The following is a 57,671-nucleotide window of genomic DNA, read 5'->3' as shown; positions in this document are numbered from 1 at the left end:
TGCTCAATGTCTATTCCCTTTATCGCTCAAGCATTGGGCTTTCTAAGCTTCGCGCTCGGCATCCTTTGTTTTTACCAAAAAGACGACAAGCGCCTTAAGCTGATGATGGTCATCATGAGCCTCAACAATGTTGTGCACTTTGCGCTGCTGGGCGCCCCCACGGCGAGCTGTGGTGCGTTTTTGTCTATGGTGAGGGCTTGGCTGGCGATGCACACATCGTCTGGCTGGGTGGCTGTGGGGTTTATTGTGGTTACGCTGGTGGCGGGGGTGCTGTTAAGCGACTCTTTCGGCGACCTATTTCCCATTATCGGAACCTGTATAGGTACTTACGCGCTATTTTGCCTGAAGGGTATAGCGCTACGGGTAGCGTTTTTATGTGGGGCGCTCTGTTGGTTGGCGAACAATATTCTGGTGGGGTCTATTGGTGGAATAATGCTAGAGGTGACTTTGCTGGGGGTTAACCTGAATACTATCCGGCGTTTGTGGTTGTGCCGGTCAGCGACGGATACCGTTGATTCCTCTGCATCGGCATAATGAATCAATTATTAGGGGTGCCCTATCGGTAAATCGGTAAATCATAAAAATAGAAGCCATAAAAAAACCCCGTTAACGCAGGTTAGCGGGGTTTTGTTTTAGTGCGGGAAGTAAAGGTTACTTCTTCGCTTCCTGCCTAGCTTTTTCGGCTGCGATAACTTCTTCGGCAACATTGTTAGGGCAAGGCATGTAGTGCGAGAACTCCATGGAGAACTGACCGCGGCCAGATGTCATGGTACGCAGCTGGCCAATGTAGCCAAACATCTCGGCCAGAGGTACGTCTGATTTAACGCGAACGCCAGTACTGCTTGGCTCCTGGTCTTTAATCATGCCGCGTCGACGGTTCAGGTCACCAATAACATCACCTACGTGATCTTCTGGTGTAAACACATCTACTTTCATGATGGGTTCAAGTAGCTGTGCACCGGCCTTAGGGATAGACTGGCGGAAAGCGCCTTTTGCGGCGATCTCAAAAGCGATTGCCGAGGAGTCTACGGCGTGGAAGCCACCGTCGTAGAGCTCGATTTCTACGTCCAGTACCGGGAAGCCCGCTAGCGTACCGGTATCCATCATGCTCTTGAAGCCTTTCTCAATTGCAGGGAAGAATTCCTTGGGTACGTTTCCGCCTACAACAGAGGAGGTAAACTGGAAGCCGGAACCGGGTTCGCCAGGCTTGATACGGTAATCGATTTTACCGTACTGACCAGAACCACCAGACTGCTTCTTATGGGTGTAGGAGTCGTCGATTGCCTGGGTAATAGTTTCGCGATAAGCAACCTGAGGCTTACCAACCTCCAGCTCAACCCCGTGGGTGCGCTTGAGGATGTCTACTTTAACGTCTAGGTGCAGTTCGCCCATTCCTTTGAGGATGGTCTCGCCAGAGTCTTCGTCGGTCTCTACGCGGAAAGAGGGGTCTTCTGCGACCATCTTACCGATAGCAACACCCATTTTCTCGTTGCCGCCTTTGTCTTTAGGCTTAACAGCAATAGAAATAACAGGCTCTGGGAAAACCATAGGTTCGAGCGTACAGGGGTGCTTAGGGTCACACAGCGTGTGGCCAGTTTGAACATTTTTCATGCCCACAATGGCAATAATGTCGCCAGCCTGAGCGCGGTCGATTTCAGAGCGGTCGTCCGCGTGCATTTCCACCATGCGGCCGATGCGTTCAGTTTTGCCGGTAAAGGTGTTGAGTATGGTTGTGCCCTTTGTCAGTACACCGGAGTATATGCGCACAAAAGTCAGGGCGCCAAAGCGGTCATCCATGATTTTAAATGCAAGTGCGCGCAGAGGCTCTTCGGTAGAAACAATGGCCTTCTCGCCGGTGTCGTTACCTTCTTCGTCGGTCAGAGGTTGCGGTACAACGTCGGTTGGGCATGGCAGGTAGTCAACAACAGCGTCAAGAATCAGCTGAATACCTTTGTTTTTGAATGCCGAGCCACAGTATGTGGGGAAGAAGTCTAGGGCAATGGTGCCCTTACGGATGCAGCGCTTGATGTCTTCAATGGAGGGTTGCTCTCCTTCCATATAGGCCATCATCACGTCATCGTCTTGCTCTACGGCCGTTTCAATCAGGGCTTCGTAATACTCGTCTACCTTGTCAACCATGTCGGCTGGTACGTCAGTAATTTCGTAGTTTTCTGGCAGACCGGTTTCATCCCAGATGTAGGCTTTTTTAGTGAGTATGTCTACAACACCGCAAAATTCGTCTTCAATGCCAATAGGCAGGGTCATAATCAGTGGCCGTGCACCCAGCACTTTCTTTACCTGGTCGGTAACACGGTAAAAGTCAGCGCCCATGCGGTCTAGCTTGTTGACGAAAATAATACGAGCAACTTCAGATTCGTTCGCGTAGCGCCAGTTGGTTTCAGACTGGGGCTCAACACCACCAGAACCACAGAAAACACCCACGCCACCGTCAAGTACTTTTAGCGAGCGGTAAACTTCTACTGTGAAGTCGACGTGCCCTGGGGTATCGATAATATTTAGTCGGTAGTCCTTCCAGAAACAGGTAGTGGCTGCAGACTGGATGGTGATGCCGCGCTCTTGTTCCTGCTCCATGAAGTCAGTAGTGGCTGCGCCATCATGTACTTCGCCGGTACGGTGGATTTTACCGGTAAGCTTCAGAATACGCTCCGTTGAGGTGGTTTTACCGGCATCAACGTGGGCGAAGATACCGATGTTTCGATATTTAGATATGTCGCTCATAACTCTACTCTGTAGTCTAGGGCTAAAAATTTGCGCAAAGATACACGATTTCGAACAAGAATTTTACTAGAAAATGGATTGATTTGTGTCTTAGTGCTGCTTTGTTACCTTCCTGTGGCCATACTGGCGCTGAAAAGGTCCCGTAATAGGGGCTGGCGTAAATGTGGGATTGTAGGTTTTGGTGGTGCGGCGGGGGTGTTTATGTGGTCGGCTGAAGCCGCAGACGTGACCGTCGTCACAAAAGTGTCAAAGTAATTTACACGTGTGCGTGTTTTAAATCACAAAAATCACCTTAAGCTCTTGATTTGATATGAATATTTTTTTCTTGGCCCGCTATTTGCTTTTCGACCTCCAGAATGTAGTCGTTAGGTATTGGAGGAGTTCAGGAGTGATTTATCGTCAGGGAGAGCTGGAGACGGTTCGGTATCGAACAGAGCGTTGTTTTCGTATCGGTGAAGATTGGTATATTGCGACTCGCGAAGAGGGAGACATTGGTCCATTTAAGTCTCGCATAGAAGCAGAGCGCTCGGTTCCACGTTATATCAAGGTTATGAGAAGGGATCGTGAATACGGTAGTTTTGCGCGCAAGCTTGCTATCGAAGGTATATGGGCTTCCACGCACTATACATAGTTTATAAATAGTCGTGTATTAAGCCGCTGGTGCAGCGTTATGGTGTTATGTCATAGCGCTTTTTGCACGCCTACCCATCGTAGGTGCCGTCGGGTTCTGTTGCTGTTTTGAACGGCGCTAGCTGAATAGCCCGAAGCCGGTCGCCAATGTATATGGCGATGCCGGGATAGCGTACATCACCCACTGAAGAAAATTCGAAGCTGTAGCGTCGCTCTATGGCGAACAGTGAGTGCGCTGAGCGTCGAATGGCCATACCGCGTAAAACCACACTCTGGTCTAAAAGGGTTACACCCGATTTTTCCGTATGGGATTTTGCCGCAACAACAGCGCGCTGGCCAATGCCCATGTGCCGCCAGAAGGCGGCGATCGTGAGTGCGAATAGCAGTACTAGAAAAAGGTCAGATAAAGTCATGGGCCGTATTCTATACGCAGGCAGCAAAAACAGGCAGCTATTTGCTTGGGAGGTTGTTTAAAGCCAACCTTTTTGGCGTGCAATTCGGGCTGCATCAATTCGGTTGCCTGCGTTCAGTTTGGCAATAGCTTCAGAAAGATAGTTGCGTACAGTCCCCTCAGACAAAAATAGACTGGTGGCAATATCGGCTGTGGATTTCCCCTCGCCCGCCAACCTAAGGGCTTTACGTTCCTTGTCTGTGAGGGGGTCGAGCTCATTCAGCGCGGCAATGGCGAGCTCCGGGTCGATAACTTTGCGGCCGGTCATTACTTTGCGCAGTGCTTGCGCTAGCTCTTCAGAGGGGGCATCTTTTAGTAGAAAGCCCTCTACGCCCGCCGCAAGGGCGCGCTTAATGTAGCCCGCGCGGCCAAATGTAGTCACGATCACGATTTTTATGTGGGGGTAAAGTTCCCGGCATTTTTCCGCCAACTCAATGCCGGTGAGCTCTGGCATTTCTATATCCGTGAGTAACAGGTCGATATTCGATTCCTTTAGCCGCTTCAGGGCTTGCATACCGTCTTCGGCTTGTGCGACCACTTCAATATCGTTTTCGAGCTGCAGTAGGGCGCATAACGCGCCGCGCACTAAGCCCTGATCCTCGGCCAGTAAAATTTTAATCATGGTCTTGGGCGGGTATCCCTATCGTCAGGCGAAAGCCATTGTCAGTGTTAATGTTAAGTGTACCGTCGAAAGCTTGTAGACGCTCGCGCATACCCGAAAGACCATTGCCGAACACATAGCGCGTTTGGCTACCGTTATCACTCACCAGAATATTAATGGTATTGGATGTGGCCGACAATTGTAGGGTTGCCATGTCGCCGTTACTGTGACGAATGATGTTTGTTACCGCTTCGGTAATCATTAAAATAATGGCCGCTTCCCGTCGTGCGTTGGGTGTAGGTAGGTGGTTGTCGAGTTTGGTTTTAAAGCCAGCCGACCTCAGGCGTGATTCTAAAGTGGAAAGCTGTTCTTTTAGCCCCTTGTTTTTATAACCGCTAATGGCAGAACGCACGTCACTTAGTGTCTCGCTGGCTAGCTTTGCAACCTCATCAATTTCCGTTAGCGCTTTCTGCGTTTCGCCTTTATCTCCAAGTTTTTTTGCCAGTTGCGCTTTTAGCGCAATGCTTGTAAGCGTGTGGCCGAGGGTGTCGTGAAGGTCTCGTGCGATGCGTTCACGCTCTGCAACCTTCACCAGCTGTTTATTCTCGTCGGCGCTTTGGCGTTCGCGTATTGCGTGTTTTTCGGTTGTTTGAATAAATAGCCCCAAAAAGGCCATTGCGATTGTGGGTACTAGTCCGGGGAAAAGATAGTACGCGTACCAGAGGTCGAAAAGTGTTGCGGCTACAAGCAGGTTGAGGCAGATAATCGTGGTTGCTGCTAGGGTTTGTCGCTTGCTCAAGTAAAAGCCGGCAAAGAAAGCGGTATAGCCAAAAAATACGCTGGAGGAAGGGTTTTGGCTGGAGCCAAGTGTTCCCAATATAGTCATGGCTATAAGGTAGCCTATCACCTTATGGCGCGGGCAGTGGGTAAGCTGAAGATAGAGGCCTACAAAAATGCCATATAGCAGGATGGAGTTCACTACAAACTGAAAGGTCAGTTGTGTATAGAAAAAAGAGAAAAAATAAAATGCGCTGAACATTAAAGAAATCCAGCTCCAGGGTTTGTCCATTCTGGGGCTGGAAGATGCGCTGTTCGAGTCGGTTATATCCATAGAGTTAATTTACATTTGCCTCGGCGAAGGTGCCGAGGCGTTGTGGTGAGGTTGGGTTACTTGGTGTTCGCGTGGTGACTTTCGAGTAGATAGTGCGCCCATCCATTGTTGGGGTTTATTTCTATAGCATTTTCCCAGTACTGGAGTGCCATGGTTTTATCGCCCATCTCTAAGTAGGTTAATCCCAGCCAAGTACTGGCTTCGCTGTGCCCCCAGTGCTTACCGGAGTTTATATCACTTGGAAAGTATTCTAGCGCGAGTGTAAAGGCGGTTTTGGCTTTTTCTTTACTGCCGCCAAACATTGCTGGTGTGTTGTAGCTCAAAATACCTTGAAACATCTGTACGCGAGGGTTGTGTTTATCCAGCGTTATAGCCCGTGCGATTGTTGTGTGGGCTAGCGGACCATAGCTTGTTGCGGCAGAGGGGTTTAGGCCAGTGCTGTAGCCATAAATGTTGGCGAGTAGGGCCAGGCTTTCGGCATCTTTGGGGTTGAGTTGGATGTGAATTTCCATTTCCTCAATGAGTTTTGCCAACATGGTTCTGGCTTGTTCTACTTTTTGCTCCAGGCTGAATTTTAACCCTAGGCGATAGCTAGCGAGGAAGTGATCGTAGTTTTGCGTGGATTTTTCGAGCTGAACAAGCTCGTCAACTTGGTTGCCGTAAAACGCCCGCTCAACGGCATCAATATCGCTCTGTGCAGCCCATGTATTTACGCTGCTAAAAAGTGTGGCGGTAAGTGCAAAAGTAATTGTTTTTAATGCTTTCATAGTTGCTTCTCCTACGGGGCAGTTCCATCGCCGGAGTGGTGTGGTTGCTGCTGGTGATGCCAGTGTCGCTAAATAGGCCGATGTTAGTAATGGATGAATGTCATCCGTTGGGGTGACAAATGTCATGAGTTGAAGATAGATTGCTGGGGCAGGGGGGAATCCCTGGTCATTACGCTCCACAAAACTTCGGCGGAGCTGAATGAGTGGCGGAGCATGGCTATGCTGGATATTTTTTTGCAGAGCAGAATAAACGGCCTATTACCTTGTGTGGCGCTTATCCGCTACAAGCATGAATTACCTTTTCACGTTGGAATTGATTGAGGTGGTTTTAACGCGTTGGTTGAAAAACTCATCACGACAACATCAAAATTCAATTACACGTTTTGCCTGTAATGACGAATGATTAGCCCAATAAAGTTTCACCCTTAAGTAAAGGCGGTCTGTCAGTGTCGCGGTTTGCCTTTCTTGGTTGTTGAATGCCCTGCGAGAATAAATAAGGCTATGCCGCCAAGTACGGCGGTGGAAGCTAAAATGAGTTGCGTGGAAAGAGTTTCGTTAAGTAATGCTATTCCGCTAATGGCCGCCAGCACAGGCACGCTAAGCTGAAGGGTGGCTGCGTATGTTGAGCGCAACATGGGCAGGGCTGTGTACCACAGGGCGTAGCCAATACCGGAGGCGATTGCGAGGCCAATGCCGCGCGCATCCAAAGACGTCTGTTGTATAAATAACAGGCTCAGTAACAGCGCGAAAGGGAGTGAGCGAACGAAATTACCCGCCGTAGTTTCTAACGGTTTTTGGTTTGAACGCCCTAATAGCGAGTATGCGCCCCAGGCCACACCTGCGATGAGCATAAGTACCGAGCCTATGATGGGTGGAGAGTGAACGCCTGGCGCCAGCAACCATAGCAAGCCGGCAAAAGCGAATAGAAACCCCAGGGTCTGTTTCCAGTTAAGTCTTTCCCCCTTGGCGAAACCGAATCCAATCATCGTAACCTGTACGGCGCCGAATAATAATAACGCGCCAGTCCCGGTGGGTAAGGCCATGTATGCATAAGAAAAACCTGCGGCGTATAAAAACAGTGATAACCCTCCTGCCCAGCTACCTTCAGTGGGGTATGTTCGATTTCGCTGCCAGCTGAGCACAGCCAGCATAATGGCCCCGGATACTAAGCGTATGGTGGTGAAGCTGGATGCATCGATAGTTGTTTCGCTCAGCGCGGCTCTGCACAGCAGCGAGTTTGCAGAAAACGCAAACATGGCAAGAAGGGTAATTGAGATTATTTTAGTGTTGGGCATAAATAGGTGGGCGCCGGTAATGAACGCCGGCTGTTTTTTTGCGGGCGCCGGTATTCCTCATGGTCTTTTTCTTAGTCTATCGAATTCGCCAATGCGCGTGTTAGAAAAAAGGACGTTGATGTGAATAGGGAATGTTGAGCGCCACTCTGTGGGCTGCGGAATGGATAAACCCCGGTGATGTGATAGTTATAGCGCAAGGGGGCAAGTTATCGTCGAACCGTTACACCAAAAGCGCGTGGCGGTTCTTGGTGAAATGGAGCTTGATGCGGAACCCACGGTGAGAAAATCACTGGGTGTGGCTGGCCACTACAATCGGCCGGATACCTTCATATTTCAGACGAATCTAAAGCCTCAGCCACCCGTTAGTTTTGTGGCTGATTAAATTACCTGCAAATTAACAACAATGTTGGTGAGGTAAGGGCGACTTTAAAGAATATTCAGCTGGGCCATTTGCAGAATGGCAGAGCCAACAATGACCGGAATCAGCAGTAATATCATCAGTTCGAGTTTGAATGGGGAGGTATTTTCGGGGGTATAGGGGGTGTTGGGTTTTTCGGTGTTCATGCTCTTCCTTGAATTTTTTGTGAATTGCGTCATGCAATTTGATAGGCGCATCATATAGGCCTTGGCGGGAAAATGCACTGAGTTTATTGCGCCAATTCTGTGTGGAGGGGTGGGTGTGTGCGTTTGAAACGGCGACTCGCCGGTCGGCGAGCCGCTCTTGATTGGTTGATGTAGTTTTAGTTGATGTAGTAGGAGTAAGTGCCTACGGAAACATCAATGCAGGTATTGCTAGAGGTGCTTTTATAGGCATAAATTCGACTGCCATTCTTCACGCTGTTTTTTAGGGCAGCAAAATCTGCGTAGTTCGTGTCGTTGGTTAGAACATAGCAAGAGAAGTAATCGCCGGCGGAGTCGCGACCAAAGAAGTAGACCGTACCGCCAGCATAGCCATTGGCGCCTATGTAGGGTGAGCCAGCAATAGTGCTATTGAAGCGCACATCCAGCGTGCCTTGCATATACTGACGCGCGCCTGATGTCCATACATCGACCGTACCGTTGTATGAAAGGCCCTTGGCAAACAATGCCGTGGGTAAAAGTGCGATTGAAATCAGGGCTATTTTTTGGATTAAGGCTTTGTTAAACAGAGTTTTCATGTGTTGATCCTTTCGGCTGATAAAAGTGGTGTACAAACAGGGGTTAAAATTGAGGGAATGCGTCAAGTTCCAGCTGTTGTTCATTGACGGCAGTTAAAAAATTGTCCATTAACTCGAAACGTTGCGCTGAATTGAGTACGGCCATCTCGGTGATAAGTTGGCGGTTATCGTCGCGGGACCAGTACCCTGTCAGCAGGGCTGTTTCAATAATGTCTTGTGAGCTTTGGTAGGCTAGGGCTTCTTCATTGACCTCCTGTTCTGTTTTCCCCTTTACCTGTTTATCGTTGGTGTTGGCGACCGCCATGTGGGTGGGTTGCGTGTTAGAGGGGAGCGCACGAGCCTCCTGTCGAATAGTGTTTTGAATAAGGTTGTGAAGGGTGTCGGTATCGGCGCTCGACAAGCCTCTTGTAGTATTGGTGCTTGTGGTGTTTGGGTTGGAGGCAGCACTAATGGCTGGGTGCTGTGTCTCGTTGGCTGGCTGAAGTACTAAACCGGCGACAAGCGCGAACTGCACAATGGCTAGGCCATCACGGGCTAGCTGATGTTTGTATGTTGTCATTTATTTCTCCCCTAAGGCCGTTCGAAGCCCTGTGTTAATGCGATGGAGAGGAGTTTAAGGAAGGCGTTGTGAGAGGTCGTGAAAACCTATGAAAGTTTGTGAAACGCTATTAAATCAATAGGTTAGCGGAGAGTTGTGAGGGCTTTATCGAAACTGGCTGAGTAAATCCATGGTGCAGCTTCTATGGCCTTGGTAATGAATAGCGTCGGCCAGCGCGTGAGCCTGGGAGGTGGCCTGTTCAGACTCCAGCTGCTGGCCGAGTGCTTTAAGGCTATCGATTTCACAATAAATCGCCTGGGTGCCAAGGCGGTAGTATTGCTGGTGCAAGGCGGTTTGCTTTAGCTCGTTAAATATACGCTTGGCCTGATCTGGTTGTTGGTTGCCCAGCAGTATAATCCCCTTGTCCAGTTGGGTGTTCAGCGCTTCTAGAGCAAAATCGTTAAGTGGCGTTCTGGCGAGTAACTGTTCAAGCATTTGCAGGCTGGTGGCCGAGTTACCTTTCAGCCATTGCTCGCGGTAGCCAGCGGTATCCAGTTGTCGCTGCTGAACCGGTGAGCCGAATGATGGCGGAGTAAGTAAGATGTCGGTTTTGCTTGGGCGGCTTTTTAGTTGTATTGCCGTCAGAAGCGCGTGCGCCGAAATAAATTCCGGGTGTTTTCCTGTAAGAGTTTTGAGTAATAGTCGTGCTCGGGCCTGGTCGTTATCGGCTACAGCGCCCAGTGCTTCTCCGTAAAGTAGGGTGGCATCGCTGTTGGGATGGAAGCGCTGTTGAAGGTTTTTTGGTTTCAGTTGTAAGTGCTGGCGTAGGTCGCGGTGTAATTTTCCTAGTGCAGTCATTGGGTGAGTATCTGTAAATTGGCTAGACCTGTAGCGGCTTTCAGAGCTCAGGTGAATGTATTCAAACCGATAGGGTGGGGCTTGATTCGTTGTACCTACAAACACCACATCGGTACAGCTGAGCGGACGACAATATTGTGTGAACATAGTGAGGTTGGGTGCCATAGCTTTACGCGGCCTCCATATATCCAGTGCTGCCGCTAAGTCTACAATTCTTAGGCTTTGTGCATGGCGTAAGCTGTCTGCAATAAGTGCTGCATAAGCGAGGGCTGATTCATCCCGAGCCTGCGCGTGGTAGAGCGGTACCACCGCAATTACTGGCTTTATACGGCTAGGCGCGAAGGGTAAATCACGCAGTGTGCCGGGTGATTCTGTTTTGGGTGAAGAGCCAGCAATAATCAATACACTCAGCCCAGCCAATATAAGGCAGCTAATAGCGGCGATAGCGAGGGTAATGGGCTGCCTGTGGCGGGCAGTGGTTGGCTTTGGTGTATTCACCTGAGGTGTGGCGGCTATTTCTGGATGCTGAGTTTCAGGTGCTGGATCGCCAAGCTCTTGAATCGGGAATGTATAGCGATAGCCCCGCCCGTGTAAGGTTTTAATGTGGTGATCGGGGCCTATTGTTTTGCGTAAGTCTGATATGAATCGGGTAAGAGACCATTCGGTAACCACCTGGTTGGGCCAGAGCGTTTGAATAAAGGCTTCTTTGGGTACTGCATCGGGGTAGTGGGCAACCAGAAGTGTTAGCGCGTTAATTGTTTTTTCGTCACACGATATTAACTGGTTACTGCTGACCTCATGCAGGGTCATTTCGTGAGAATTGAGGATCAGCTTATCGAGTTTGTATCGCATGGTGGTTATTCTTACGAGTGCGTACTTTTAGGTGTGGTGGTTATTGTTGTGTGTTCAATTATTCTCAAGTCGTTCTTCGTATGTGTATTGTGTCCTCAAGCGATATCCTTTATATGAAAGTGTTAGTTAATGGTGCTTTTGGTTGGGGGTCGATTCTAGAACGGCTTGCCATATGTGCAGTGGAATCGTAACACCTTCAATATCGTTCTTTGCTCGGGTACGGTTAAGTGATTGTCCCGGCCAATGAATTTCGTCTGTTTCCAGCTGGAAGATTAAATTGGCAATACGGGAAAAATATTGGTCGCCCCATAGGTGTTCAATATTAATTGCGATGAAAACCTGAGAGATATTCTGCTCGCCCTCATGTCGCGAAACTTCTTCCACCGACTGCCCTCCCGTGAGGACGGCGGCGAGAAGGTCTAGCATGATCGAAAGCCCCGAGCCTTTCCACCAGCCAATAGCCGAAGCCGAAAGCTGTTCGAATATTTTTGCGGCGTTATTGGTGGGGTTGCCGTCGTCACTATAGCCTCCAGCCACGGGAAGCGGCTTATTGTCTTCGGCGTATTGTTGGATCTTGCCGTAGGAAAATTGCGACATGGCGGTATCAAAAATAATGGGCTTATCGCCGTTGGGAATACCGATAACAATTGGGTTGTTACCCAGTGTCGGTTTTCCAATAGTCGGCGATTGCGAATGAGCGAGCATGTTGGGAATTGTGTTTGTCCAGCAGATAAGTACGCAATTAGCCCTTGCCGCTAGTTTTGCGTAGTACCCAGGGCGCAACCAGTGGTTGGTGTTTTTTAAGCCTACAAGTGCTATGCCCGAGTGTTTTGCTTTATTGATAGCGTGGTCGACAGAAAACATTGCATTGAGTGGGCCGGGTGCTTGCTGGCCGTCTATTACCATCCAAGCATCGGCGTCGGACAATATTCTAGCCTTGCTGCGGGGGTTGATCCACCCACGACTAATTTCGTCCATAAACCGCGGGAACCGCTTAAGTCCGTGGGTTACTAGGCCATCGAATTCAGCTTCGGTAAAAATTGTTGCGAGCGCTTTGGCCTCTGCTTGTTCGAAATGCTCGCTGAGTAACCCGTTGAGTGCCTCAAAGAGTTCATCGTACTGAAAAATAACCGTATCAGTCATTGTCTTGTGAGTGCTGCTCTTCGTTATTGGTTGGAGGTTCTCCGGGTACCCAACCACAGTTCAAACAAGGTTTTCCTGCGCTGAATGCGTTGTAAAGGAACTTGGGCTGAATTTTTTTGCCATCTTTGAAAATGGTCAGGTTCCAGCCGCAGGTAGGGCATTTTACGAAGTGGTAAAGGCATACCTGGTGTACAACACTGAGGGTGAAGCTCACGCCCAATACACCAAGCACACAGGTTTTCCATGGCAGTGTTTGGGTAAACACCATAAACATGCCGAACAGTATGCCTAGGGGCAGGGTGTATATTGCTGCTCGGTCGAGCAAGAAGATCCAATTTTTACCTAGAGCGTCGAGGGTTTTCATAATTATTGGGGTGGAAGTTGAAAGAGGCCTAGGAGTTTAACACACGGAGCCGTGTATGCTCCTAGGCCGGTTGTAGAAACGTCGGATGCCTATCGTTTACCAGCTGATACCAATGCTTAGCGTTTTAGAAGGCTCACTTCTTCAATCCATACTTCGTGCCAGCCTTTTCCTCCGCCGGCATAATTCTCTTCGTTGATTACAAATTGTAGGCCTTGAATTAGGTTCATGATTTTGTGCTTATCCCACACATCTTGTAACCTAGATTCAGCGTTGGCAGGTAAAAACTTAGGGTAGGCGTTGGACAAAATGGTGGTACTGGCTTGTAATTCGTGAGGCGGAATCATGACATATTGCTACTCCGGTTTAACGTCGATTTTTTTGCTGTACGCAAAGCCATCTTTGTCTAGAAGGCCTACACGAATAAATTCAGATGTCTGTTGTGAACGAACTTTAATAAACAGTGTGTTGTAGCCACTCAGTTTGCGGTTTTTCAAGCTGTTATCGGCAGCAATACTGGTTTTTACGATGTGCTAGGCTTTTTGTATACCGTTTATCCCCAGTCGCAGTGCCGTGTTTCTACCGCTCTGGCCGGCCACATAGCTGTATTCTGCATGGGCATCTTTAGGGTAGATGAGGTTGGCGTTGTCTCTGGCGGGATCTAGCAATGAAATGGGCGCGCCCCAAGTTTGTAAATTCATATAAAAATAACCAGCGTCGACAAAATCCCATTCCATAGGGCTGCCTTGGACGCCGCCTGGGTAGGCGGTTTTATTTCCCTGTGACGTTACCACAATGGCATATTCCAACGGCCCGGATTTTTTTCCACCAGTCTTCCTGTGGCAGCGAGCATGTATACAGATTACTGCCGGTATGTTGCATTTCCAGTGCGTGGAACTCGCGCCAGCCTTTGTAGCGAATGACTAACTCCACCATTTTCAATGGTGTTCGCGGCGCTTACCTGCGCTTTAAAACTGAAGTTGTCTTTTAGGCTGGCGGCGCACTGTCGTTGGTGCCATACCATGGGATTGGCTTGATTAAACTGTGCAACTGTTTTGGGTAGTAGGTAATCGGTATTTAAATGAGTATATTTTTTTACACTGGCTTTTTTCTTTTTGCTGAGTAAGTATTTGCCTGGCACAAAGGAGAATTTTCCGGCCTTGGCTTTTCCGCTCAAATCGTTGTTGGGGTTAATGGCGTTGGCGAAGTAGTTTTTGCCCAGATCAGGGAGAGAGATTTGCACATTTTGTGAGTTAAAAAACAGCCGGCCAACTTCTCTGCGTAGGGAGGGATTTTGGTGTGGGTCCTGCACTTTGATCCAGCCGGGGTATATTTCTAATTGCCAAACGCCGGGTTCTAACTGGTCTAAAAAGTAGGCGCCGGTACCGGAGTAATTGACAATGCGCGAGGTGCCAACACCCGCTACGTGCTTAAGAGACTTGGTGCTTTTGGGTTTTTCTTCGGTGCTACTGCTATAGAAAAGCTTTTCTTTGCTGTTGTAGAGCGCCAAGTTTTTGTGAAAGTCTAACTGCGTATTACCAAAGCTGTTGATGTTTGGGTAGGAGGCTAGGGGTTCTCGCGCTTTTTGGGTGTAAAACACTTCGCTGGCAACTAAAAAACCAATAGCTTTTTTGGGTGTATACAGCCGATTTAAGAAGTGGGTGTTGTATTCGGAATTGGCATAGGCGAGGTGGCCGGGGTCGTAAGCAAAGAGGGTCGCCCACTGAAAACCGGCTTCACGAAAACTACGTGCCATGGCCGGGTAGAGGCTGGCGTTATCTAAATCAGCGGCATCGAATTCATACACCATTTTAGCTTTGCTACTGCAGCCTGGAAGATCGTCAAAAGGTGTTGGGTATTGGGCCACGTTAAGTAAGCCGTTAAGTAAGCCGTTAAGTAAGCCGTTAAGTAAGCCGTTAAGTAAGCTCGTTGAGTTGGCCACCAGACCACTGGGGTACCATTGGTAGGCAACGCCACGGATACGGGTTCCGCAGAGCGCTTCAGAAAAAGGCTTATCTAGTCTGCCAGCAGGCGATCGACATCCATGCGCAGAGCGGGGTTTGCCTCTATGGTGGTGCGCAAATCGCCATCGAAAGAGCCCAGTGCACTACCCAGATACATGTCGTTAGGCTCCTGGTTTGAGTCCAGTAGGTAAACCGTTTGGTTGCCTACGGCCATTTCTTTCTCACGCTGGGAGCCGCGTACGCCAAATTCCAGACTGCTGACAAAGCCCTCTTCAAAATCGTAGCTGAAGTCGAGCGCGAGGGCGCCCACTTGGTCTGCGACATTCTGGGCGCCGCCGCTATCGGCGTTGATGATTTCTTGGCTGTCGGGCAGTAGATTGCTTGCGGTGTCGGTTAGGGAGGTGCCGAATGCAAAGGCGGGAATAGCTGAGGTACCGTCGAAGTGTGCGGTTGGGCTATTTTGAATCGTTTCTATCGACAAGAAATGGCTCAAGCGCTCGGCACGGGAGTAGGAAGCGTCGGCGCTGATTTACCAAGCGTCACCATTGTTCCATACCACATTTAGGCCGGTAGCCAGTAGATCGTCTTCTTCGCGGTACTGTTCGTTAACATTATTTAGGTCAAAGCCGCCGGTCATACGCGCGGCTGCCACGCTGCCAGCGGTGTGGGTATTGGTGCCGGAATCAAAACTACCGCCAACAACATCAACATCGGCGTAGAGGGTACCGGCTGCCGCGAGGTTACCGGTGCGAAAACCACTTTGGTCTTCAGAGACTTCAAACTGGGAGTAAAACACGTCGTAGTTAATGTCGAAATTATCGCTGGGCCGAAACTGCAGCGCGCCGACGATGCCTTGTCTTGATTCGCTGCCTGTACGCACTGAATGCTCGTAGCCATAGGGCAGGGTGGCATCGGTGTATTCTACTCCATCGGCAACAAAGCTGACCTCGGTGGGGTCTGGGTTGAACACAGCGGCGCGTAAGGTGCCCACCGGTCGTGGGGAATTTGCAACGCCGATAGCTACACCTAAGCGGTCGTCCAGAAACTGGTTGATATAAGAAATACTTTCACGGTCGCCATAGGCGTCGCCATCCTCCAGGGCGGCTGCCACTTCCTGGTACTCAAAACTGGCGTTGAGGTTGATTTTCCGTTCATTGATTTCCAGAGGTCGCACAGTATTCAGGTTAACGGTGCCAGCAATACCGCCAGCGGTTTGTGTGGCAATGGGGCTCTTATAAACTGAGGCGCCGTATATCAGCTCGGTGGGAAACTGATCGAATCGAGGGCTTCGGCTGGCATTGTGGGTAGCCAGCTCGCGCTTGTTCATCAGCGAACCCGTAAGCTCGGTACCCAACCCGCGAACAGAAACGCCTGCGCCATTTCCGCGGTCTCGGCCAGAAGTGAGGCCGGGTAATCGCGCCAGACTTTCGGTGATGGTCAACTCTGGAAGCTTGCCGATATCTTCCGCAGCAATCACTTCCACCAAACTATTCGAATCGCGCTTTGAATCGACCCACGGATACCGGTGACCACCACTTCCTCAAGGGTAGCGGAGTCGGGGTTAACTGCTTCACTCACGTCCTGCGCCAGCGCGCAGGGCGTAAAGCCTGCAAGTAGCAGCATTACTGCCTGCTTTGAACGGGTTTTTAACATTGAGTTTTCCTCATATGCCGTTGGGCTGCATCCGCAGTCGTTATAAATTATTGGTGGTTAGAAATGTCGTGTGGTTACTCGAATCACGGTGATGAAAAAATGTACGCAGGCTTAAGGGTAAACGTTTTCCTGGCGGGTGACAGCCAAATTTGGCGCCTAATGAATTCGTCCCTCCGATAACCATAGGCACTCTATGCAGGCTGGCCAGTTTATTGCGTTGATGGGTGAGACCATCGGCTTTGGTGGGCTTACTAACATTTTTGTGGGGCAGTCTTGTATGGCGATTTTTGTGATAATCCGCTATATCTATATAAGGCTGTATTAAGTTGTTATAAGTACCGTAGTCGCTATTTTAATAATGTAAATTCGCGAGCTTTCCTTCAGTGTGTCGCACCAGTTAGGGGGCTAAGATGGCAAGGCCCCACCCTTAGGAATAAATAGTCCATGTTTAAGCTTTGGCTTGCGCCACCCTTGCTAGCTGTGTTGACGCTTGTGCCTTTGGCCTACGCAGAGCAAACGGATATTTTTACCCTCAGCTTAGAAGACCTCCTGCAAATCCAGGTGAAAAGCACCTCATTTTTTGCAGAAACCCTATCGACTACAAGTTATAGCGTAACCCCGGTAAAACGTCGTGACTGGCAGAAGCTGGGAGTCCGTAATTTGGGGGAGTTGCTCAACCATATGCCGTCCACGGTTGCGCCGCTTGGTTTTGGCCAGTCGCGAGGCTTGGCAATACGTGGTTATCTCAACTCTAATTCGCCCAAGGGCACAGCGCTGCGGTTTGATGGCGTACCCATGAATCGGATACGCGAAGGTGGGGGCATGATGGCGCTGGATGGTTTCGACCTTTCTCTACTCAATTCCACAGAGCTTATCCGCGGGCCAGGCTCCTCATTACACGGTAACGATGCTTTTCACGGAGTGCTCAGCCTCGAAAGCCTTGGGTATGATACCGATCATGCACATGTCGCTATGGCGTTGGGCGCTTACGATTATGGTGCGGCATCGGCTAGTGGGCATACCGCCGTTGGCGATCATGAATTTACCGGCGGGTTTGCTTATCGCTCCATTGGCGATATGGGGCAACCTTATTCTTACCCCGCCGCCGGCAGCGATGAAATTCTGACGGCAACCCGTCAAAATGCGCGAGAAAATACAGGTGGTTTATTAAAGTATCGTTATGGCCAAGACAAAAAGTTTACAGTGGAATCAACGGTATACCTTCAGGATTTTGATGCTCATGAACTGCCCGGTATAGGTGGTAGGCCGACTATTGGCGATCAGCGAGATAAAAACAGCAGTGATTATAGCGATCAAACGTACCTGCTGCGATCGGCGGCAAGCTACCGAGTGAGCGCGAATAACTCTATAGATTTTATGGCGTTTGGTTGGGGCTACCAAGACAGTTTTTACGCCGATTTTACCGAGCTAAATAATGGCGTAGAGTCCTTTTCTAACCGTGAAGAGAGCCACTATGGTGTGCAGGTTCACCAGCAACTTAGTCTCGATGGGGGCAGTTTTGATGGCGTTAACCATTTCGCATACGGGTATGAATATTTGTCTATTAATCTGGATACATACTCCAATAAAATGATAGCCCCTGATGGCAGTGTTGTGCTCGATGAACCTTCTCTACCGGAATCCGGTTATAACCGTGATCTACACAGTTTGGTGGTCGACGGCCGCTATGAGTTAAATCGTAGTGGCTTGCAGGTGGCTTACGGTTTAAGAATGGACGCCTATAACGATTTTGATGGCGAGTTAAGTCCTCGCCTTGGGTTCAGTCAGCCGTTAAGCGATTCGCAGCATGTGCACATCACCTACAGTCAAGCGTTTCGCGCGCCGGCCTTGTTTGAGCTTTACGGCACCCAGAGAATAGAGCCCAACTTCGAGCTGCAACCGGAAACATTGCAGAGCCTAGATTTAAAATACAGCCTTGAGCGAGGGAGTAGCCTGCATCAAATTACGTTGTTTAATAACAAATGGAACCAGGGTATTCAAACAATCTTGTATGCTCAGCCCACGGAATCTGTGTTGGGTCAGTTTCAAAATACCGGTAAAAACGAAGCTTATGGTGCGGAGTACGAGTTGAAAATGCGTTGGCAGGCGTGGGAGGTTGACTGGAATACATCTTATATTCGCAGTAAAAATGTTGAGTCAGAAGAGGTTTTCAGTGCGTTTCCCCATTGGATTTCAGATTTAAATCTGGGTTACCGCTTTAACAATAGTTGGTTGGCTTATTGTAATAACCGCTACATGCTACGTGACTCTGTGTCTGCTGATTTGCCTAAAAGTGAAGGTGGGGTGGATTATTTGCGCACCGATGTAGTGGTTTCCTGGGTTAATTCAAATGGCCTAGAGACATGGTTAACGATAAGGAATCTATTTGATCGTGAAAACAGTATGCCGACCGACCAGGCGCACAGAGATGGGCTGATCGACGAAGGTCGTAACCTCTCAACGACTATTCGCTATAGTTTTTAACTGTCCTTTTTGGGTTACCCCGCGCTGTTTAATTCTTCATTTACCCATTGATAAAAATCCAGCTCATTGTCCATGAGTTCAAACTCATCGTTCTCGAGTAGCCATTCCATATCGGCTAGAGCCGCGTCAGTTGTATTGGGCGTTTGGATGCTGGGGTTTATTAAAAATACAAAAGCCGCAATGAGTGAAGCCGCAACGGCGGCACTTAACCAATAGACGTTTTTTCGTGCGGGCTTTTGCGGTATAGCCGCGAGCGCGCGCTGGCGAATGTCAGCCATGGTTTCTAGCGTGTCGGCATCGGTTTCCAGTGAATGATTTATGGCATTCACTATTTGTTGTTGGGTTTTAGCCTCTTGCCCTTGTGGCTGTTTATCACGGTTCATTTTAAGTCCTCCAACAATACCTGTAATTTTGACAGGGCTCTTGAGTAATGGGTTTTAACGCTGCCAGTACTGCAGGCCATGGCAAAAGCGGTTTCATCTGTGCTAGCCCCCCACCAGGCTCGCAGTAAAAAGGCCTGCTGTTGTCGCTGTGGAAGCTGTTGTAGTGCGCGTTCAATTTCCTTTAGTTTCTGATCGCCGACGGCAATATTTTCCGGTGTGCGTGTGTTTGATATAGGCTCATGGTTTTGCTCCTCGGTGACGGGTGGCTCTTCCTCGCCGAAATGAAAACTCAGCCAGTTGCGCACTTTTTTTCGCCTGTGCCAGTCGCGCAGCGTGTTTTGCAAAATACGTTGAAAAAGCTGCGGCCAATTTTCAGTCTGATCCGCATATTTTGCCGCTAGCTTAATCATCGAATCTTGCAGTATATCCAGTGCATCGTCGCGGCTTGATGTGGATATTTCAGCCTGCCGCATAGCTTTTACCTGCACTTGAATAAAAAAATCATTCAGTTTTAGCCGAGTTTTGTCGCAGGTTGTGGACATGCTACCAGTTTAGCCCTAGGCCAATTTCTGCGTATAACGAAGCATCTTCGTCTGAATTACTTAGTAGAAAACCCAGGTCCACAGTGTTGTTAATAGGGCGCTCAATGGCGCCGTAGAGGCTGCTCACTTGCTCCTTAAAATAGAGGCTATCGTACCAAGACAAGCCGGCGGATAATCGATAGTTGCCAGCGAAAAAACTAAAACGCGTACTGGCCTCTTGGTCGGCAACATGGCTCACTTGGTGATAGTATTGTTGGTCGGTATAACCGAGTGCGCGGGAGTACTGTCTGAGTTGTTGGCGTTGCTCGGGCTGATCTAGGAATTGTTCTAACTGCTCTCGATTTTCAACGCCCACGTCATTCAGTGCCGCAATGATGTCGTCTTGGTTCGGTTGGTTAGGTCTGTCGTGTTGATAATTGCGGTAGCTGAATTGCCACGCCCATTGTTGAGCATAATAAATGACGCTAGTGCCAATACCGGTGCGTGTACTGGACAACCGTTCACGTTCACTCGGTGGGTTAATAAATTCACTTCCTAATAGTAGTGTGGGAACAGTTTCTATCTCGCCTCGAATAACGCTTAGCTCTATCGTCCAGTTTTGCAAATTGGTGCCAGCCAGTAGTAGCCAGTCTTGCAGCCGGTAACTGTCTTCGCGCTCTCCCGTTTCTAAGCCTACGCCTAACGTGAATTTGGCAAATGGATTACTCTGAATATAAAAACTACTGGCAAATTCGTCTTCTTCTCCGCCCGATACGCGTGTGTAGCGACCCGAGAATTCACTGTTTAGCAGAAAGGGTGTATTTAGTGCAATGCTAGAGAGGCTTGCGCCGTCTTCGAATTGGCCGTAGCGCATATCGAGGCGGTAATTCTGGGTGTCTTCTAGAAACCAATCGCTTTCGTCGGCCTGAATTAACGGTGCAATAAAGAGCGTCGCAAGCCAGAAAAGCCCGACAAGCGCTTTGGTCGGGTTGAAAGTTGGTAAAGCTTTATACCGTAAAGAAGGTAACAAGAGGAGAGCAATCACCGTCGATTACTCTCCTTTTTCTGTCTTGATCTATCAACCGATTTTCGCCGTTGATCGGGCGACATTTTTTTCCAGCGTTCTTTGAGTTTTTGTTTTTTGTGTTCAGGCAGTGCTTGAAATTTGCGAAATTGTGAACGAATACGGGCTCTGTCTTTTTCAGGTAAACTCCTGAATTCCTGAAGCCTTTGACGCACCGCGCGCTTCTGATTGCCGTCGAGTGTACGCCATTTTTTCAACCGTTCCGCCGCGTGTTGTTTTTGCTTTGGCGACATGGTGTTCCAGCGCTCTGCAGCTAACAATAGTCGTGTTTGTTGCGTTTGTTCTAGCGTGTGCCAGTTGTCTTTAAAGGGGGTAAGAATGGCCTGTTGGTTGGTGCTGAGTTCCTGCCAATCTGTGTTTGCAGTGCAGTTGAGTGCCAACAATGTTAATAACAAGCCAAGGGTTAGTTGTGCTAGATACCTATTCATTGCTATCACCTCGTTCGCTCTTGCTTTCTTCAGCTGTCGTTTTACTTTGAGTATTGTCTGGTTTTTTAGTGTTAACTTGCTTGGCCACGTCTTTTTCTCCGCGTGTAACTAACAAAGAAAAAGTTTCGTCATCCACATTATCGAATTCGGCTAAAAAGAGTAAAAGCTCACGGCTAGGCAAAAGTTCCGGTGTATGCTCTTCTGCCCAAGCGTAGGCCGTTAATTGACTCGTTAGTAGCAGTGTTCCGAAAAACGGAAGCGGTTTGGCCCGCTTCCGTAGGCGTGGATGACTCAAAGAGGTGTCTCCTCAAACGTATAACGGTACCGTTTAATCTTCCGCGCTGGCTAAGCGAATACGCAGGCGCGCGCTTTCGAAATCATTGTTTTCGGCGTTGTACTGACCGTGTGCGTCAAAGCGTACCACAATCATTCCATTAGCGAGGTAGTCGTCTAGGGCAGTAGCAAATTCGCTGTAGTCAAGATAGACCTCAATTTGATCATCGATAGTGATACTGTAAATACCTTCATCTTCGGCAGGTACAACCAAGGGCATAGTGTCTAGGTTGTGCATATCCAGCGGCATGCCACCGCGGCCAACGTGGTGGTGGCGGCCAGTATCGGCAAGGCTGAGTTGTAAACCCGCTTCGGTGTTTTGTTGTACCGCTGTTGTGGAACCCTTGCGACCGTAATCAATAGAGAGCCCGGCTTTCATATATCTAGCGCCCACCAGCGTGTGAGCAATAAAGTCTGCAGGAGCGGCACCGAAATCGTTAACGTAACCACGAATACGCACAGGGTCGTTTACCGCAAGATGCTCGGTGTTTAATTCGGCCGTGTCAATTTCGTACTCAGCTGCGTTGGTATCCTGTTCGGCGCTTTGACCTGTACCAGTGAAGTCAAAAACGTCTGGGCGACGGCCGTCAATCAGCGCAACGTCAATGGCAAGGCCTTCTTCGGTGGAGATTACACTACCAGACACACTGACTTTACGCAGGCGTACTAGCCCAGCGCTGGCGTCCATCTCGGTGTCACTGATGACATCACCGGTGGCGTGAATGGCAGAGCCTATGGAAATTGTGGCGCTATCGGCTTCTTCACCGTATTTGTGTACGCTGGTGGTATCGGCAATGGTGAGGGTGAGGGTGTCGTTAAAGCGGGCGTGACCAGAAGACAGCTCAACAAGAGCGCCTTTCACGGTTAGGGTGTTTTCGCTTCGCGCTACAACGGTACCGCGAAGTACATCAATATTGTTCCAGGCTACACTGCTGCCCGCCAAAACCTCTGTTGCCGTAAATGTGTGTTCTTCTTTGCTCCAGATTCCACTCACGACTACGGAGGCTTCGGCATCTAGTTCTGCCAGAGCGGCAAGTCCCTGATCGTTGGCCGTTACTTCGCCATCAATTTCATAGTTGGTGGTATCGTCTACGTAAACGTCCGTGCTGCCAAAGCGGCCATGACGCTTACGGAAGGGGCGAAGGTCTAAAGTGAAGCTTTGTGTTTCACTGTCAACTTCCTGCAAAAGCCCACGTAGGCGGAAAGGCTTAGGGTCTTTGTGTTGAGTATCGGCCATTAATACTGGGCTTACGGTGACCACGGCGCCGGTTTCAGTGAGTTCAATAGAGTTCGATGCGTCTAGGTCAAAATCGAGCGTTACATGCGCTATTTTGCGCGGGTTAACCACAAAGTGTTCATTACCATTGAAATTCAACTGTACGGTAAGCTCGCTTACCGCCGTACCATCTTCATCCACTACACTGGCGACAACCGGGTTTCCGCTTTCATCTTGAACGGTAATGACTGAATTGCCGAAATCCAGGCTGATGCTGGCGGAGTCGTATACACCGCGGGGAGCGGAAGTTACGCTTAACAGCTCGCTGGTGTCTACATATTGGGCAAAATCGACACTAGTGGTTTCAGGCAGTAGATCTACCTGGGTGCCATCGCTGTGCATGAGAGTGATAGCTGTTACGTCCACCTGATAGGTAAGGAAATCACCCTCGGCGTCGGTAAGGCTGACCAGCACTTGGCCCTGGTCTTCCCCGAGGTTAGCGGCGCTAATGGCATCGGTGGTGGAAGAGGAGCCGCCACAGCCGGTTAGAAAGGTTGAGAAAGCCAGTAATAAGGCAGTGAACAGACCAATCAATGGTCTTCCAAAAGTGAATTTAAACATAGTAAGGCTCCATAAAGCTGGATATTAATGATGGCAGCCGTACCTCGGCTCCCCAATTGCTATACATCTGCTTCATTAACGCAGTGGGAAAGCATTTGGTTGACAGGGAAATGAATCTTTTTAAGATTAAATACGTTAACCCCAGCAAACGGGGACGGTTGGGCGCACGAGGTCCGTCTACTTGTGTTACCAGCGGCTCACTGAAAAGGCTCTATTATTGGCCTCCACGATATCTGCAGGGATCATAATATGTACAAGGAAGCAAAATTTTGGGACAAAATAGCTAAGAAATATGCGCGCCAACCCATTGGCGATGACGAGGCCTATCAGAAAAAGCTGGAAAAGACCCGCGAGTACCTTACGTCTGAAACGGAGGTCTTTGAGTTGGGTTGTGGTACCGGCTCCACGGCTTTGCTCCATGCGCCTTACGTTAAACATATTCATGCCACTGATATTTCATCGGCGATGATAGCCATTGCCCAGGGTAAGGCTAAAGATCAGGGGGTAGGGAATGTTACTTTTGAAACGGTGGTACTGGACGATGTACAGGTGGCCGATGGCTCAAAAGATGTAGTGTTAGGCCATAGTATTTTTCATTTGTTAAAAAACAGAGAAGAAGCGCTTGCGCATATTTACCGCATGCTAAAGCCTGGTGGCGTATTAATTTCCAGTACTCCCTGTGTAGGTGAAACCATGGGCTATTTAAAATTCATTTCACCTCTTGCTCGATGGTTGGGATTTTTTCCTTTTCTTCGGTTTTTTAATATTGAAGACCTTAAAAAGAATATCGCCAATACCGGTTTTAATGTGGAGTATGAATGGCGAGTGGGTAAAACGATGGTGTTGTTTGTTGTGGCAAGAAAGCCGGGATAATAGCAGCGTATGAAAACGGCACCAAAGTGGCTCGCAGAAGCGAGGTATTGTCGTGCATTATTTCCTTCCTGCTTACTTAGTTTGTCCAAATTGTTTGCATAGTTGGTCGGTATCATAGGGCTTTTTGGCTAGGATAAAACAATGGCTTATTGGAATAAAAGTTGTAGCAATACAATAATTTTATTGATATTTGTATTGCTACAAGCCTGTGACAGTGTTGAGTTAGACCCTATACCCGAAGACGGTGTGATTCTTGCGTTTGGTGATAGCTTAACGGTGGGAGTGGGTACGGAAAAAGCGAAAAGCTACCCGGCGGTTCTATCCGTATTAAGTGGTAGGGAGGTAATGAATGCCGGTGTATCGGGTGAGGTTACCGCTAATGGCGTAAAACGGTTGGAGGCTATCCTTGAGAACTCACGTGTGGATTTGCTCATATTGTTGGAAGGTGGTAACGATATACTGGGCAACAAAAACCCTGCTCAAATCAAGAGAAATATGGCACAAATGGTAGCCCAGGCTCAGCGCTACAATATTGATGTGGTGCTGGTGGGCGTACCCGAGAAGAAGCTTTTTTCCAGCGTTGCACCTCTCTATAAAGAGTTGGCAGAGGAATATAATTTAGTGTTCGAAGCTGAGCTGATTGGGGATTTGTTACGACAACCGAAATATAAATCCGATTCCATTCACTTTAATGAAGAAGGTTACCGCGTAATGGCGGAAACGCTGCACCAACTGCTAGTCGATAGTGGAGCTTTGTGAGCACGACGGTACATGGGGGCAAGTAAAACTCCTATGGTTTTTCAACGTGGCCCCATTGAATCGGACTCACCGCTATATTGCGTAGGCCTGAAGGCTACTAACAATATAGCGCATTCTCACAAGCTCTCAACCAACAGGTATCGTGGGGAGTGGCAGTATATTAGATAAAGCCGAAGGCGCTGTTACCCTTCTGGCCTGCCGCCCAGATGATAGGTGCAAGCGCACCGAAGGGCGAAAGGCTTTTTTGGGCACGATTACCACGTACAGCAGTGGAGTGGGCCACTATGACGAAGCGAGTGTGTTGATGTTGTGATTATTGACGGGGTGGGCGCGACGCCGAAAATGAGCGGATGCCATACTATTGAGCACTTTTGATTGAGCGATAGGCAGGTGTGCGGTTTTATCCAAGATATAGAAAATGTTTTTTGCTCGGTTAGGGATTTTGTTTCCAGTAGCCACTGCCTTGCGGGTAATATGGCCTATCTCAAATGTGTTCATGCAGCGGGTTGATGTTCTAGATCGTTACCGCAGATGAATTTTTCGCACGATGCCCCTAAAAGAGTATTGCCTCTGCTGGGTTTGCATTGAATTATGCATGACGAAAATAGAGCCGTGCGGGCTCTTTTCTTACTGTTTTAAAATCGGAGTCTCATGAAAAGTCATTTTTTTGCTTACGTCAGTAGAATTCGTTGGATACTTCGTTGGGGATTAAAGCGTAGCGCAATTCCTGAAAATGTTATGGAGCACAGCTGGGAAGTTGCAACCATTGCTCATGCGTTAGCGGTATTGGGAAATCGTCGTTTTGGTCAGCATTATGATGTGTACAGGGTCGCTACCGCAGCGCTCTACCATGATGTATCGGAAGTAATTACCGGTGATATGCCAACACCCATAAAATACCATTCGCCCGGAATGCAAAAGGCCTTCAAGGAAGTTGAAGTTCAGGCCGAAAAGGAGTTAATAAGTTTACTGCCCGAAGATCTGCGCGACGATTATCGTTCTCTGGTTGTTTCAGCAGACGTACCCGAAGACATTAAAAAGCTAATTAAAGGCGCCGATACCATTTCCGCGTTTTTAAAATGCCAGGAAGAGCTAAAAGCGGGTAATAACGAGTTTTCCAAGGCGATTGAAGATATAGCTGCACGTATTGCCGGCTTCAACATGCCAGAGGTTGACGCATTTTTGGAAATATTTGCACCCAGCTACAAGCTGACACTCGATGAATTACTTAACGGGAATGACAAAGTTCGAAAACTACGGAATCTCTGAGTTAACCCCTAAGTTAACCCCTAAGGCTTTTTGAGGCAAGCTAGGGTGCATTCTACGGTTATCAAAATGCTCTCTCTGTAGGTGTTGGCCTACGGTTTTCAGCTGCCCAATGGCCCGCTTCGCAGCTCGGATTTTACTCGTAGGTTTCCTTGGGTGAAAGACGCACTGTTAAAACTTTTAAGTGCAATGTAGCGTCGATATTCGACAAGGTAGAAAATAGTTCATGGCAGATGAAGAAAAACCGCGAGCGTTACACACTCTGTTACCTATAGTGGGCTTTGTCCGGCCTTATACCGGTAGAGTAGCCATTGCTATTACCGCACTTTTTTTCGTGGCAGCTATTAGCCTTTCCATTGGTCAGGCGGTAAAGCGGGTTATCGATGATGGGTTCGTCGCACAGTCGGAATCGCAACTGGCTACTGCGCTAGGCGTAATGACGGCGCTTATTTTGCTGATGGCGGTGGGCACGTTTTTTCGCTTCTATCTCATGTCGTGGCTGGGCGAGCGTGTGAGCGCCGATATTCGCCAAGCCGTTTTCGATCGTCTTATAGAGCTGCATCCGAGCTATTTTGAAGAAAATCTAAGCGGCGAAATAATGAGCCGCCTAACTACTGATACCACCTTACTACAATCTATAATCGGCTCGTCTTTTTCTCTCGCGTTACGCAATGCACTGACGTTGATTGGTGGGTTGATCATGTTGTTTATTACCAACATTAAGCTCAGCCTCATTGTTTTAAGCGGCATTCCGTTTGTAATTTTACCCATGGTATTGTTTGGCCGCCGAGTGCGAACCCTATCTCGCCAAAGCCAAGATACGGTTGCCGACGTGGGAACCTACGCAGGCGAAATAATTCACAATATAAAAGTGGTGCAAAGCTATACGCGCGAGCCGGAAGAAAAGATCGCCTTTGGCAAAGAGGTTACGGCCGCTTTTGACGTAGCAAAAAAACGTATTCGCCAACGAGCTAGCTTAATTGCAGCCGTAATATTATTGGTGTTCACCGCCATATCGATGATGTTATGGGTGGGTGGCACCGATGTACTACGAGGCAATATAACCGCAGGTGAGCTTGGTGCATTTGTCTTTTATGCCATTATGGTTGCGACCTCTTTAGGTACGCTATCGGAAGTGTATGGCGAGGTGCAGCGTGCGGCTGGAGCCGCGGAAAGATTAATGGAGTTGCTGTCCGTTGAGCCTGCCATTCAAAATGCTAGCGTTCCAGCCTCATTGCAAATGAAAGGCGTGGATACCGCCATTGAGCTTGTGAATCTCACGTTTTCCTACCCATCCAGGCCAGATCAATTGGCATTGCGTAGTATTAATCTAGCGGTAAAAAGCGGAGAAACAATTGCGCTGGTTGGCCCTTCTGGCGCGGGCAAGACAACACTATTTGAAATGTTAGAGCGATTTTACGACCCAGCCGAGGGCGAGGTAAAAATATTTAATAAACCCCTGCAATCGCTAAAGTTACAGGAAGCTAGGCAGCAAATAGGCTTAGTGCCTCAGCAGCCCGTATTGTTTAGTGCCGATGTATGGCACAACATCCGCTATGGAAAACCCGATGCTACCGATGAGCAGGTTATAGCCGCCGCCAAAAAAGCGCATGCCCACGAATTTATCAGCGCATTACCACAAGGCTACGCCAGCTATTTGGGTGAGCAGGGTGTTCGATTATCTGGCGGCCAGAAACAAAGAATTGCCATCGCTCGAGCAATACTAAAAGACCCAGCAATACTACTGCTTGACGAAGCAACCAGCGCTCTTGATGCCGAGAGCGAACAGCATGTACAGGCGGCGCTGAATGTCTTGATGCTAAACCGTACTACTTTAATAATTGCCCATCGCTTGGCTACGGTTATTCATGCTGACCGAATTGTGCTCTTGGACCAAGGGCAAATTATTGGTGTAGGTCGTCACGAAGAGTTGTTGGTGCAATCCTCGTTATATAAACGGTTGTGCGATTTACAGTTCAAAAACGCTGACTAAATGACTCTCGCGCTCAAGCGCAGTTTCATTTAGCCTATCGAATGTACGCGTCGTGCAATGCAATGCAGTACCCTAGGCTGTTTTAAGCTGTGTATTAAGAGGCTAGGGAATATCGGCGCTCTGCATCAGCAAGGTGCATAATAGATCCAGAGGAAAAAACAATAATCTTTCGCCCAAATTGGCGAAAACCCGAGGGTAAGTGTGCGCTTTTCTCGCTCTGGTTCTTGGGTACAAATACATCTTGAACCAAGCTCCGGCGCCCCGTTGGGTCTACCAAGGTAACTCCAGGGCGGATGGCTTTACGATTCTTTATCATGATGCTCACCTGTTAAGCTGTCTGCATGTACAGTTATGGTAGGATATACAGTAAACGAGGTCAACCCCCTGTCACGTTGGTAGGTCCAAAAGACATGTTCGCCTTCCGATAACACCCTGCCCGGCTCATCACTGCGCCATAGCGAGTGCTCCCCACCTCAAATACCCTCGGCATTGTAGAGCTGCTGGGGGAAAGATGGGGGCGGCGATGAGCCTTGAAATACGGCATTAGCGATGAGTGGTGAGGTAAGCGATAGATTGCGAGGCAGGCGTCGGGAAGGTGGTATGCCTTTTTCTAACTTACAATCTTGAGGGTGAGGTCGCCCTATAGGGGCTCAAGATTCCAGCCAAGCATCACGCACCCATTCCCAGACATTAGTCGAAACCTCTTTAGGCTCCTCGCCAAGAGATTCATTCCAAATGTAGACGGTGCCATCTTCGGCAACACAATACACATTTGACTGGTCTTGGCACAGTGGGATTAGTTCACGTGGCATACCGCGCGCCCAAACTTCGGCAGCCACTTCCGGTAGATAGGTGTGACAATTTGGGTCTGCAATGGTAACGGGCTCTAGGCGACCAAAAATTTCGTAACTGGAATTAAGTAAAAAGTCTCGCAGTTCTGCCGGTACTGAAATAAGCATGGCCTCCTGAACTTCTACTAGGTCGTCCATGGTGGGTAGTTCGGGCGGTATAGAAGGTTTCAGCGCGCGTTGGCGTAGCATTTCGGCAATTTCGTTGATCATATTGCTATCTCGATATTTCTTGGCTCAGTGATTATACACTGGCGGGCATATTTGGCGACGCTAGAGTTGTACGGTAGCCTTAAATCTAATAAATTTTAATTCAGGTCTCGGAATGAATGCTGTTCGGTAGTGCCGTAAAACCAAATCGTAATGTTGATAATCGTGTTTTGTTCTCAATCTATTAGGGTTGTTCACGGGTTAGTAACCCAAGATGAAGGGGTTTTTAGAAAAGTGAGAAAAGTTGGTGTTTCGGAACGAACTCTGCGGATAGATCAAGTTATTCAATCGCTTCGCGGCCTGTTAACCTGTATCCGCAGATTGAAGAAGTCCCGTGTCCTAGCCTGCTGTTGACGGGAGCGGTTTCGAGGACCTAAGGCAAGGCTATGAAGGGCTTAATGTTTGGTATAAGAGCAGTGCTGTCAAACATGACGGCGGGTATAGGTGTATAAAGAATCGTCTTTTTTGGGCTTTATTTGAACTAGTAAGGGGCGGACCCCAATTTAATGTTTGAATCGCTACATTTGGTTGAAGTCGAATGTAAAAGGCGTGCTGGGTTATAATGATATATGTTAAAAAGTCGGTCATTCGTTGGCCTAGCACGTTAAAGTTAGTTGTTGGGCTTGAGATGCAGGGGTGGTTGAATTGTGTTGGTCGATACGGATAATGGGTGGTGGAGGATTTTATGATAAGAATATTTGTTGTGATTACGATTATATTTTTGCTTGTGGTATTCATTTGGCAGTTGAAGCGGTACCTGATTCGAGACGAAAAAGAATCAGAGCTGGACGAAGTTAATTTAAAGGGTGATTTGTTAGATATCGAAAAAGAAATTGCGGAAGAAAATTTACGCCAAAAATCTGTAGCTGAATCAATAAGTGAATTAAACAATGAATCTAAAAAAGGAGAGGAATCTGATGATTAATAGGGTGCCCATTAAGCTTGTAGTTATAGGTTTTCTTTTTGTTGCTGCGCTAGCGATTTTATTTTTGGCGTTCGGTATTAATAATGCAGGGCAAAGAACGGTTGTGCAGTACCCAACGGGAAAATTGTATGTGAAGTTTACACCGGGCGTATATCCGCAATGGTTTGGGTCTGCAGAAATCTACAATGACGTGCTGACATTTGATTACGATAAAACATCTGCAGGGGGAACATCCTCAATTGATCAATCAGGTATTTCAGTTCGTTATCAAGATGGCGGTACGGGCACCGTTTATGGGAAAGCTCGTTTCTCATTACCTGGCGACGAACCCACAATGTTAAGTCTGCATAAGGCTTTCCGTTCAAACAAAGGTGTCGCTCAAAAACTTATCAAAACCATCACCGAAGAGGGGATGAACCTGACCGCAGGCTTGATGAGCTCAGAAGAGGCGTATGCGGAAAAGCGAAGCATATACACCCAGTGGGCAAGGCTGCAGATATCGAAAGGTAAGTTTCAGACGAAACTAGAAAGAATTAGCACGCTCGATGAGAGTACCGGGAAAACGGTTAATAAAAATATTCCTGTAATTAGTTATGGTGATAACGGACTCCCTATTCATCTAGACAGTGATCTTTTCGATTATGGTATTTCGGTTAACGGTTTCCAGATTACTGATTGGGATTTCGAGCCAAAAACATTGCAGCAAATTGCCACCAAACGAGAAGCGACCATGGCCATCATCACCGCCATAGCGAATGCTGAGCGCGCAAAACAGGACGCCATAACCAGCGAAGAGCAAGGCAAGGCTAACGTTATGACCGCAAAATACGAAAAGGAAGTAGAGAAAGAGAAATCCATCGTGGATGCTGAACGCGCTAAAGAGGTTGCTGTAATTGCCGCTGAACAGGCTGTTGAGGTTGCAAGGCAGGCCAAACTTGAAGCGGAACAAAAGAAGCTTGCGGCGGCTGAATATAAGCAAGAGCAGGTGCTTAGAGGCGAAGGGGACGGTGAATATAAGCGCCTAGTTATGGAAGCTGATGGGGCGTTAGCGCAAAAGTTGGAGACCTACGAGAGAGTGATGGGGCGATTTGCTTCCGCCATCGAAAAACAAAAATGGGTTCCTGAGATTCAAATGGGTTCTCAGCCAGGTGCTGGCGGTTCAAATGCTATGACACTAATAGAGATGATGGGTGTGAAAGCCGCAAAGGATTTGTCGTTAGATATGAGTATTAATAAATAGCACGGAAAGCCCCGGCAGGCCCTCAATCTGAGCCTGCCAGGAGCAAGAGGGATAGGTGGCGTTATTGCTTCGGCCGTTAAGTAGGGGTTGCCGACAGGGAGTATTCTTGAACCCGCTTAGGCGTTGAGCAAGAAGGTGTTATCGGTTAGCTCTGTGTAGGTACGCCTGAGCGGGAGTAAAAGCCGGAATAAAGGCAAAACTAACGGCCAGATGAAAGGTGTAATATGCACCCATGTCAATCTAGGCAAACGAGAAGGGGAAATGTTGTTGCATGAAATTATCTGCCCGCACTGCGGGAAAGCATTTAAGATTGACGAAGCCGGGTACGCGGACATTCTGAAGCAAGTTCGTGACAGCGAGTTTGAGCAACAGCTGCATGAACGGCTTGAATTGGCCGAGAAAGACAAGCGAAATGCCGTCGAACTTGCTGAGAGTAAGATTGGCAGCGAAATGCAGAAGGCTACTGCAGCAAAGGATGCTGAAATCCAGGAGCTGAAGGCTAAGCTCGATGTTGGTGAGTTCGCACAGAAAGCTGCCGTGACCGAGGCTCTAAGCACTGTGGAAAAAGCCCGCGACGCGCTGGCAAGCGAGCTGGAACAGGCAAAGCGAGATAAGCAAGCCGCTGCCGCGTTAGCCGAGGCGAAGTTCTCCAGGGAACTGCAGGAATCCGCTGCCGTAAAGGATGCACAGGTACAGGAATTAAAGGCGATGCTCAGCGCCAAAGAGCTTACCCAGACGCTAGCCATTACAGATGCCGTCACCGTGGTCGAGAAGCAGCGTGATGCATTAAAGAGTAGCCTTGAGCGAGCGGAGCTTGAGAAGCAGCTCGCTGAAAAGTCGCTCAAGGATAAGTACGAAACGCAGATCAAAGATCGCGATGACGCCATTGAGCGCCTCCGGGACATGAAAGCTCGGCTGTCGACAAAAATGGTTGGTGAAACCCTTGAGCAGCACTGTGAGACTGAGTTCAATCGTATTCGTGCAACGGCGTTTCCTCGGGCATACTTTGAGAAGGACAACGACGCACGGGCTGGCAGTAAGGGCGACTATATCTTTCGCGATTCGGATGAGGCTGATACCGAAATCGTTTCGATTATGTTCGAAATGAAGAACGAGAATGATTGCACCGCAACGAAGAAAAAGAACGAGGATTTTCTAAAAGAACTCGACAAGGATCGTAGCGAAAAGGGGTGCGAGTACGCGGTGCTCGTTTCCCTGCTCGAACCCGATAGTGAGCTGTACAACACGGGAATTATCGATGTGTTTCATCGCTATCCAAAAATGTACATCGTTCGGCCGCAGTTTTTTATTCCCATTATTACGCTTCTACGGAATGCCGCCATGAACTCGCTTGAATACAAGACCGAGCTTGCCTTGGCTAAGGCCCAGAGCGTCGACGTAACCAACTTCGAAAACGACCTTGATAAATTCAAGACTGCATTCGCGAAGAACTATGATCTGGCCTCCCGGCGCTTTCAAACAGCAATCGCTGAAATTGATAAGTCCATAGACCACCTACAGAAGACAAAGGACGCTTTGCTGGGTACGGATCGGAACCTTCAGCTTGCAAGTAATAAGGCGCAGGATGTAACCATCAAAAAGTTGACCCGGCGCAACCCCACAATGGCGGCTGAGTTCGAAAAGCTCAAGGATCAGGAGCCTTCTGGTAAGGGCTAGTGTTGAACACAGGGCTTTCTTTTGCGCCACACCTAGCGGTTTTGCATACGGCGTTTCAAAAGTTTTTGTGGTTTGCGGGCATGCTTTGTATGTTTTCATCGGTTAATTTCAATGCATGATTACGGTGAGTTCCAGCCAAGCGAGCACGATTAAATTTGCGGACTAAAATACCGAAGTTTTGTGTGCTCAGTTGCCATTGGCGTCCACCAAGCTATATTGGCATAATCAGTAAAACTCTATTCAATATTCAATAAAAAATGAGAGTGGCAATGGATCGTGTAAAACTCGAGAAGCAAGACCAGCCGAATCACGGTAACTTGGTAGGTGATCGGCTTCCACAGCGACCCACTCAGTATGCGGAAGCGACCACCCAATGCCGTTTCCTCCCTCCCTCGGACAATCCTAGCCGCCAACAACCTGTGCCCGATTCGCGCAAGCCAACTAACCATACGGGTATGCCTACCGGTTTAAAAAGCGGCTTGGAGCAGCTCTCGGGGTTGGATTTATCAAGTGTTCGCGTGCATTACAATTCTCCCAGGCCACGCGAGCTGGGTGCTCATGCGTATTGTCGAGGAAGCGATATTCATCTTGCCTCGGGGCAGGAACGCCATTTGCCACATGAAGGCTGGCATGCGGTACAGCAGATGCAGGGACGGGTTCAAGCCAGCGTGCAAATGAAATCCGGCTTGAATGTAAACGACGACCCCGGACTGGAGCAAGAAGCGGATATTATGGGGCATAGAGCGCTAACTACTGGTAGCCGTTCCCAGCCAGCGGGGCTGTTGGCTTCCCCCAATACTGAAACAGGAACAATCTATCAGTTGGTGAGGGATATAGATTTGACCCCCTCCCGTGATGCAAGCGCACCCACCTTTAAAACACTGATCACCGAGCAGCGTGATTTCGCTGGCTACAGATTTCACCGATTTAACTGGCCCGGTTTAGCCGAAGGGCTTTACGCACGAATAGCTGCGATTAAGGAGCAAATTGACGATGATGACGATATGGCTTACGTCGAAAATTTTGAATCTCGGCTGGATACGGCGGTAACCCGTGGCAATGCGCTAGTGGACGATTTTGATTCTGCGGAAATGGATACTCGTAGGCGCAGCCGGTCCAGATCGCGAAGCGAATTCGCATTATTCGAAGAAAGGGGCTCACCACCTGCTCGACGCCGAAGTCGAAGTCGAAGCCGGGATCGAGGAAGGGGCCGCAGTCGCGAACGAAGCCGTGTATCAAGCATGGGTCTAGATTCATCGCCGCCAAGAGCTGACATTAGGCGAGGGCGCTCGCCAGTACGCACTTACAAAAAAGAAACAATTATGCTGAAAATGCAAAGCGTGTGGGGCTCTGTGTTTGATATTGAGAAAGTACTCAATCAATATTTTCCTCCCACCTCTGGCGGAGGTTTCTCGGCAAAGGGCCGGGCGAATCAAATCGAGACCATAAACAATTATGCCAAAGGCTATGTTGCCGACGACACTTGGCTTGGGGGACGAACCATATACAAGAGGCGGTCTAAAAGCTTACCTGAATTTGCTTCGAAACCCGTTATATGGGGGCGAGCAGACAATTACGATCTGTCTCCGCGAGAAAAAACGGGCGCACTCGCAGAGCTGGAGAAAGATGGCATTCGGCGAGGCCTGTCGCCTTCGCTCAGGATTCCCTATAAAGGAACACCAACCCGAAAAAGTCGCGACGGCGGTCAGGCGGCAAATATGGGAAAAACTAACGCTACGGCCTATGCCATGCTAAGCAATATTGCCGGTTGGGATACAAAAAAATGGGAGTGGCTACATGTAAGGGCATCGTCACTTGGTGGAGCTACAAATGGAACCAATCTGGTGGTGGGTACCCGTGATGCCAATACTCATATGATGCCTTTCGAGGCTAATATTAAACATATTGCTACGGCAATAGGTCGGTCACCGGTATATGACCGAATTGAGGCAGATTACGATTTTGGTGGCGTCGATCAGCATGCACGTCATAAAGTAAGTAGCATCAGTTTAAGTTGGCGTATCTTTACAAAAGCGGCCCCAACTACCGTCAGCTACCAAAAAACATTTTCCTTTAACCCGCTAATGACTACCTCTTCTATTTCTAAAGATGAGGTAGGCATTTTGGAGGATACGCTTAAAGCTGAGCGCGAGAGCCTGTAGCTGAATATTTTATGACTAGCGTCTGTAAAGAGAGCTGTGAGGGTAAAATTGTTTTTGTATAGTCATACAACACTGACCGTAATGCAAGCTAGCCAATTCATTATCCAGTGGCCTTTACCTCAATCATTAACTCCGAAGCCGTAGGGATAGAAAAATACTGAATGGATAGCAATCGTCAAAAATAAATCTGCTATGAGAATGCTGGTTATATTAAAATAGGCAGCGGCCCGCATGACCACTTTATGAAAATAGGTATGAATGTGGCGTTTCAGTGCCTCCCCCAGACAAACAGAGGTCGACGCAAATAAACAACCGCAATAAATCTTCCATATTCGGGGTTTGACTCAAAGAGAATTGTAAGGGCGTGAGGCAATACGGTGAGGGGCGTATACCGTGCTTATTGATTAAATTAGCAGCGATAATTATGCGCGATGTCTATGAGTTTATACGATGATAAAAGTAATCTAATGCTTGGTTCTGCCAGTGAGCTGTAGGTTGGATAGAAGAGCTCATGTGGCGGTTTAAGCCTTCTTGTTTTATAGTGTTTTTTTGCAGCGTTATTATACTAACTTGTTGAGATTCAAGCTTTGTATATTCCCTTATTTCGGTTTTTTGCGTGCGCATAATAACCAATAGTTATTGTTCTTGGCTTAGAGTCTGTCTTCCCTATACCTAATTGCTTTTATCCGCGTGAAGGCTATTATTTTGGGGTAGGCACAGTTTTATCAACATTATACCGATAACTGAGGGGTGCGTTCGGGTATTGAAGAAGCCCAGATTACCTAATTTAGGGCAAGTTCGCTTAGTGGCATTTGCTACTACGTTTTTTATTCTTCTTGTGTATTACTTAGCGCCACTTAAAGAAGTGGTGCTGGTCCCACATGATAGGCTGGAGCCAGAACTGTTTGCTGATAACCTTGCCGGCGGTAAAAGCGAAGCGAAGTGGTTAAACTATGAGAATACAGAGTGGGAGTGTACTAAAAGACAATTTGAAGGGGTCTCCGCCTTTTGCGGCGCAGCTTTCAATCTTCGGATAAAAAACAAGCTAACAACGTTTGACTTCTCTGCCTATGATTTCATGTATCTATATTTGTCGGGCGGAGGTACGATTGAAAAGGTTAAAGTACATGTTCGCAATCACAACCCCGCGTATTCAACACTAGAAACTGTTGAAAGCCAAAAACCCAACACAATTGCTTTTCGGTATAAAGAGCTTGAAAACAATCGAGTTAAAATTTCATTCAATGAGTTTACTGTTGGCGACTGGTGGTTAGAGCAATATGATATTCCAAGGAATTTGATAGCGCCCGAATTCGATAATATTACTAGTTTTTCTATTGAAGCTACAGGCACGATTTTATTCGAACAACCGCAGAGGTTACGTTTTGATAAGCTGGTTCTCGTTGGAAGGTGGGTATCAACATATACCCTCTATTTTAGTATTTTCTCCGTTTGGGTGATTATTTTAGGGGTAGACTCGGGTAAGCAAATTTATCATTTCTATCGGCGATCTGTAACAGCCTCCAAGCGTGTAGAATATTTGACGGATTATGCCCACACCCTACAAAAAGAGTCGGATAAATACCGCGAGTTGTCGGCGGTAGACCCTTTAACTGGCATATTTAATAGGGCCGGGTTCGCGAATAGAGTGGAAGGCGTATTATCTGGGCGTACTGATGGTAGTAGCATCGGCTTGATTGTATTTGATATAGACCATTTCAAAAAAATAAATGATAGCTTTGGACACGATGTTGGCGATAAAATTTTAAAAGATCTTGCCGGAGCTGTAAGTAAAATTTTAAGGGACAGTGATACTCTAGCGCGATGGGGCGGCGAGGAGTTTGTCGTGCTCTCTGTAATGCGTTCAGGTAAAAATTTAATCCAAATTGGCGAAAAAATTCGTCAGATCGTTCAGGCCCAAAAACTCGTTTTAGACAGCGATATAAGTATTACTATTAGTGTTGGCTTAACCCTATTCAGCGCTAATGAGTCATTCGAGAAGGCTTTCAAACGCGCCGACAAGGCCCTTTATCAGGCAAAGTCCGATGGCAGAAATAGATCGGTTGTTGCTTAACTAAACACCGTTTTTGGTGTGAGCTAATAAGTGCTCCAAACAAGCTGCTTAGGAAGCATCTTGATTTCTGGCGATTACAGCTGGATTCTGGGGCGAAACGGGGTGGGGTAAGGGCCAATATTTGGCAAGAAACCTATAGGGTATAGGTTCAAGGCTTACATTTAGCACAACACCTAGTTAATATTCACTTTTGGCCGAAACAAGGCTTCCACAAAAATATAGGAAATATAAAGTTGATAGCAACAGTTAAAAAATGGTTCCGCGACAAGAATTTTGGTTATATCGAGAATGGAGGCGGCCCAGACATTCTTGTTAAAAAGGCTGACCTTCTTAATTGCAGTTTTCTAAAGGTCGGTGTTAATGTCGAGTTTGAATGCCACCCAGAAAAGCAGGGTTTGATTGCAAAGAAGGTTAAATTGAAACCACTTGATACAAAATCAGGCCATCAAAACAAGCCATTCAAGTTCGGTGTTATGACGTAAAAGCGCTTGTTAAGCGAGTACACAGGATTGAGCCGTATATTTGATAGAGGGCCTAGTGGCTTCTGCTTTTCGCTGAAAACAGTAAATGGCGACTAGAAATAGCTGCAATAAATGAAGTAACGAAGCAATGATAAAGTACAGATCTATCGTTTCTCCGCCCTACCTGACCTGATTACGTAATGACATCACAATTAAGGCAGCTGGCACTGTGTAAGCAAGGCTTGGCGTTGCCGCAGCCGTTTGGCGCAGGCTTGTCTGGCACACGCAGTGCAATCGAGCATCTAGGCTATGTCCAAATAGACACGCTTTCGGTGGTGGAGCGCGCGCACCACCATGTGTTGTGGAGCCGAGTACCTGCCTATAATCCAAGCCATTTGAACCAGCTGATAAGCGAACAGCACATCTTTGAGTATTGGTATCACGCAGCTTCGTATCTGCCGATGCGCGATTACCGGTATGCGCTACCGAACATGGCGTGTATACGCGATGGTGAAAACCGCTATTACAATAATGTAGACAAGCGCCTGATGAAGAAAATTCTGGCGCGTGTAAAGGCAGAGGGCGCGTCACGGCTACGTGATCTCGACCAAGGTAGCAAAGGTAAGGGTAGCTGGTGGAGCCAGGCGCCGGGCAAGCGGGCCGTCGAAAAGCTGTTTATGCAGGGCGATTTGATGGTATGCGAACGCAACGGCATGGAGAAAGTGTATGACCTCGCCGAACGCTGTTTGCCCGAAGGTGTAGATCTAAGCGTGCCCACGCCGGTTGAATATGCAGCCTATTTGTTCGATACCACACTCAGGGCCCACGGTGTTTTTACCTGGAAGCAGCTATTGCACCTGAAAACCGGTAAAACTATGCGCGACGCGATGCGTGAAGTGGTTGACGAGCGTATTGAAACGGGAGTGGTGAAGGCATTGGGCAGCACCGGTGCGTCAAACACTTATGTGGATATTAATGCACTCGAACAAACGCCAACGGTAGGCTGTGCGCTGAAGGTGTTGTCTCCCTTTGACAACTTGGTGATCCATCGCGATCGCTTGAGTTCACTGTTTGAATATGACTACCGCATTGAATGTTATGTTGCGGCGCCCAAGCGTGTGTTCGGCTACTTTTGTCTGCCAATTCTGTACGGTGATAAGTTTGTGGGTCGAATCGACTGCAAGGCGCATAGGGCCGACCAGCGTTTTGAAATAATAAGCCTGCACTTGGAAGATGGCCAGCTCGATCGGGAGTCGTTTTTCCCCGCGTTAACCGACGAGCTACAAAAATTCGCCGATTTTAATAAGTGTCCGCTGCTAGATGAAAGCGTAATTGAAAAGCTGCGCCGTCGTCGGTCGTTAACAAGCGGTCTGTAAGGGGAGAAGGGGCGTTGTTAAGTTTGGGGGGGACTTTAGTAATGGGCATAGCGTTTGAACGTTGGCAAAGGCTCATGCAGGCCTTTGGCTTTGAGCAACACGAAAAAACATTATCGTCTTTACTCGCGGCGTATTCCGAAAAGCACCGTTACTATCATACAGCTGAGCATATTGCCGCCTGTTTACGCCACCTTGATTCTGCGGTGAAATTTGCCCAGGCCCCTGCCGAAATTGAACTGGCATTATGGTTTCATGATGCGATATATGTTCCGCGAAAATCAGATAACGAATACCAAAGCGCCAAGTGGGCAAGTGCCTTTCTTCATCAGCATCGCGCCTCACAGGAGGTGATTGATCGGGTATTTCACCTGGTTATGGCAACCCAGCACAACTCACCCGCTAGCACTTCTGATGAAGCGCTGCTAGTCGATATTGACCTTTCCATTCTGGGTGCATCAAGCTCGGTGTTTGCGAATTTCGAGAAAGCTATTCGTAAAGAATATAAATGGGTGCCGTATTTTCTTTACAAGAAAAAGCGAAAAGAAGTGCTAGAGCAGTTTTTGCGGCGCAAGCGCCTATACACTCATCGCTATTTTTTCGATTTACTGGAAGAGCAGGCAAGAAGCAACCTTACCCATGCCATTGGTAACTTATTGTGAATAAATGGTTGTGAATTAAGCGTTGTGAATAGTGGTACAACAACGTATTCGCTACCTGTTAATCAGGTTGCGCTTTAATCACTATCATCAAATCTGGCGAGCCAGTTATTGGTGGCTTCGGTATTCGATTCACCTTCATTGCCTGCGAGCAAAGAATGCCCTTCAGGAAATTGCATGCGAATAGGTTTGAGTAAATCGGATAATTGTTTGTAATAGCGCGGTAAGTGTTGGGTGTTGCGATCACCCAGCTGTGGCATTTGCCCTGCTTGAATCAGCACTCCCCCTTCGTATGCTTCACGTGTAAAGTTTTCATCCAGCCCGGCCAGTAGCGCGCTTTGCCCGCCAATGGGTTCAAGGCATTTGTCACCAATGGCTGTCATCCAGTTTGCCCCCTTAATTTTGGGAATGCCTTCTGGGCTTAATATATGGTTGGAAACCACTGCTGGATTTACCACTTCTAACCCCGGGTGTCGGTTAACTAAGGGCGCAAGAAAATGCCGGGTGCGTTTTTTTTCTACCATCTCTAATGATTGCACGGCACCGATACCGGCGTAGCCGTAAAACGGTTTTAAACGCGTAACCCACGACTTCATCAGTTTTTGTAGCCCACCGGCATGGTCTTGCAGCCATGCAAAGGGCAGTACTGCGGTGATGTAGGCGGGTTTATTACTGATCGGAGAGTTACGGCCTGGCGCCATAATGGAAAGGCCATAGGCACTGGCTACACGGTAATTGGGGTCCCCGAAGAAAAAGGGGCTGAAGGTTTTTTCCGGGTTGTCCTCCGTTTGTATGTAGTTCAGTAGCGAGACGCCTTCCGCCGGGTACTTGATAGCTTTATAGACGCCCGACGGAGCAAAATAACTGTGCAGTTTTCCTTGCACGGTTTGTTGGTACTCGTCACCACAGGTGGCCAGTGCCGCGCGCACTTCTGGGCCGGAAGGGTTTTCGGCAAACAATGTGCATACCAATCCCATGCGTAATCCCACATGGTTTTTCGGCGGAACCAATAATTGGTATTGGTCAATTTGTTCCAGTGCTTCAATGCTTGGTAGTGTCAAAATAAATCTCCTTAAGCTCCACCGGGTGGTGCACTGCTTTCGCTAGAGCCAAATGCAGCGGTAAACATGCCTACTGTGGCTGCGCCTAATGCGAGTTCACCCACTGGGCCGTCAAATGGGCATACGGCGGCTGCAACGGTTGCTACACCTAAAGCGATGCCCCCCACTACGAGCCCTGTTTTTCGCGCTATATCCCACCAGTCAGTTTTAGGTTCGCGTTTTCTTTCGGGAACTGGGTCTGGTACTGGATCGGGTACGGGTTCTTCTTTTGGGTCGTCTTCGTCGCAAATACAATCGACGCCTTCTTCCATAACAATTAACTTATCACCGAACATGGCATCGTAGGCTTGCAGCTGCTCGGCGGTTTGCTGGGTGTTACCGTCGTCGAACTTCATCTCTACCACCGCTCGGGTATTGGCCATAGTAGGGGGTCCACCATTGGTTATAACCACATCGGGTCTTCTGTGCCCGGGAATAAACCAATTTTCAGTTGCTCGCCATGGTTCATTGCCGCTCATATACGGCTCTACTGTAGACGGGTCGTAGGGCACTTCGGCTTTCATGGTAGAGGCGCCGCCCGAAGCGCGGTCAATGGCCTTAAGTTCGGCGGCTATCACCTGCTGTTTGGCTCCGGGCAGGTCTTTTACCTGGCACATCATATTACATAGAACCTGCAACTCCCCAGCGACATCTGGATTTTGAGTGAGAATCGGCTGCTGCAGAATGCCAGCCAAGCACGCAGTATTGCCGTGATTCATCAACATTTTATCGCCCAGACGGCAGGCGTTTTTCGATTCCATTTTTACGTCAAAGGAATAGGCGAGCCAGGTGGCTTCTTTCATTTGTGTACTGGATTTTATGCCCTTTGCGGTTCCGGGTTCGTCGCCGGTACAACGGCTTAACTCTGAGCCTTTTATTGCTGCGGGGTTACCGCCATCGACTTTTACCGATTTGGTACCTTTTTTCAGGTCCTGCGACATGGACACAATGACCGGGTAGGGGATAGGTATTGGCCCTCCTGGTGCCGGTGTTTTACACACATCGGGCAGCGTACTTTTTACAATACCCATACTGCCTTTGTGAACCAAAGACAAATTGGTTCCATTTACTTTTATGGTTACTGGCATGAGTGGTTAAGCTCCATGTGTTGCCACTTCTAAAAGTATGACGGCTCGCTTCGCAGGTTCCTTTTGGCCCTCATGCACCCCTCCGCTACTCGCTAGTACCACATTTACTGCGGTATTCAACTCGCAGGCTAAATTGATTAATAGCGGAATACTTGCAGCGCCCACGTCTCCGCAGGCGTCAACGGGCGTATTCATTTTACCCGGTTCGCTAAAATATTGACTGCGGCGGGTAAACATAAAACCGAGTTCATCGGTTCGAACAAGCTGGCCGTTAGTATCGCTTAAAGCGTCGTCAATGGTTGCATCCGCGGGAAGTTCAGCCAATACCGAATCTAACGCTGTGGTTAAACCCTCGCCGGTGCATACGGGTGGCGTTTGTGCAAAGCCAGGCTCATTGGCTATACCGACAGAGACGAGCTTTACCGCCGATGGCTGTTTTTCAGTGCTGGCTGTTTCGGGTGAACAAAAAACAGTTGCGGCGGCGGCTTCTCCGGGAACCATTCCCCAGGCATTTACTTGTGTGAGTAGTTGGCCGGTGAGGTCGAGCCACGAAAGGGTGGTCGCATCGAAGTAGCTGTCGGCCGCCAGCACAACAACAAATTCAACACCGTCAGCGAGTCGTTTCTGCACCGATTGCACGGCCAGTGCGCCACCCATTCTGCCTTGTTCGGAAATGGAAATCTGTACGTTCTCGCGCGAAGCGACAGCCGCTTGGGCAACGTTGAGTACGTCTTGTGCAATGGTAGGTGGTAGTCCTGGGCGGGGAGCGGGTAAATTGATTAACAGGTCAACACTTTCGGTAACTGTTGGAAGCTTGGCTAGAGTGGTGTTTAGAATTTTCTCAACCAGTGAGGGTATGCGCTGTGTTTCACCTGGCTCTAGTAAGGGAACCATAGCCACCTTGTAGGGGGCTCCCGCCATATCTAGCATAAAGGGATGATTTTCAAATGCCGATAAGCCCGCCGCAATCGCACACGAGGACATTGCCTGCGAGTCCCCTAGGGCGGTAATCGCTTCCGTTGCGTAAATAATAGGCTGCACAAAAAACTCCTTTTAGAATGCTGCAGCAACAGTACCTGATTTTTTAATTTGAACACGAGGTTTGTGTCGCACAATCGATTCCCGAAGTTGGTAGGCATCGGCATGGCAGCGTAAATGAGTGTGCCAAACAACTTCCAGCGTACGCAAATCGGGCATTAGTTTTACCGTATGAATGTGGGGCCGTTGGGATACTTTTTTGGCGGCATTAAAGAGGGTATCTACCCATAAAGACACGCGTGGAATGCGTGTAAGCCACTCCCCCTGAGGGCAGAGATTGGTTACTCGAATATGCTCACCACCCACAGCAAAGCCCTGCATTTGTTGATCGGCTGGCGCGCACTGAAAATAGCGACTGTCGAAATCTAATGGTAAAAGCGGGTGGCGTTGGCGTTGCCAGTGTTCGTCATAGGTTCCTGCAAAACCAACCCTGGGTTGCCAGTGACCTGCCACCGGGCCAAGGCCTGCGGGGTTCGGTCGTTGTTTCCAGCTATCGATAAGTTGTTCGGGGTACTCTACGTTGGGTAACGCTATGCCTTCGGCTGCGGCGTGTTTAGAGCTGTAACCACTGCCAACGGGGTTGTGGGTGCTCCACTGCGGTGCGGGGGTTTCTACTAGTGCCGCATCTTCCCCTCCAAACGCGCGCTCATATACTAGGGGTATGGTAGTAAACGCCTCTGGCTCAGTGGCAACTATGGTTAGGCCTTGCTGCTGCCATTCGCGATTACCAGAGACGCGGAGGGTTTTACTAAAGTGATTTTTCACTTCCAAGCTTATGTCGAGCTTGTGTACAGGTTCACCGCGCGGGGCGAAAGCGGAGCCTTCAACCAGCACATCGGTAGCCAGTTTGCATAGAGGGAAGTCCGTTTCGGTTTTAAGGCTAGAGGGCGTATCGTCGGATAGGAATTCTGGTACCAATTGCACTGGGGGTTGTTCGTCTGCTAACGATAAGGTTCCATTTCCGGTGCAACAAAAAGCGCCTTTAATGGCAACCAGCCAAACTTCCTCACCGTTAAGGTCGCGCACCCAGCTGCGTTCTGTAGCGAAGGGTGATTTGTTTACCAGTTCCCACATAAGGGTAGAAGCTCATACATAAAATAAGCGGAAGGGTTACCGCCTATGGCAGCAGGTGGAGGGCGCTAAGGCTAGCAGGCTCCTATTAAATGCGCAATTAACTGGTTTTTATCGATAATAATTTTTAAGAAATATTCTTGATATTAACGGGTTAATTAATAACGGTGTTCAAGCCCGTGTGTAGGGCCATCGCTGAAGTTATAAATCCGTTTTTAGTTGGTGCCTGCCCGTGGGGTAATGGGAGTTCGCTATGGGTATCTACAGGGATTAATAGTGACAACTTGATAATTTTGACGCCGAAATCGGTTATATTTTTGTAATAGCGTGAATGTGTTGCCTTCTATTCTTAGCAGCTCAGTATGGGGTTTGCGTAGGGGGGTCATTTAGTTGGCGCGCAACACGTATCACCCTTTTGAATCGGTGGGCATTTAACTGTACCAAACGAGCAGAATACGCAGCAATCCCCATGTTTTGGGCTTAACACTTCATGGCATGAATCACATTCGTAAAACCATTGGCAGGCGTTAGTAGGCATAATTTCAGTCTTCTTGTTTCCGCACAGTGGGCAGGTAATAGTAGATTTCAATTCTATATTAGCCATTTCTGCATCCATTTGAATTTCTACAAATTGCTTTCATGTTTTTATAAGCTTAGATTTCAAATAACGAACAATATCAACAGATTCATACATCCAAACAATATCGCCGTTATTATTTTCAATGCGTAAGCAGGGTACCTGGCCTTTACCACCACCGGCTACTAGATCAGCTTTGTTTTTCGAACTAAACAAAATATCTTTTAGCGGAACGTTTAGGCCTATCCACCAGAGGGATAAGCGTACGAATATGCAATAAGGGCAGGTACTGAAATAGTACAGTTCATGTCCTTTTAACGGTATTTTATTGTGTTTCAATTGAATTCACCTAGGGGCTAATTGTTTTAATATTTTGATGTGTGGGTGCCAGCGTGGAATACAGAGTAATGGCTAACCCCATCTGTCGCCCTGATTTTGCTAGGGGTGCGTTTTTTTAAGTGTTTTAATAGCGCTTGCCTAGTGACTGACGGCCGAAGTCATTAATGTTTCCGAGCTTACCCTTATCGTCTATGTAAAGGCAAAATAAACCACGGCTTTTATGTAATGCTTTAGTTCTTGGTGCCAAACGGGGTGACTTAGGTCTTTTTCCTTTGGTCGGCGTAAGCAAAATTTTGCCTAGCCATTTTAGAGCGTAGAATAATTACAGGTGGATTTTGGCGTCAATTGCAGGAGGACTATTACTCCGCCATTGGCAAAGGCTGGCTTTCGCTGCAGTCGCTTAATTTTTGTGGCGCGCTGGCGTTGATTTCGGCGACATGCGGTTACCCAAAAAAACACTTAATTGTGACATGGCTCGTAATCCAAAAACATGGTTATACCGTAAGAGCTTCGTGTTGCCTTCAGTTTTCCTCAGTAAGTATCGAATAATAAATGTATAAACCTTAAGGAGATCACCATGAATCGCCGATTACTTAGAATGTTTTTACCCTTGCCTCTATCGCTAATGACATTAGCCGCCTTTGCTCACTTGCCGGCTTATGAAGGCGAGAGGGTGCGTAACGATAATCACTTTATAAAAGAAGGCTTTGCCGAGCCAGTGCGAGGTGGGTGTGATATTAATGGTTATGGCCCAAGCGACCCCAACGCCGGTTCTGCGAATATCTATTTAGGTGGAGAAAATACACCACCCAATTTCTTCTGCCTGTATACGTCACAAGACGACTGGAGTTTTGAGCGACCAGTTAGCATTATTGAATCTACCCGCACGCCCTCACCAAACCCAGAAGACTTAGGCCTAGAATTAGAGGAGGGCTACATCCCTTGCTCACCGGGCAACCCTAATCCGTTTCAGTGCCCTAGGGAAATCCGGAACCCTATGAACGGTAATGTTATCGCGTTACCTGGGCAGTGTATCGACACCGGCCAGCCAGAGGGTGAGCCCGGAGCAGACGGCAATTATCACTGCGCGCTTCTGCCTGGCGCACCACGTCCGCGAACCAGCAGCGTACTCTTTAGTACGTTAACGGGCCCGAACGATGTTGACTGGGCTGTTTATGACTACAACCCCGCTTTTGCACAGCAACCGATTGTTGCAGCACCGCAAGTGCCCGCCTGTGCCGAAACGCTCCACAGCTTTGTTAGCTTCGCTTACGCGGGGCCGCTGGGCATGAAAGACGCGCGCTCTGGAGAGCCGTTATTTGTGCCGCTGGAAGAGGCCGGCAAGTTACCGAAAGAGGTAAGCGCGAATTTGCCCGAGGGTTATGGCCTACGTGTTACTCGACCACACAATACCCGGCCCAGTTGGGACAATGTTCGCCCGGCGTACGCCTCGGGCTTTGCTCAAAATGGGTGGTTACTGGCCATGGATTCGGTACCCAAGTGCATCGACAGTTTTGAAGAATGCTTGGCAGATGAAACAGGCGAACTTTCTAAGCACTACTTGGGTAACGACATTTTCTTCATTGAGGAAGATGAGCCTGTGCAGTTGTATTTAATGTGGTGGGCCGACAAGGAGCGTGGAAAACGCCATTGGGGTGGTGGTAAAAAAGGCAAAAAGTCTAAACAGCTTTTGGATGTTTCTATCACTACAGGTGTTATAGATCAGTTCCTGGTTGGCGACTTTGCCAATATCGGCGTAACGGGCCCTTTTTCGGCCAATGGGCGATACATTCATGGAAGTTGCCACGACCCACGCGACACGGGTTTAGTCGATATGACCATTGAAACTAACTAATTATTTTATGGTTCTTTGGTTGGGGCTTTTTATTCGAAAGGTTAAAAAGCCCTAAGCCAACACCTAGGCCGAGGTCCAAAAAGGCAGCATCTAAGATCAAAATATGACTATTTTGGAGCTAGCTGCTGTGCCTTCTCGTGTTTAGGCCTTAACAAAGGGCCGTCGGAGCTAACCCGCAACCGACATACCCTAGGTGCCCCCCCCTTTCGGCGAATACCGAGTAATCGGGTAGTGTTACAGCGAAGGCTAGTTGGCTGGTGATAGTCGTTATGCGCTTTGCTACATTGTGTGATTTATCCATCTGACGTCCTGTCGAAATAGCGTCTGGCAACAGGCATTTTCGTGTTTTTCGAGCCTGCAACCCAGTCATCCATGCGTTCCACTTAATTCCGCAAACACAGCCGCTGCGGCGCCTAGCCTTTGGCTCCTGAAAGATGGGGAGCGAAAATGGCAGGGTATAGGTTTCTAGAGTGGTGATAGGTTAGCGGCCCGGAAGCTGGGCTTACCCCTTGGTTGGCGCGAAATGGCCCTAGACCTACAGTCCGCTGCGCGGTTTATTGAATGCGTCGTATTCAAGCTATACATTCACTATGCCTAAGGGCTAGGGCGCTATAGCAAGTGTGCTGCCCCACTGTTTCGGGGCTTTTACGGTACTATTTCGACGATACTATTTCGACAATACTGCTTCGGCAATACTGCGGTACTATTCCGACGCGATTGCGGCATCTTACGCCGCCACAGCCAGCGTATTAAGCGGCGTTATGATTTCCATGTCTAATGAATTAAAATGGTTAGATTGTTCTTCCAATAGGCCAAGTTATCGTCCTAAATCTGACTATCATTGCCTGTTTTTAATGTGCAAGTAACATAGTTCGACCCAAAAGCCTGTTCTCTAGGTGTTCTAATGGCTAGGTGCTCCTATGGTTGGGCAGCCTGGAATTAACACACACTTATCACTCAAAACGTAGTTTACGATTATGGCATTTTTCGACCGATTTTTTAAAAGCACACCACCTCTCACGATGGATCAGAAAATTGAGAACTTAACGGCGTATTCTATAGAGCAGCTTATTGAGACGATAAACAGCGACGAGGCTCCTGCTGTAAAGCACGCAGCCATTCATCGCCTCCCATTTGATGGCCAACTGTTGGTTATGGCAACAAGCTCACCCCGAAGCCCGCATGAGGCTCACGCCCGCAAGCGTATTGGTGAATTGCTCGACGAGAAGAAACTCACCATTGAAGAGCTGTCTAAAAAAATTCCAGATCAAGCCCTTTTACTTACCCTTTGTGGCTACTCTAGCAATGCAGGTATTGCCTTGGTAATGCAAATTGACGATGAAGCTTTGCTGTTAGAACTAAGCAAGACATCGGGAACAACCGCCATGCGTCAAGCGGCGGCAGAAAAGATTCATAGCCATAAGTACCTATTAGATTTACAGAAAGCTGCAAAAAATAAAGATAAATCAGTTTATACAATCGTAAAAACCAAACTTGATGAACACAAACAAATTCAGATACAGCAAAACAAAATAAACGACGAGGGCGCAGCCCTTTGTGTTCAGGTAGAGCAGTTAACCAAGCGAGATATTGACGAATACTATACCACTCGAAAACTGCAGATCAGTGATTCATGGCAAGCGCTGGCTAACGCCGTTAGTAAAGAAGTACAAGAGCGGTTCACCCTCGCTATGGCTCTTTGCCAAACAAAAATTGATGATCACCAAGCCGAAATACAAAAACAAAAAGACCTACAAGAAGCAGAGCGTTTAGCCAAAAAGCAACTATTGGCGCCCATTAAAGATTTACAAATAGTTATTGCAGACGTATTTTCATCGAACACTCTTCCCGACGTAACCGCGCAACTTGAGTCACTCAAAAACACCTACGCCAGCGCACTCCAAAGCGCAAAAGACAACGGCTTAAATACCCACAAAGAAGAGCGCTATTTTAATGAGCTTATGGACCACGCTTACCAGCTAACCAATAAGCTAAAAGAAAATGGCTCGCTGGCTACTCTTTTGGTGGCTCTAGCGGAAGCGCCAGCAGAAGCGGGAGAGGCAATAAAGCGCACAACACTTTCCATTCTCGCTCATGCAAAAGCCCTGCGAGATGTGCCAGCACCAGAGGTTATTGCTTCCAGTAAAGAGGTTGTTGATAAGTGGAACCAAGAAATGCGAGGGCGCGCTCAGGCAGCAAAAGCGCGAATAGATGAAAGCTTTGGTTTAATTCGACGAGGCTTGGTTGCCGTTAGTGATGGTCAAGTGCGTAGAGCCCGCGCCATATTTAACGACCTAGAGAAGCGCATTGAGGGCATGGATGCTTTGCCGACAAAACTCGAAATAAAGTACGATGAATTTAAAGCCGCTATCCATACATTAGGAGACTGGCATGAGTTTGCGGTAACACCTAAGAAAGAAGCGCTAATAGAAAGCATGAATGGACTTGTACAAAGTACACTTCAACCTAAAGACCTGGCCGACAGAATTAAGTCTTTGCAAGAACAGTGGAAAGAATTGAGTAAAGGCGGTCAGCAAGACGATTCAACACTCTGGGAGCAATTTCAAACAGCCGCTAAAACAGCCTACGAACCCTGTAAAATCTATTTCGCTCAGCAATCGAATGAACGTGAAGAGAATACGAAAAAACGTCAACAATTAAATGAGCAGTTACAGGAATATCTAGACGGTTATGATTGGGATAACGCCAACTGGAAAGACGTAGGTAAAACATTGCGGGCATCTAGAGAAGCTTGGCAAAGTTTCTGGCCAGTAGCTAGAAAAGACAATAAAAATCTTCAGGCAAATTTTGATAAAATTGCCGACGCCATTTACCAAAAAATAGCCGATGAATTTGAACGTAATCGACTTAAAAAACAAGCGATTGTAGATGGCGCTAAACAATTACTTGAAAACGCTGACATCAGTGAAGCCATTGAGTCTGCCAAAAAACTGCAGGGTGAATGGCAGGCTGTTGGTCGAGCAAAACCAAAGGTGGATCAGGAACTCTGGAAAGAGTTTCGCGCGCATTGCGACGCTGTTTTTGAAAAACGCAAGCAGGAATCTGAAGCAGAGCAGCAAGCAAGAGATGCTGAGAAGATTGCCGCAGATGAAATATTGTCAAAACTCGACAATATTTTGACGTTAAACGGGCCAGACTTTTTTGCCGCCAAATCAGAGGCAGACGAACTAACGGACGCCTTTAAGAATTTGGGTGAATTCCCCAAAAATCATTACCAAACGCTAAATCAAAAATTCCACCAATTTTCAGATAAATTCCAGAAGAAAATTGTATTCGAGAGAAAGCAAGCGCAACTATCTGCATGGGTCGATATCTTCTCGACCAGTCAAAAAGCCAGTATGCTTGAAATACTTACGGCCAAAAATGAAGCCACTGACAACCTCATGCAAACCCTGAGCGAAACCATTTCAAACGCACAAAAGTGGCCGAATGCAGTACTTTCAAATCTCCAGTCGCGACTAGACGCTAGTGATAGTTACTCGCTTGAGTCCCAAGCTGAAAACCTGCGTAAATTGCGTTTACTCTGTGTGCGATCAGAAATTAGCAATGACATTGAAACCCCTGCAGAAGATAAAAGCATCCGCATGGAGTTTCAGGTAGAGCAACTGCAGCGTGGCCTTGGTTCCCACACAGCTCAAAAAGACAACTCCTTAGAAACTTTGGTGTCTAGCTGGGTGGCGGTTCAGGCGACCGCTGAGGCGGACTATCAAAAGCTAGAAGATCGGTTTAGATCAGCTTTAGGGCTCAAAAAAGCAGAGAAAGCTCTAGAGGTTGAAGAGGCTATCGATTAATAGAGGGTCAGGAAGAGCCAAAAAGGCAGAAGGCCAGCACGTTTTAATAACGTGCATAAACCCCCACGCGCTAAGCGCGTGGGGGTTTACTTTTATAGATTGAAGGGTGCTTTGCTTTTAGATATAGGCATACTGAACCGCCTGCGCTTATTTTTTTCTGTAGCGCTTTTTCATTCCATCTAGAACGTTGCAGAGCAATTCATCCTGGCATTCGCGATAGTTTTTATGGTCGGGGCGTCGAAATAGAGCGCTCAATTCATGCTTGCTTAAAGTGCACTCGTTCAATTTAAGTATTTCGAGTAAATCATCTGCCTGTAGGTTTAGAGCGATTCTCAGCTTGCGCAACACCATGTTATTGCTTAGGTCAGGTTCAGGCTCTGGTGTACCGTCATCTTTAGCGCCTCTATTGTTTATGATCAGCCCGTTTAGGAAGCGAGCAAGTAATTCATCTTCACACAAGGCAAAATCGGGCTCGCCTTCGCGCGCCAACAAAGAAGCCAGCTCGGGCTTACTTACTTCGCGCCCGCCCAGCTTAAATATAGAAAGTAGTAGTGGATCGTTAAAATCAAAAATATCACGCACTCGGCGCAGAATGTCGTTATTGTTGATAGCTAGCCCTCCTGTTCAGGCGGGTTTTCACCGGCCTCAATGGCTTTCGCTGTAATTTCCACATAAATGGTCATAATGTTATTTTCAACAAGGTCATCGATATTGTTCGTTAGCGATGATAGCGGTATCTCAACAGCCGTTTCCTCAGATTGCCCAATTTTACAGTCGAAGCCCCAATATTTGGCCCCAGAGGGCAGCGGCTTTTTGCGTTCCCTTTTGAGGAATTTTCGGATGTCGTGCCTTACCGAGTCTACGACGCGGGCTACTTTGATTCTGGGGTGATCTAACTTAAAGGTCTTTTTCATTGGGATCCTACTGGGATGGGCTGCAACTGCACACTGGAGAGTGTTTAATGCGCGCAGTGTAATGTTTATATAAGGATTCTACCATTATTTGCTTCTGGGCTCATGGCTACGCTGAGTTATGCCGACAACGCTTAGGTTTTAGGGGCCTATGTGTGCGTATTATTAAGCCTACAGACAGGTAGCCCAATGCCAGATAGCGTAAAGCCTAGGTGCTTATCGATAGAGCAAAAATACCAAACATAGCCAGCGTAAATATAACGCTCGCAAAAGCACTGCGGGTGAAAAGGCACGCTGCAGATGAAATGCTAAGAATCTACCAGAGCTAAAATAAGTGCTACGCCTACCTACAGCTTAAACAGGCTCTCAAATAGTGATTGCAGCTTGGTTTGCCCCAGGCTATCCATTAACGCCACGTTTCGTATTGGAACTTGATCGACATTAGGGTATTCCTCAATAGCTCGCTCAAGGCTCGCCTCCCGAATAAGGTGCAGTATGGGGTAGGGAGAGCGGTTGGTATAATTCTCTGCATCGTCTGGGTTTGTTCCACCAAATTGGTAGTCTGGATGAAAACTGGCGATCTGATAGATACCTTCCAGTCCCATTTCTGAAAGGAGTTTGTCGGCATAACTCAAAAACTGATTGTAGTCACCAAAGTTTTGCAATACATGCGCGTGAATAAGCAGCGTTGTTTCAACTGACGGATCATCATTGAGCAGTTCTAACTCTTCCTGCAGTGTCATCAACAATTGTTCTTCCGTTATCGCGCTTGTGGTAGCAAAGCGCACCCGGTTGTTCAGCATCTCGTACTTGGCGAATGGGCAAAGGTTCATTTCCACAACAAACGTGTTAACCCACATTCGTACCGACCGAACAATGTCTTCGTTATTTCGGGGTTCATGTGGTGGTGATGCTTTCTTCATTCGTCTTCCATTATAGGCTGTGGTAATGCGTTGGAGTATGTGTGCTGGCTTTTACGCAAATAAAAATAAGGTGCTTAAGGCGTTTCCGTAATTCGCCACACGGCTATTTTTTCCCAAATGAGAAGTGTTCTTTTCAAAATATTACCGACATCATTCATTGGCTGCTTCTTGTTCTCTAACCCTAAACAGTGGGTTGCCGTCATTATCTTTTATGCAGCCGTAAAATTCAGTAAGAAACCGACTCTTTTCTTTTTCATCATCCTGGTTGTGCAAAAAAGTTTCCCAATCACTCGATTCCATGCAGCTTTCTATTTGTTCTTTTACAGCCGTTTTACACTGTTCATCTTCGCCGCATTTTTTTGACAGGGTATACTTAAGGCTTTCTCTAAAGGTAAATGTCTCTACCGATTTTTGATCGCACGCCGAGCATGCGAGCACAAGGGGTATTAGCAATGTTCTCATTATTCGCCTTTGATTGTACCGCCTAGTTTGGGGGTGATGGTAAAGCCGCTGAGCGCCTGAGCCCGCTGCTTTTTTGTCGGTGACCACGTTCATGTTAAGCGCCGAGTAATGGTAAATGTTTGATCGTATGATAACGCAAAGCCATAGATAGGCATGCTCTTAGCTCAGGCATAGGGGGAAAAGCAGATATTGGAATCTCTATTTCTCTGTTGCCTACTGTCTTTATGCGGTCTCCGTATATTTCACGGAAGGTCTCAATCAAGTTTGTTTTACAGCTAAAGAAAATTGACACTTTGTCCGGATTTTTGGGCTTCCAATCGATTCGTACAGTACTGCCCTTCTTTGCAATATAGCTAGGTTCTCCCCATTTCAGCGTTTCTATGAGATTGCCAACACCCTCTTGCGCTGCCGTAGTTATTATTGCGCTTCGTATTTCTAAAAGTAACTTCCGAGCGTCGGCAGGGTAAGAGTCAAACTTTTCTTTTACATCAATATCCATTGCTATGCCTGACGCTTCCGAGGGAATACGTTAACGTGGTGTTTTATTACTTGTAGCGATACGTATCACCCAAAGATTTATTTCTAAAAAGAGAGAAGAAAATAACCTCTTTTTCCGTAGGTGTGTACACATCTATATCTTCCGCTGTGGGCAGCTTAACGGGGCTTCTGGGGGTTTTGGCCGATGCAATAGGGTTGTTGCGAACCAAGTTAGATTTCTGCTTGATGATTTCGATGGTATCAAATATCTCAGAATCTACTTTGCTCGACGTGACCAAAAAGTCTAACTCTAATGATTTCCCATCTTTGAAGGTAGCCTGTACCGTTGCTACCTGTTCTAATGCATGGCCATTCCATTGCGGTTTTGTTTCCGATATTAACTGAGTCGTTTCGAGTTCACTATGCTTTCCAACCAACGAAAAAAACCAATCAAAGTTTTCCTGAATGACTTTATCCCATGCTATGGTTTGTGTACGTTGACGACTTAAGTCGTTATAGCGTTCTTTCGCTGTTGGGGTCCAAACGGCTGGCTCTTCAATGGTTGGGTATGTTTTTTCTGCCAAAAAACCATCCGTCTCGTAGGCATATTTAATCGCTGCTTCCAGTTTGTTAGGTAAGGTTAGCGCTATTCTTTTGTATTTTTCGCTAAATATGCTTTCAATTTCTTTTAGGTATACTTGGTTTGCGTCAAATATCGCTTTATCTGCCTTGTCGATTTCGGCGGTGGTTCGGTTATCTTGAAAAACACCTTCCCCATAGGCAGGTTTACCCGAAACAAACGTATACTGAGTCATCACCTTATCCCAGTTAGGGTCATTTGCTTTAAGGGTCAATTTGTTCAAGTTTTTACTAATAGCGCCTGGCAAGCCCACTATGTTGGAGACAATGCATATGTTTTTATCCATTTGCTCCTTTGTTGTTTGGCCATTTTTCAGCAGCCCACGGGCCATTACGGCACTGTTCTCTGTTGTGTTGAAGGTTAAGGAGTAATTGCCATAAGGTGAGTTGTAGTAGTAGGTGCCTTTTGAGATGGTGTCTGTGTTTGTGAAAACATAAGAGGGCTTAAAGCTGCTTAAACTATTAACGTCTGTGCCGCAGGCAATGCCGTGAATAATGATATCTTGCTCTCTATCTATATAGATATCTTCATACCCTTCTACTGCATAGGTTGCGGAGCTTGCAAAAAGGCTGAGTACTGCAATAATTCTTTTCATCTAATATCCATTTCAATAATGATTTTTTTCATCAGGCGGCAGGCCTTCAAGTTGAAGCTCTAATAGCGGAACTGTTCTTCAAATAGTGCAATTATACTGTTTTGAAGCCTTGCAGCCAGCACCGCCCCGGTGGCGACGTGAACACCGTAACGGCGGCTCAGTCCACGTAGTGGGTAATGTTAGTTAGCTTGATTATGGATTTTAGCCCGTTTTCGGCTTAACTGCATAGAGAGCTTAGAAAGTATAGAATACCGCGATATTTAGAAAGGCAAAGAGACAAAATGGTCCCGCAGTAGATCCCCAGTCAGTATGCCCGTGGCCTGTCAATATCCCTAATAACTATTCTTATGAATAGATTCTATAAAGAAATAAACTCGCGCACTTTAAGCTTGACGACTTAATCTAAAGCCTTGAAAAATCGTGGAGTAAATGGAAAGTATAACTGAGAGGAATAAGTAGGGTCAGGCCTTACATGTGATATTTGGATTTTTCTCGTTGTGTGATTTAAGGCCTGACTCCATGATTCGTGACCCCATGATTCGGCTGGCGAGTAGAGGGCATCAGTTACACTTAGACCAACGGAAGAGATCCAAAAATTTGAGTAAGAATTGATGTGCTAGTCGACTTTAATACCGATTTTGACTTGTGATTCTTCTATGGATATTGGTGAGCCGTTTTGATCTTCAGTATTGCTTGTACAGACTTCAATTAGATGCCCTCGAATAAGCTGGGAAGATTCTTTCCTTCCCTTAATATAAGCAAAGTCTTTAGGTTCAAAATAGATATGGATCTCATCAAAAATAATTCCATTGAAAAATAATTTTACTGTTGCATTCTTTGTCATTTCGCACTCTTCTTCATGCGAGCTAGCTTCTAGATAGCTAGCCAAGGCCAAGCGTATATTGTCCAAATGTTTATTCAGTTCTTCTAAGTTATGATCTACTTGTATTTCCCTATATCCCTAGACAGTAAATTATTTGCACTAGCATATATAACGTTGCTTTAGGTTTGTCTTTTTTGTGAATTTACATCACAGCGAATTTAGCGGTATGACCCTTCCCATGAAGTGCCAAAAATTGAACATTGCTAACAGTATGCTAAGAAATATAAATAATCTTCCCCACCTAAAAGCGGAGCCCCAAGTTGAAAAAGGCAGCCATGGGACAGGATCAGAAAAATCAAATCTTGCCGGTAGACCAGTAACGATTTTCTCGTGCTCTAACTGCTTTGTTTTTACTAGCAGGCCAAACCTAAATGTATTAAATAAAAGCAGCCCAATAAAGAGAAGAAACGACCAGTGGAAGGAATATTCTCCAGTTTTTATATTAACGCCACCATTGTATATATATAGGCTTAACGCTTTCCAAAGTGAAATATGATATTCAGGCGCTTCAGTAAAAAAATACGCCTCTGGCCAATGGGTAATCACAAACCACAAATAGGGGGTAACAAAAAAAAGAAGAGCTAATACATGAAGTGCCGACCAAATACCACCAAAATGCAATCTTAGACTTGCAGCGTCATCCTTTATTTTCATAGCCAATTCGTCAGAGCGAGTAACACCCTGGTCTTCCAAGCCGGAAAGAGTTAAGCGGTCAATAGTGCAGGCATGAAAATCACAACTGTGAAATTTACAGCAATAGATATTTGTAGTCACCAAAGTACAACCAGAAAACAAACACCGCTCCATCCTTAACGAATAGAACTCTGCGCCTGACAAAATTGCATTATTAAAGCTTACTTTTTCAATTTGAATATCCGAGTTGGATGAAAAACAAGCATCGGATAGGTCTGCCTTGCTAAAACATACACCTAGAGAGTTTCCCAGCTCAAACCTAGCGCAAGGCAAGGTTGCACGTGTAAAGTCGACATGATCGATTTGGCAATTCAAAAACTTGGCATTATTTAGCTTTGAATTGATAAATTTTGCACCATTCAGATTGCAATCTTTAAAGGTAGTGCCATCGTCAAAAATCACGCCCTCAAAGTTTGCGTTTTCTAATGATCCTGACTCAATCACCATGGCACCCAGGTCTAAACCAGAAAAGTCCGAATTCGACAGTTTCGTATTTCTTGAGAATGTGGTCCCGTTTAGATCACTTGCCTCAGAAAACACTGCGCCTTCACAATTCCCTGTGTTGAATTGGGCACCTGTGAGGTGCGCGCCTTTGAAATTACAATTGATAAACTCACAGGCATCAAAAGACGCGTCGGCAAAAACAACACCATCAATTCCTTTGGGCGGAAAACGACAGTTATGAAATTTAGCTTCTGTGAAATTGCATTCCGAAAGATCACAGAATTCAAAATTAATCCCAGAAAACTGAAATTTGCCAAAATTACACCTCTTAAAGGATTCATTATCAAATGTGACTCTACGACCTCCATGTGTATGCGCATAATTTAAGCAGTAGTCAAACCATTTTTTGATGCCTCCCTTATCGTTTGAAAATTCCCGTAGATTGTTTGCTATTACGCTTTCAGTTCGTGCCATGAAACCTTCCTTTAGGGAAAACCGAGTGCTACATACTAATTATTACTAATACGGCGAGGAGCTTTAAGCATGGTATGTGGCCGAAGTTAGTTAATCTAATTGCACCAGCTTTGCTTTTTCTCTCCTTGATACACATAAGCAAGCTTTGCAGCGATTAGCTGATCAGCCAGCGGCTGACACTGAAAACGGCCAGAGAGCGATTATTAGTAAGGAGGTGATTATAGCTTGCACAGTTTGAAAATAGAGCAAGTGTGGCGCATTACAGAAGCTTCCAAGCCAGTGAGGCAACCACGACCATAGAAGTGATAATCACAAGGATTTTAATGTGTCGCACTTGAGTGCGAATGTGCTGGATGTCGGTTTTGAGTGAATCGAGTTCGGGCATAAGGGGGTTTTACCAGTGTGGGTCTAAGTAATGCTTAAAATCCTACCACAATAAACACGAACTGATCACGGCATAAGGTAAGACCGATCATTTGTTGACCAGTTAAACGCAGGGTAAAAAGCGGGGTAATTTGAGGAGGAATAACTAGGGTCAGGAATAACTAGGGTCACAGGAATAACTAGGGTCAGGCCTTA

General features: G+C 47.4%; 57 protein-coding genes. 17 read left to right on the top strand and 40 right to left on the bottom strand.

Annotation, left to right across the window (positions count from 1 at the left end; translation table 11 throughout):
- Positions 1–6: 6 nt before the first annotated feature.
- Positions 7–534, top strand: a complete 528-nt coding sequence (locus tag H5336_RS07355) for a YgjV family protein (protein ID WP_185232858.1) — start codon at positions 7–9, stop codon at positions 532–534.
- A gap of 117 nt (positions 535–651) precedes the next feature.
- Here the strand turns inward: H5336_RS07355 and fusA are convergent, their stop codons facing one another.
- Positions 652–2,739 carry an elongation factor G gene (gene fusA, locus H5336_RS07350; RefSeq protein ID WP_185232856.1) on the bottom strand — a complete coding sequence of 696 codons (2,088 nt, stop codon included), beginning with the start codon at positions 2,737–2,739 and terminating at the stop codon, positions 652–654.
- Between the two features lie 388 nt (positions 2,740–3,127).
- Here fusA and H5336_RS07345 point away from each other — a divergent pair, with 388 nt between their 5' ends.
- Entirely contained in the window at positions 3,128–3,370 is a 243-nt protein-coding gene (locus H5336_RS07345; protein ID WP_185232854.1) for a DUF6316 family protein, read from the top strand.
- A gap of 70 nt (positions 3,371–3,440) precedes the next feature.
- On the opposite strand, the gene H5336_RS07340 is transcribed toward H5336_RS07345, so the two are convergent.
- The 17 genes from H5336_RS07340 to H5336_RS07260 all read right to left on the bottom strand — a co-directional run bounded on the left by H5336_RS07340 (position 3,441) and on the right by H5336_RS07260 (position 16,120).
- Positions 3,441–3,782 carry a DUF3301 domain-containing protein gene (locus tag H5336_RS07340; protein WP_185232852.1) on the bottom strand — a complete coding sequence of 114 codons (342 nt, stop codon included), beginning with the start codon at positions 3,780–3,782 and terminating at the stop codon, positions 3,441–3,443.
- Positions 3,783–3,839: 57 nt separating this feature from the next.
- Positions 3,840–4,442 carry a response regulator transcription factor gene (locus H5336_RS07335; protein ID WP_221628001.1) on the bottom strand — a complete coding sequence of 201 codons (603 nt, stop codon included), beginning with the start codon at positions 4,440–4,442 and terminating at the stop codon, positions 3,840–3,842.
- Positions 4,435–5,532: a sensor histidine kinase gene (locus H5336_RS07330; RefSeq protein WP_185232850.1), complete on the bottom strand. Its 1,098-nt coding sequence runs from the start codon at positions 5,530–5,532 to the stop codon at positions 4,435–4,437. The genes H5336_RS07335 and H5336_RS07330 overlap by 8 nt, the downstream gene beginning before the upstream one ends.
- A gap of 56 nt (positions 5,533–5,588) precedes the next feature.
- The gene (locus H5336_RS07325) at positions 5,589–6,299 is read right to left on the bottom strand and encodes a tetratricopeptide repeat protein (RefSeq protein ID WP_185232848.1); all 711 of its coding nucleotides are present in this window, start codon (positions 6,297–6,299) and stop codon (positions 5,589–5,591) included.
- Between the two features lie 443 nt (positions 6,300–6,742).
- A complete protein-coding gene (locus tag H5336_RS07320; protein ID WP_185232846.1) occupies positions 6,743–7,594 on the bottom strand; it encodes a DMT family transporter in 852 nt (283 codons plus the stop codon).
- Between the two features lie 426 nt (positions 7,595–8,020).
- Positions 8,021–8,158, bottom strand: a complete 138-nt coding sequence (locus H5336_RS07315; RefSeq protein WP_185232844.1) for a hypothetical protein — start codon at positions 8,156–8,158, stop codon at positions 8,021–8,023.
- 176 nt (positions 8,159–8,334) lie between these two features.
- Positions 8,335–8,751 (bottom strand): hypothetical protein, encoded by a 417-nt coding sequence (locus H5336_RS07310; protein WP_185232842.1) that lies wholly within the window; start codon positions 8,749–8,751, stop codon positions 8,335–8,337.
- A 43-nt stretch (positions 8,752–8,794) separates the two neighbouring features.
- A complete protein-coding gene (locus H5336_RS07305; RefSeq protein ID WP_185232840.1) occupies positions 8,795–9,310 on the bottom strand; it encodes a hypothetical protein in 516 nt (171 codons plus the stop codon).
- A gap of 144 nt (positions 9,311–9,454) precedes the next feature.
- Positions 9,455–10,999 carry a winged helix-turn-helix domain-containing protein gene (locus H5336_RS07300; protein WP_185232838.1) on the bottom strand — a complete coding sequence of 515 codons (1,545 nt, stop codon included), beginning with the start codon at positions 10,997–10,999 and terminating at the stop codon, positions 9,455–9,457.
- Between the two features lie 126 nt (positions 11,000–11,125).
- The gene (locus H5336_RS07295) at positions 11,126–12,142 is read right to left on the bottom strand and encodes an Ldh family oxidoreductase (RefSeq protein WP_185232836.1); all 1,017 of its coding nucleotides are present in this window, start codon (positions 12,140–12,142) and stop codon (positions 11,126–11,128) included.
- Positions 12,135–12,506, bottom strand: a complete 372-nt coding sequence (locus H5336_RS07290; RefSeq protein ID WP_185232834.1) for a hypothetical protein — start codon at positions 12,504–12,506, stop codon at positions 12,135–12,137. The genes H5336_RS07295 and H5336_RS07290 overlap by 8 nt, the downstream gene beginning before the upstream one ends.
- A gap of 116 nt (positions 12,507–12,622) precedes the next feature.
- On the bottom strand, positions 12,623–12,850 hold the full coding sequence (locus tag H5336_RS07285) for a hypothetical protein (RefSeq protein ID WP_185232832.1): 228 nt from the start codon (positions 12,848–12,850) through the stop codon (positions 12,623–12,625).
- Between the two features lie 186 nt (positions 12,851–13,036).
- Positions 13,037–13,240 carry a hypothetical protein gene (locus H5336_RS07280; RefSeq protein WP_221628000.1) on the bottom strand — a complete coding sequence of 68 codons (204 nt, stop codon included), beginning with the start codon at positions 13,238–13,240 and terminating at the stop codon, positions 13,037–13,039.
- A gap of 125 nt (positions 13,241–13,365) precedes the next feature.
- The gene (locus H5336_RS07275) at positions 13,366–14,445 is read right to left on the bottom strand and encodes a hypothetical protein (RefSeq protein WP_185232828.1); all 1,080 of its coding nucleotides are present in this window, start codon (positions 14,443–14,445) and stop codon (positions 13,366–13,368) included.
- A 74-nt stretch (positions 14,446–14,519) separates the two neighbouring features.
- Positions 14,520–14,948: a hypothetical protein gene (locus H5336_RS07270; protein WP_185232826.1), complete on the bottom strand. Its 429-nt coding sequence runs from the start codon at positions 14,946–14,948 to the stop codon at positions 14,520–14,522.
- Between the two features lie 48 nt (positions 14,949–14,996).
- The gene (locus H5336_RS07265) at positions 14,997–15,950 is read right to left on the bottom strand and encodes a TonB-dependent receptor plug domain-containing protein (RefSeq protein ID WP_185232824.1); all 954 of its coding nucleotides are present in this window, start codon (positions 15,948–15,950) and stop codon (positions 14,997–14,999) included.
- Positions 15,941–16,120, bottom strand: coding sequence for a hypothetical protein (locus H5336_RS07260; RefSeq protein WP_185232822.1), 180 nt, complete (start codon positions 16,118–16,120; stop codon positions 15,941–15,943). The genes H5336_RS07265 and H5336_RS07260 overlap by 10 nt, the downstream gene beginning before the upstream one ends.
- A 444-nt stretch (positions 16,121–16,564) precedes the next feature.
- On the opposite strand from H5336_RS07260, the gene H5336_RS07255 reads away from it, so the two are divergent.
- Complete coding sequence (locus H5336_RS07255; protein WP_185232820.1) at positions 16,565–18,604, top strand: TonB-dependent receptor plug domain-containing protein; 2,040 nt, start codon at positions 16,565–16,567, stop codon at positions 18,602–18,604.
- A gap of 14 nt (positions 18,605–18,618) precedes the next feature.
- Here the strand turns inward: H5336_RS07255 and H5336_RS07250 are convergent, their stop codons facing one another.
- Genes H5336_RS07250 through H5336_RS07225 form a run of 6 tightly spaced genes read right to left on the bottom strand, consistent with a single transcriptional unit; the run spans position 18,619 to position 23,190 of the window.
- Complete coding sequence (locus H5336_RS07250; RefSeq protein ID WP_185232818.1) at positions 18,619–18,987, bottom strand: hypothetical protein; 369 nt, start codon at positions 18,985–18,987, stop codon at positions 18,619–18,621.
- Entirely contained in the window at positions 18,984–19,529 is a 546-nt protein-coding gene (locus tag H5336_RS07245; protein WP_185232816.1) for an RNA polymerase sigma factor, read from the bottom strand. Before H5336_RS07245 ends, H5336_RS07250 begins: the two co-directional genes overlap by 4 nt.
- Position 19,530: 1 nt before the next feature.
- Entirely contained in the window at positions 19,531–20,553 is a 1,023-nt protein-coding gene (locus tag H5336_RS07240; protein WP_185232814.1) for a hypothetical protein, read from the bottom strand.
- Positions 20,550–21,020: a DUF3106 domain-containing protein gene (locus H5336_RS07235; protein ID WP_185232811.1), complete on the bottom strand. Its 471-nt coding sequence runs from the start codon at positions 21,018–21,020 to the stop codon at positions 20,550–20,552. The genes H5336_RS07240 and H5336_RS07235 overlap by 4 nt, the downstream gene beginning before the upstream one ends.
- Entirely contained in the window at positions 21,013–21,315 is a 303-nt protein-coding gene (locus H5336_RS07230) for a hypothetical protein (RefSeq protein ID WP_185232809.1), read from the bottom strand. The genes H5336_RS07235 and H5336_RS07230 overlap by 8 nt, the downstream gene beginning before the upstream one ends.
- 33 nt (positions 21,316–21,348) lie before the next feature.
- A complete protein-coding gene (locus H5336_RS07225; protein WP_185232806.1) occupies positions 21,349–23,190 on the bottom strand; it encodes a DUF4382 domain-containing protein in 1,842 nt (613 codons plus the stop codon).
- Between the two features lie 249 nt (positions 23,191–23,439).
- On the opposite strand from H5336_RS07225, the gene H5336_RS07220 reads away from it, so the two are divergent.
- The 4 genes from H5336_RS07220 to H5336_RS07205 all read left to right on the top strand — a co-directional run bounded on the left by H5336_RS07220 (position 23,440) and on the right by H5336_RS07205 (position 28,081).
- Positions 23,440–24,063: a class I SAM-dependent methyltransferase gene (locus H5336_RS07220; RefSeq protein ID WP_185232804.1), complete on the top strand. Its 624-nt coding sequence runs from the start codon at positions 23,440–23,442 to the stop codon at positions 24,061–24,063.
- 141 nt (positions 24,064–24,204) lie between these two features.
- Positions 24,205–24,822, top strand: coding sequence for a GDSL-type esterase/lipase family protein (locus H5336_RS07215; RefSeq protein WP_185232802.1), 618 nt, complete (start codon positions 24,205–24,207; stop codon positions 24,820–24,822).
- Between the two features lie 651 nt (positions 24,823–25,473).
- The gene (gene yfbR / locus H5336_RS07210) at positions 25,474–26,091 is read left to right on the top strand and encodes a 5'-deoxynucleotidase (RefSeq protein WP_185232800.1); all 618 of its coding nucleotides are present in this window, start codon (positions 25,474–25,476) and stop codon (positions 26,089–26,091) included.
- Positions 26,092–26,314: 223 nt separating this feature from the next.
- Positions 26,315–28,081, top strand: coding sequence for an ABC transporter transmembrane domain-containing protein (locus H5336_RS07205; RefSeq protein WP_185232798.1), 1,767 nt, complete (start codon positions 26,315–26,317; stop codon positions 28,079–28,081).
- A gap of 94 nt (positions 28,082–28,175) precedes the next feature.
- On the opposite strand, the gene H5336_RS07200 is transcribed toward H5336_RS07205, so the two are convergent.
- Together H5336_RS07200 and H5336_RS07195 are read right to left on the bottom strand one after the other, a co-directional pair.
- A complete protein-coding gene (locus tag H5336_RS07200; RefSeq protein ID WP_185232796.1) occupies positions 28,176–28,397 on the bottom strand; it encodes a hypothetical protein in 222 nt (73 codons plus the stop codon).
- A gap of 334 nt (positions 28,398–28,731) precedes the next feature.
- Entirely contained in the window at positions 28,732–29,142 is a 411-nt protein-coding gene (locus H5336_RS07195) for an SMI1/KNR4 family protein (protein ID WP_185232794.1), read from the bottom strand.
- A 682-nt stretch (positions 29,143–29,824) separates the two neighbouring features.
- On the opposite strand from H5336_RS07195, the gene H5336_RS07190 reads away from it, so the two are divergent.
- The 8 genes from H5336_RS07190 to H5336_RS07155 all read left to right on the top strand — a co-directional run bounded on the left by H5336_RS07190 (position 29,825) and on the right by H5336_RS07155 (position 39,713).
- The gene (locus tag H5336_RS07190) at positions 29,825–30,064 is read left to right on the top strand and encodes a hypothetical protein (protein ID WP_185232792.1); all 240 of its coding nucleotides are present in this window, start codon (positions 29,825–29,827) and stop codon (positions 30,062–30,064) included.
- Positions 30,030–31,304: an SPFH domain-containing protein gene (locus H5336_RS07185; protein WP_185232790.1), complete on the top strand. Its 1,275-nt coding sequence runs from the start codon at positions 30,030–30,032 to the stop codon at positions 31,302–31,304. The genes H5336_RS07190 and H5336_RS07185 overlap by 35 nt, the downstream gene beginning before the upstream one ends.
- A 267-nt stretch (positions 31,305–31,571) precedes the next feature.
- Complete coding sequence (locus H5336_RS07180; RefSeq protein WP_185232788.1) at positions 31,572–32,981, top strand: DUF2130 domain-containing protein; 1,410 nt, start codon at positions 31,572–31,574, stop codon at positions 32,979–32,981.
- 269 nt (positions 32,982–33,250) lie between these two features.
- Complete coding sequence (locus tag H5336_RS07175) at positions 33,251–35,143, top strand: eCIS core domain-containing protein (RefSeq protein ID WP_221627999.1); 1,893 nt, start codon at positions 33,251–33,253, stop codon at positions 35,141–35,143.
- Positions 35,144–35,906: 763 nt separating this feature from the next.
- Positions 35,907–37,217 carry a GGDEF domain-containing protein gene (locus tag H5336_RS07170; protein ID WP_185232784.1) on the top strand — a complete coding sequence of 437 codons (1,311 nt, stop codon included), beginning with the start codon at positions 35,907–35,909 and terminating at the stop codon, positions 37,215–37,217.
- 233 nt (positions 37,218–37,450) lie between these two features.
- Positions 37,451–37,699, top strand: a complete 249-nt coding sequence (locus H5336_RS07165) for a S1 domain-containing protein (RefSeq protein WP_185232782.1) — start codon at positions 37,451–37,453, stop codon at positions 37,697–37,699.
- 179 nt (positions 37,700–37,878) lie between these two features.
- Positions 37,879–39,054 carry a winged helix-turn-helix domain-containing protein gene (locus tag H5336_RS07160; RefSeq protein WP_185232780.1) on the top strand — a complete coding sequence of 392 codons (1,176 nt, stop codon included), beginning with the start codon at positions 37,879–37,881 and terminating at the stop codon, positions 39,052–39,054.
- A 41-nt stretch (positions 39,055–39,095) separates the two neighbouring features.
- Positions 39,096–39,713, top strand: a complete 618-nt coding sequence (locus H5336_RS07155; protein WP_246439050.1) for an HD domain-containing protein — start codon at positions 39,096–39,098, stop codon at positions 39,711–39,713.
- Positions 39,714–39,787: 74 nt separating this feature from the next.
- Here the strand turns inward: H5336_RS07155 and H5336_RS07150 are convergent, their stop codons facing one another.
- The 6 genes from H5336_RS07150 to H5336_RS07130 all read right to left on the bottom strand — a co-directional run bounded on the left by H5336_RS07150 (position 39,788) and on the right by H5336_RS07130 (position 44,923).
- Positions 39,788–40,771 (bottom strand): type VI immunity family protein, encoded by a 984-nt coding sequence (locus tag H5336_RS07150; RefSeq protein ID WP_185232778.1) that lies wholly within the window; start codon positions 40,769–40,771, stop codon positions 39,788–39,790.
- Positions 40,772–40,782: 11 nt separating this feature from the next.
- Complete coding sequence (locus H5336_RS07145) at positions 40,783–41,898, bottom strand: DUF4150 domain-containing protein (RefSeq protein ID WP_185232776.1); 1,116 nt, start codon at positions 41,896–41,898, stop codon at positions 40,783–40,785.
- 6 nt (positions 41,899–41,904) lie between these two features.
- On the bottom strand, positions 41,905–42,939 hold the full coding sequence (locus H5336_RS07140) for a hypothetical protein (protein WP_185232774.1): 1,035 nt from the start codon (positions 42,937–42,939) through the stop codon (positions 41,905–41,907).
- Positions 42,940–42,951: 12 nt separating this feature from the next.
- Complete coding sequence (locus H5336_RS07135; protein ID WP_185232772.1) at positions 42,952–44,010, bottom strand: DUF2169 family type VI secretion system accessory protein; 1,059 nt, start codon at positions 44,008–44,010, stop codon at positions 42,952–42,954.
- A 379-nt stretch (positions 44,011–44,389) separates the two neighbouring features.
- A complete protein-coding gene (locus tag H5336_RS23380) occupies positions 44,390–44,611 on the bottom strand; it encodes a GDCCVxC domain-containing (seleno)protein (protein ID WP_281385686.1) in 222 nt (73 codons plus the stop codon).
- Between the two features lie 33 nt (positions 44,612–44,644).
- Positions 44,645–44,923, bottom strand: coding sequence for a glutathione S-transferase N-terminal domain-containing protein (locus H5336_RS07130; protein ID WP_185232770.1), 279 nt, complete (start codon positions 44,921–44,923; stop codon positions 44,645–44,647).
- Between the two features lie 577 nt (positions 44,924–45,500).
- Here H5336_RS07130 and H5336_RS07125 point away from each other — a divergent pair.
- Positions 45,501–46,778 carry a hypothetical protein gene (locus tag H5336_RS07125; RefSeq protein WP_185232768.1) on the top strand — a complete coding sequence of 426 codons (1,278 nt, stop codon included), beginning with the start codon at positions 45,501–45,503 and terminating at the stop codon, positions 46,776–46,778.
- 1,022 nt (positions 46,779–47,800) lie between these two features.
- A complete protein-coding gene (locus H5336_RS07120) occupies positions 47,801–50,590 on the top strand; it encodes a DUF349 domain-containing protein (protein ID WP_185232766.1) in 2,790 nt (929 codons plus the stop codon).
- Between the two features lie 147 nt (positions 50,591–50,737).
- Here the strand turns inward: H5336_RS07120 and H5336_RS07115 are convergent, their stop codons facing one another.
- The 8 genes from H5336_RS07115 to H5336_RS07080 form a co-directional block, all read right to left on the bottom strand.
- The gene (locus H5336_RS07115) at positions 50,738–51,184 is read right to left on the bottom strand and encodes a YehS family protein (RefSeq protein ID WP_313557711.1); all 447 of its coding nucleotides are present in this window, start codon (positions 51,182–51,184) and stop codon (positions 50,738–50,740) included.
- Between the two features lie 17 nt (positions 51,185–51,201).
- The gene (locus H5336_RS07110) at positions 51,202–51,504 is read right to left on the bottom strand and encodes a DUF6172 family protein (RefSeq protein WP_185232764.1); all 303 of its coding nucleotides are present in this window, start codon (positions 51,502–51,504) and stop codon (positions 51,202–51,204) included.
- A 344-nt stretch (positions 51,505–51,848) separates the two neighbouring features.
- Entirely contained in the window at positions 51,849–52,424 is a 576-nt protein-coding gene (locus H5336_RS07105) for a DUF1415 domain-containing protein (RefSeq protein WP_185232762.1), read from the bottom strand.
- 150 nt (positions 52,425–52,574) lie between these two features.
- Positions 52,575–52,886: a hypothetical protein gene (locus H5336_RS07100; RefSeq protein WP_185232760.1), complete on the bottom strand. Its 312-nt coding sequence runs from the start codon at positions 52,884–52,886 to the stop codon at positions 52,575–52,577.
- A 94-nt stretch (positions 52,887–52,980) separates the two neighbouring features.
- A complete protein-coding gene (locus H5336_RS07095; RefSeq protein ID WP_185232758.1) occupies positions 52,981–53,385 on the bottom strand; it encodes a DUF1801 domain-containing protein in 405 nt (134 codons plus the stop codon).
- Between the two features lie 46 nt (positions 53,386–53,431).
- Positions 53,432–54,598, bottom strand: coding sequence for a hypothetical protein (locus H5336_RS07090; protein ID WP_185232756.1), 1,167 nt, complete (start codon positions 54,596–54,598; stop codon positions 53,432–53,434).
- Positions 54,599–55,214: 616 nt separating this feature from the next.
- Entirely contained in the window at positions 55,215–55,442 is a 228-nt protein-coding gene (locus H5336_RS07085; protein WP_185232754.1) for a hypothetical protein, read from the bottom strand.
- Positions 55,443–55,628: 186 nt separating this feature from the next.
- The gene (locus H5336_RS07080; protein ID WP_185232752.1) at positions 55,629–57,092 is read right to left on the bottom strand and encodes a pentapeptide repeat-containing protein; all 1,464 of its coding nucleotides are present in this window, start codon (positions 57,090–57,092) and stop codon (positions 55,629–55,631) included.
- Positions 57,093–57,671 lie beyond the last annotated feature (579 nt).

Source organism: Teredinibacter franksiae (assembly GCF_014218805.1).
Taxonomy (GTDB): domain Bacteria; phylum Pseudomonadota; class Gammaproteobacteria; order Pseudomonadales; family Cellvibrionaceae; genus Teredinibacter; species Teredinibacter franksiae.
Note: the sequence above shows the minus strand (reverse complement) of the source record. Positions and strands in the feature narration are given on the sequence as shown.

Coding starts and splice junctions, on each gene's coding strand:
- H5336_RS07310 (WP_185232842.1), bottom strand. CDS start 8,751: ATGAAAACTCTGTTTAACAAAGCCTTAATCCAAAAAATAGCCCTGATT.
- H5336_RS07095 (WP_185232758.1), bottom strand. CDS start 53,385: ATGGATATTGATGTAAAAGAAAAGTTTGACTCTTACCCTGCCGACGCT.
- H5336_RS07100 (WP_185232760.1), bottom strand. CDS start 52,886: ATGAGAACATTGCTAATACCCCTTGTGCTCGCATGCTCGGCGTGCGAT.
- H5336_RS07320 (WP_185232846.1), bottom strand. CDS start 7,594: ATGCCCAACACTAAAATAATCTCAATTACCCTTCTTGCCATGTTTGCG.
- fusA (WP_185232856.1), bottom strand. CDS start 2,739: ATGAGCGACATATCTAAATATCGAAACATCGGTATCTTCGCCCACGTT.
- H5336_RS07315 (WP_185232844.1), bottom strand. CDS start 8,158: ATGAACACCGAAAAACCCAACACCCCCTATACCCCCGAAAATACCTCC.
- H5336_RS07120 (WP_185232766.1), top strand. CDS start 47,801: ATGGATCAGAAAATTGAGAACTTAACGGCGTATTCTATAGAGCAGCTT.
- H5336_RS07200 (WP_185232796.1), bottom strand. CDS start 28,397: ATGATAAAGAATCGTAAAGCCATCCGCCCTGGAGTTACCTTGGTAGAC.
- H5336_RS07110 (WP_185232764.1), bottom strand. CDS start 51,504: ATGAAAAAGACCTTTAAGTTAGATCACCCCAGAATCAAAGTAGCCCGC.
- H5336_RS07105 (WP_185232762.1), bottom strand. CDS start 52,424: ATGAAGAAAGCATCACCACCACATGAACCCCGAAATAACGAAGACATT.
- H5336_RS07215 (WP_185232802.1), top strand. CDS start 24,205: ATGGCTTATTGGAATAAAAGTTGTAGCAATACAATAATTTTATTGATA.
- H5336_RS07245 (WP_185232816.1), bottom strand. CDS start 19,529: ATGTCCACAACCTGCGACAAAACTCGGCTAAAACTGAATGATTTTTTT.
- H5336_RS07280 (WP_221628000.1), bottom strand. CDS start 13,240: ATGGAATGGGATTTTGTCGACGCTGGTTATTTTTATATGAATTTACAA.
- H5336_RS07255 (WP_185232820.1), top strand. CDS start 16,565: ATGTTTAAGCTTTGGCTTGCGCCACCCTTGCTAGCTGTGTTGACGCTT.
- H5336_RS07300 (WP_185232838.1), bottom strand. CDS start 10,999: ATGCGATACAAACTCGATAAGCTGATCCTCAATTCTCACGAAATGACC.
- H5336_RS07185 (WP_185232790.1), top strand. CDS start 30,030: ATGAATCTAAAAAAGGAGAGGAATCTGATGATTAATAGGGTGCCCATT.
- H5336_RS07290 (WP_185232834.1), bottom strand. CDS start 12,506: ATGAAAACCCTCGACGCTCTAGGTAAAAATTGGATCTTCTTGCTCGAC.
- H5336_RS07330 (WP_185232850.1), bottom strand. CDS start 5,532: ATGGATATAACCGACTCGAACAGCGCATCTTCCAGCCCCAGAATGGAC.
- H5336_RS07235 (WP_185232811.1), bottom strand. CDS start 21,020: ATGAATAGGTATCTAGCACAACTAACCCTTGGCTTGTTATTAACATTG.
- H5336_RS07325 (WP_185232848.1), bottom strand. CDS start 6,299: ATGAAAGCATTAAAAACAATTACTTTTGCACTTACCGCCACACTTTTT.
- H5336_RS07305 (WP_185232840.1), bottom strand. CDS start 9,310: ATGACAACATACAAACATCAGCTAGCCCGTGATGGCCTAGCCATTGTG.
- H5336_RS07175 (WP_221627999.1), top strand. CDS start 33,251: ATGGATCGTGTAAAACTCGAGAAGCAAGACCAGCCGAATCACGGTAAC.
- H5336_RS07340 (WP_185232852.1), bottom strand. CDS start 3,782: ATGACTTTATCTGACCTTTTTCTAGTACTGCTATTCGCACTCACGATC.
- H5336_RS07295 (WP_185232836.1), bottom strand. CDS start 12,142: ATGACTGATACGGTTATTTTTCAGTACGATGAACTCTTTGAGGCACTC.
- H5336_RS07080 (WP_185232752.1), bottom strand. CDS start 57,092: ATGGCACGAACTGAAAGCGTAATAGCAAACAATCTACGGGAATTTTCA.
- H5336_RS07145 (WP_185232776.1), bottom strand. CDS start 41,898: ATGCCAGTAACCATAAAAGTAAATGGAACCAATTTGTCTTTGGTTCAC.
- H5336_RS07125 (WP_185232768.1), top strand. CDS start 45,501: ATGAATCGCCGATTACTTAGAATGTTTTTACCCTTGCCTCTATCGCTA.
- H5336_RS07090 (WP_185232756.1), bottom strand. CDS start 54,598: ATGAAAAGAATTATTGCAGTACTCAGCCTTTTTGCAAGCTCCGCAACC.
- yfbR (WP_185232800.1), top strand. CDS start 25,474: ATGAAAAGTCATTTTTTTGCTTACGTCAGTAGAATTCGTTGGATACTT.
- H5336_RS07155 (WP_246439050.1), top strand. CDS start 39,096: ATGGGCATAGCGTTTGAACGTTGGCAAAGGCTCATGCAGGCCTTTGGC.
- H5336_RS07225 (WP_185232806.1), bottom strand. CDS start 23,190: ATGTTTAAATTCACTTTTGGAAGACCATTGATTGGTCTGTTCACTGCC.
- H5336_RS07085 (WP_185232754.1), bottom strand. CDS start 55,442: ATGACAAAGAATGCAACAGTAAAATTATTTTTCAATGGAATTATTTTT.
- H5336_RS07205 (WP_185232798.1), top strand. CDS start 26,315: ATGGCAGATGAAGAAAAACCGCGAGCGTTACACACTCTGTTACCTATA.
- H5336_RS07355 (WP_185232858.1), top strand. CDS start 7: ATGTCTATTCCCTTTATCGCTCAAGCATTGGGCTTTCTAAGCTTCGCG.
- H5336_RS07260 (WP_185232822.1), bottom strand. CDS start 16,120: ATGTTAAAAACCCGTTCAAAGCAGGCAGTAATGCTGCTACTTGCAGGC.
- H5336_RS07195 (WP_185232794.1), bottom strand. CDS start 29,142: ATGATCAACGAAATTGCCGAAATGCTACGCCAACGCGCGCTGAAACCT.
- H5336_RS07285 (WP_185232832.1), bottom strand. CDS start 12,850: ATGATTCCGCCTCACGAATTACAAGCCAGTACCACCATTTTGTCCAAC.
- H5336_RS07250 (WP_185232818.1), bottom strand. CDS start 18,987: ATGAACCGTGATAAACAGCCACAAGGGCAAGAGGCTAAAACCCAACAA.
- H5336_RS07335 (WP_221628001.1), bottom strand. CDS start 4,442: ATGATTAAAATTTTACTGGCCGAGGATCAGGGCTTAGTGCGCGGCGCG.
- H5336_RS23380 (WP_281385686.1), bottom strand. CDS start 44,611: ATGGCTAATATAGAATTGAAATCTACTATTACCTGCCCACTGTGCGGA.
- H5336_RS07190 (WP_185232792.1), top strand. CDS start 29,825: ATGATAAGAATATTTGTTGTGATTACGATTATATTTTTGCTTGTGGTA.
- H5336_RS07220 (WP_185232804.1), top strand. CDS start 23,440: ATGTACAAGGAAGCAAAATTTTGGGACAAAATAGCTAAGAAATATGCG.
- H5336_RS07135 (WP_185232772.1), bottom strand. CDS start 44,010: ATGTGGGAACTGGTAAACAAATCACCCTTCGCTACAGAACGCAGCTGG.
- H5336_RS07160 (WP_185232780.1), top strand. CDS start 37,879: ATGACATCACAATTAAGGCAGCTGGCACTGTGTAAGCAAGGCTTGGCG.